The organism is Roseofilum capinflatum BLCC-M114 (genome assembly GCF_030068505.1).
Taxonomy (GTDB): domain Bacteria; phylum Cyanobacteriota; class Cyanobacteriia; order Cyanobacteriales; family Desertifilaceae; genus Roseofilum; species Roseofilum capinflatum.
In genome coordinates this window covers 6,467-50,178 of the sequence record NZ_JAQOSO010000023.1, presented here as the reverse complement: position 1 = coordinate 50,178, position 43,712 = coordinate 6,467, and the positions used below count along the sequence as shown (strand labels likewise).

At 47.0% G+C, this 43,712-nt stretch carries 49 protein-coding genes; 35 read left to right on the top strand and 14 right to left on the bottom strand.

The window, feature by feature from the left end; translation table 11 throughout:
* From PMG25_RS05600 to PMG25_RS05560, 9 genes are all read left to right on the top strand, one after another.
* On the top strand, positions 1-2,517 hold a 2,517-nt coding region (locus PMG25_RS05600), incomplete at its 5' end, for a CHAT domain-containing protein (protein WP_283765918.1).
* A 20-nt stretch (positions 2,518-2,537) separates the two neighbouring features.
* Positions 2,538-2,906: a hypothetical protein gene (locus tag PMG25_RS05595; protein WP_283765917.1), complete on the top strand. Its 369-nt coding sequence runs from the start codon at positions 2,538-2,540 to the stop codon at positions 2,904-2,906.
* A 103-nt stretch (positions 2,907-3,009) separates the two neighbouring features.
* Positions 3,010-4,497 carry a magnesium transporter CorA family protein gene (locus PMG25_RS05590; protein ID WP_283765916.1) on the top strand — a complete coding sequence of 496 codons (1,488 nt, stop codon included), beginning with the start codon at positions 3,010-3,012 and terminating at the stop codon, positions 4,495-4,497.
* A gap of 21 nt (positions 4,498-4,518) precedes the next feature.
* Entirely contained in the window at positions 4,519-4,758 is a 240-nt protein-coding gene (locus PMG25_RS05585) for a hypothetical protein (protein WP_283755896.1), read from the top strand.
* Positions 4,755-5,168: a type II toxin-antitoxin system tRNA(fMet)-specific endonuclease VapC gene (gene vapC / locus PMG25_RS05580; protein ID WP_283765915.1), complete on the top strand. Its 414-nt coding sequence runs from the start codon at positions 4,755-4,757 to the stop codon at positions 5,166-5,168. Before PMG25_RS05585 ends, vapC begins: the two co-directional genes overlap by 4 nt.
* 111 nt (positions 5,169-5,279) lie before the next feature.
* Complete coding sequence (locus tag PMG25_RS05575) at positions 5,280-5,423, top strand: hypothetical protein (protein ID WP_283765914.1); 144 nt, start codon at positions 5,280-5,282, stop codon at positions 5,421-5,423.
* Between the two features lie 10 nt (positions 5,424-5,433).
* On the top strand, positions 5,434-5,595 hold the full coding sequence (locus PMG25_RS05570; protein ID WP_283762998.1) for a hypothetical protein: 162 nt from the start codon (positions 5,434-5,436) through the stop codon (positions 5,593-5,595).
* Positions 5,579-5,806 (top strand): hypothetical protein, encoded by a 228-nt coding sequence (locus PMG25_RS05565; protein ID WP_283762999.1) that lies wholly within the window; start codon positions 5,579-5,581, stop codon positions 5,804-5,806. Before PMG25_RS05570 ends, PMG25_RS05565 begins: the two co-directional genes overlap by 17 nt.
* On the top strand, positions 5,803-6,066 hold the full coding sequence (locus PMG25_RS05560; protein ID WP_283765913.1) for a type II toxin-antitoxin system RelE family toxin: 264 nt from the start codon (positions 5,803-5,805) through the stop codon (positions 6,064-6,066). The genes PMG25_RS05565 and PMG25_RS05560 overlap by 4 nt, the downstream gene beginning before the upstream one ends.
* A gap of 95 nt (positions 6,067-6,161) precedes the next feature.
* On the opposite strand, the gene PMG25_RS05555 is transcribed toward PMG25_RS05560, so the two are convergent.
* Positions 6,162-6,851 carry a DUF3318 domain-containing protein gene (locus PMG25_RS05555; RefSeq protein ID WP_283765912.1) on the bottom strand — a complete coding sequence of 230 codons (690 nt, stop codon included), beginning with the start codon at positions 6,849-6,851 and terminating at the stop codon, positions 6,162-6,164.
* Positions 6,852-6,957: 106 nt separating this feature from the next.
* Entirely contained in the window at positions 6,958-9,072 is a 2,115-nt protein-coding gene (locus PMG25_RS05550; protein WP_283765911.1) for a PD-(D/E)XK nuclease family protein, read from the bottom strand.
* A gap of 92 nt (positions 9,073-9,164) precedes the next feature.
* On the opposite strand from PMG25_RS05550, the gene PMG25_RS05545 reads away from it, so the two are divergent.
* Entirely contained in the window at positions 9,165-10,520 is a 1,356-nt protein-coding gene (locus PMG25_RS05545) for a proton extrusion protein PcxA (protein ID WP_283765910.1), read from the top strand.
* Between the two features lie 15 nt (positions 10,521-10,535).
* Here the strand turns inward: PMG25_RS05545 and PMG25_RS05540 are convergent, their stop codons facing one another.
* Entirely contained in the window at positions 10,536-11,099 is a 564-nt protein-coding gene (locus PMG25_RS05540; RefSeq protein WP_283765909.1) for a Crp/Fnr family transcriptional regulator, read from the bottom strand.
* A 67-nt stretch (positions 11,100-11,166) separates the two neighbouring features.
* Here PMG25_RS05540 and PMG25_RS05535 point away from each other — a divergent pair, with 67 nt between their 5' ends.
* The 11 genes from PMG25_RS05535 to PMG25_RS05485 all read left to right on the top strand — a co-directional run bounded on the left by PMG25_RS05535 (position 11,167) and on the right by PMG25_RS05485 (position 21,618).
* On the top strand, positions 11,167-11,760 hold the full coding sequence (locus PMG25_RS05535) for a chromophore lyase CpcT/CpeT (RefSeq protein WP_283765908.1): 594 nt from the start codon (positions 11,167-11,169) through the stop codon (positions 11,758-11,760).
* A gap of 9 nt (positions 11,761-11,769) precedes the next feature.
* Complete coding sequence (locus PMG25_RS05530) at positions 11,770-12,306, top strand: pyroglutamyl-peptidase I family protein (protein WP_283765907.1); 537 nt, start codon at positions 11,770-11,772, stop codon at positions 12,304-12,306.
* Between the two features lie 39 nt (positions 12,307-12,345).
* Positions 12,346-13,491 (top strand): glycosyltransferase, encoded by a 1,146-nt coding sequence (locus tag PMG25_RS05525; protein WP_283765906.1) that lies wholly within the window; start codon positions 12,346-12,348, stop codon positions 13,489-13,491.
* Between the two features lie 131 nt (positions 13,492-13,622).
* Positions 13,623-14,351 (top strand): undecaprenyl-phosphate galactose phosphotransferase family protein, encoded by a 729-nt coding sequence (locus PMG25_RS05520; RefSeq protein WP_283765905.1) that lies wholly within the window; start codon positions 13,623-13,625, stop codon positions 14,349-14,351.
* A 257-nt stretch (positions 14,352-14,608) separates the two neighbouring features.
* On the top strand, positions 14,609-15,637 hold the full coding sequence (gene gmd, locus PMG25_RS05515) for a GDP-mannose 4,6-dehydratase (RefSeq protein WP_283765904.1): 1,029 nt from the start codon (positions 14,609-14,611) through the stop codon (positions 15,635-15,637).
* A 19-nt stretch (positions 15,638-15,656) separates the two neighbouring features.
* Positions 15,657-16,607: a GDP-L-fucose synthase family protein gene (locus PMG25_RS05510; RefSeq protein ID WP_283765903.1), complete on the top strand. Its 951-nt coding sequence runs from the start codon at positions 15,657-15,659 to the stop codon at positions 16,605-16,607.
* A 100-nt stretch (positions 16,608-16,707) separates the two neighbouring features.
* Positions 16,708-17,073 carry a hypothetical protein gene (locus PMG25_RS05505; protein ID WP_283765902.1) on the top strand — a complete coding sequence of 122 codons (366 nt, stop codon included), beginning with the start codon at positions 16,708-16,710 and terminating at the stop codon, positions 17,071-17,073.
* A gap of 121 nt (positions 17,074-17,194) precedes the next feature.
* A complete protein-coding gene (locus PMG25_RS05500; RefSeq protein ID WP_283765901.1) occupies positions 17,195-19,171 on the top strand; it encodes an AMP-dependent synthetase/ligase in 1,977 nt (658 codons plus the stop codon).
* A gap of 73 nt (positions 19,172-19,244) precedes the next feature.
* On the top strand, positions 19,245-19,664 hold the full coding sequence (locus tag PMG25_RS05495; RefSeq protein ID WP_283765900.1) for a YlqD family protein: 420 nt from the start codon (positions 19,245-19,247) through the stop codon (positions 19,662-19,664).
* Positions 19,665-19,776: 112 nt separating this feature from the next.
* Positions 19,777-21,054: a dihydrolipoamide acetyltransferase family protein gene (locus tag PMG25_RS05490; RefSeq protein WP_283765899.1), complete on the top strand. Its 1,278-nt coding sequence runs from the start codon at positions 19,777-19,779 to the stop codon at positions 21,052-21,054.
* Between the two features lie 291 nt (positions 21,055-21,345).
* Entirely contained in the window at positions 21,346-21,618 is a 273-nt protein-coding gene (locus tag PMG25_RS05485) for a hypothetical protein (RefSeq protein WP_283765898.1), read from the top strand.
* 137 nt (positions 21,619-21,755) lie between these two features.
* Here PMG25_RS05485 and PMG25_RS05480 read toward each other — a convergent pair whose 3' ends face one another.
* Positions 21,756-22,022 (bottom strand): type II toxin-antitoxin system VapC family toxin, encoded by a 267-nt coding sequence (locus tag PMG25_RS05480; RefSeq protein WP_283765897.1) that lies wholly within the window; start codon positions 22,020-22,022, stop codon positions 21,756-21,758.
* Complete coding sequence (locus tag PMG25_RS05475) at positions 22,019-22,294, bottom strand: AbrB/MazE/SpoVT family DNA-binding domain-containing protein (protein ID WP_283765896.1); 276 nt, start codon at positions 22,292-22,294, stop codon at positions 22,019-22,021. The genes PMG25_RS05480 and PMG25_RS05475 overlap by 4 nt, the downstream gene beginning before the upstream one ends.
* Positions 22,295-22,608: 314 nt before the next feature.
* On the opposite strand from PMG25_RS05475, the gene PMG25_RS05470 reads away from it, so the two are divergent.
* Both PMG25_RS05470 and PMG25_RS05465 read left to right on the top strand, forming a co-directional pair.
* On the top strand, positions 22,609-22,857 hold the full coding sequence (locus PMG25_RS05470; RefSeq protein ID WP_283765895.1) for a hypothetical protein: 249 nt from the start codon (positions 22,609-22,611) through the stop codon (positions 22,855-22,857).
* The gene (locus tag PMG25_RS05465) at positions 22,854-23,306 is read left to right on the top strand and encodes a type II toxin-antitoxin system VapC family toxin (protein WP_283765894.1); all 453 of its coding nucleotides are present in this window, start codon (positions 22,854-22,856) and stop codon (positions 23,304-23,306) included. Before PMG25_RS05470 ends, PMG25_RS05465 begins: the two co-directional genes overlap by 4 nt.
* Positions 23,307-23,448: 142 nt before the next feature.
* Here the strand turns inward: PMG25_RS05465 and PMG25_RS05460 are convergent, their stop codons facing one another.
* Positions 23,449-24,381, bottom strand: coding sequence for a DUF1822 family protein (locus PMG25_RS05460; RefSeq protein WP_283765893.1), 933 nt, complete (start codon positions 24,379-24,381; stop codon positions 23,449-23,451).
* A 61-nt stretch (positions 24,382-24,442) separates the two neighbouring features.
* Positions 24,443-25,108, bottom strand: a complete 666-nt coding sequence (locus PMG25_RS05455; RefSeq protein ID WP_283765892.1) for a hypothetical protein — start codon at positions 25,106-25,108, stop codon at positions 24,443-24,445.
* A gap of 227 nt (positions 25,109-25,335) precedes the next feature.
* On the opposite strand from PMG25_RS05455, the gene PMG25_RS05450 reads away from it, so the two are divergent.
* The 6 genes from PMG25_RS05450 (at position 25,336) to PMG25_RS05420 (ending at position 30,708) form a co-directional block, all read left to right on the top strand.
* Entirely contained in the window at positions 25,336-25,914 is a 579-nt protein-coding gene (locus PMG25_RS05450; protein WP_283765891.1) for a TerD family protein, read from the top strand.
* Positions 25,915-25,930: 16 nt separating this feature from the next.
* Entirely contained in the window at positions 25,931-26,527 is a 597-nt protein-coding gene (locus PMG25_RS05445; RefSeq protein WP_283765890.1) for a TerD family protein, read from the top strand.
* Positions 26,528-26,770: 243 nt separating this feature from the next.
* Positions 26,771-27,691, top strand: a complete 921-nt coding sequence (locus PMG25_RS05440) for a DUF5050 domain-containing protein (protein WP_283765889.1) — start codon at positions 26,771-26,773, stop codon at positions 27,689-27,691.
* On the top strand, positions 27,691-28,284 hold the full coding sequence (locus PMG25_RS05435; RefSeq protein WP_283765888.1) for a pseudouridine synthase: 594 nt from the start codon (positions 27,691-27,693) through the stop codon (positions 28,282-28,284). Before PMG25_RS05440 ends, PMG25_RS05435 begins: the two co-directional genes overlap by 1 nt.
* A gap of 107 nt (positions 28,285-28,391) precedes the next feature.
* A complete protein-coding gene (locus tag PMG25_RS24395) occupies positions 28,392-29,105 on the top strand; it encodes a rubrerythrin family protein (protein ID WP_347178748.1) in 714 nt (237 codons plus the stop codon).
* 193 nt (positions 29,106-29,298) lie between these two features.
* Positions 29,299-30,708 (top strand): NAD-dependent malic enzyme, encoded by a 1,410-nt coding sequence (locus PMG25_RS05420; protein WP_283765887.1) that lies wholly within the window; start codon positions 29,299-29,301, stop codon positions 30,706-30,708.
* A 57-nt stretch (positions 30,709-30,765) separates the two neighbouring features.
* On the opposite strand, the gene PMG25_RS05415 is transcribed toward PMG25_RS05420, so the two are convergent.
* Positions 30,766-31,344, bottom strand: a complete 579-nt coding sequence (locus PMG25_RS05415; RefSeq protein WP_283765886.1) for a Uma2 family endonuclease — start codon at positions 31,342-31,344, stop codon at positions 30,766-30,768.
* 95 nt (positions 31,345-31,439) lie between these two features.
* On the opposite strand from PMG25_RS05415, the gene PMG25_RS05410 reads away from it, so the two are divergent.
* Both PMG25_RS05410 and moaA read left to right on the top strand, forming a co-directional pair.
* Positions 31,440-31,787, top strand: a complete 348-nt coding sequence (locus PMG25_RS05410) for a hypothetical protein (RefSeq protein ID WP_283765885.1) — start codon at positions 31,440-31,442, stop codon at positions 31,785-31,787.
* Between the two features lie 43 nt (positions 31,788-31,830).
* Positions 31,831-32,817, top strand: a complete 987-nt coding sequence (gene moaA, locus PMG25_RS05405) for a GTP 3',8-cyclase MoaA (protein WP_283765884.1) — start codon at positions 31,831-31,833, stop codon at positions 32,815-32,817.
* A 432-nt stretch (positions 32,818-33,249) separates the two neighbouring features.
* Here moaA and PMG25_RS05400 read toward each other — a convergent pair whose 3' ends face one another.
* From PMG25_RS05400 to PMG25_RS05390, 3 genes are all read right to left on the bottom strand, one after another.
* The gene (locus tag PMG25_RS05400) at positions 33,250-33,501 is read right to left on the bottom strand and encodes a hypothetical protein (protein WP_283765883.1); all 252 of its coding nucleotides are present in this window, start codon (positions 33,499-33,501) and stop codon (positions 33,250-33,252) included.
* A 149-nt stretch (positions 33,502-33,650) separates the two neighbouring features.
* Positions 33,651-34,637: an arsenosugar biosynthesis radical SAM (seleno)protein ArsS gene (gene arsS, locus PMG25_RS05395; protein WP_283765882.1), complete on the bottom strand. Its 987-nt coding sequence runs from the start codon at positions 34,635-34,637 to the stop codon at positions 33,651-33,653.
* 82 nt (positions 34,638-34,719) lie between these two features.
* Positions 34,720-35,382 carry a YHS domain-containing (seleno)protein gene (locus PMG25_RS05390; RefSeq protein WP_283765881.1) on the bottom strand — a complete coding sequence of 221 codons (663 nt, stop codon included), beginning with the start codon at positions 35,380-35,382 and terminating at the stop codon, positions 34,720-34,722.
* 170 nt (positions 35,383-35,552) lie between these two features.
* Here PMG25_RS05390 and PMG25_RS05385 point away from each other — a divergent pair, with 170 nt between their 5' ends.
* A complete protein-coding gene (locus tag PMG25_RS05385; protein ID WP_283765880.1) occupies positions 35,553-36,164 on the top strand; it encodes a cysteine dioxygenase family protein in 612 nt (203 codons plus the stop codon).
* Here the strand turns inward: PMG25_RS05385 and PMG25_RS05380 are convergent.
* Entirely contained in the window at positions 36,161-36,913 is a 753-nt protein-coding gene (locus PMG25_RS05380) for an amino acid ABC transporter ATP-binding protein (protein ID WP_283765879.1), read from the bottom strand. The genes PMG25_RS05385 and PMG25_RS05380 overlap by 4 nt on opposite strands.
* A 153-nt stretch (positions 36,914-37,066) precedes the next feature.
* Between PMG25_RS05380 and PMG25_RS05375 the strand changes: the two genes are divergently transcribed.
* Positions 37,067-38,569 (top strand): ABC transporter permease subunit, encoded by a 1,503-nt coding sequence (locus PMG25_RS05375; protein ID WP_283765878.1) that lies wholly within the window; start codon positions 37,067-37,069, stop codon positions 38,567-38,569.
* A gap of 71 nt (positions 38,570-38,640) precedes the next feature.
* On the opposite strand, the gene PMG25_RS05370 is transcribed toward PMG25_RS05375, so the two are convergent.
* The gene (locus PMG25_RS05370) at positions 38,641-39,447 is read right to left on the bottom strand and encodes an SH3 domain-containing protein (RefSeq protein ID WP_283765877.1); all 807 of its coding nucleotides are present in this window, start codon (positions 39,445-39,447) and stop codon (positions 38,641-38,643) included.
* 229 nt (positions 39,448-39,676) lie between these two features.
* On the opposite strand from PMG25_RS05370, the gene PMG25_RS05365 reads away from it, so the two are divergent.
* Both PMG25_RS05365 and PMG25_RS05360 read left to right on the top strand, forming a co-directional pair.
* The gene (locus PMG25_RS05365) at positions 39,677-40,201 is read left to right on the top strand and encodes a COP23 domain-containing protein (RefSeq protein WP_283765876.1); all 525 of its coding nucleotides are present in this window, start codon (positions 39,677-39,679) and stop codon (positions 40,199-40,201) included.
* Positions 40,202-40,956: 755 nt separating this feature from the next.
* Complete coding sequence (locus PMG25_RS05360; RefSeq protein WP_283765875.1) at positions 40,957-43,398, top strand: tetratricopeptide repeat-containing S1 family peptidase; 2,442 nt, start codon at positions 40,957-40,959, stop codon at positions 43,396-43,398.
* A gap of 143 nt (positions 43,399-43,541) precedes the next feature.
* On the opposite strand, the gene PMG25_RS05355 is transcribed toward PMG25_RS05360, so the two are convergent.
* Positions 43,542-43,679, bottom strand: coding sequence for a hypothetical protein (locus PMG25_RS05355; RefSeq protein ID WP_283765874.1), 138 nt, complete (start codon positions 43,677-43,679; stop codon positions 43,542-43,544).
* Positions 43,680-43,712: the final 33 nt, after the last annotated feature.

Genomic DNA, 43,712 nt, shown 5'->3' with positions numbered 1-43,712 from the left:
GAGAACCTGGAGCGGGCGATCGCCTGTTATGAAGCGGCTTTAGAAGTGTATACCCCCAGCGCCTATGCTGAAAAATGGGCACTGACCCAAAATAACTTGGGAAATGCTTACAGAAATCGCCTGCGGGGAGAGCGAGCGGAGAACCTGGAGCGGGCGATCGCCTGTTATGAAGCGGCTTTAGAAGTGTATACCCCCAGCGCCTATGCTGAAAAATGGGCACTGACCCAAAATAACTTGGGAAATGCTTACAGAAATCGCCTGCGGGGAGAGCGAGCGGAGAACCTGGAGCGGGCGATCGCCTGTTATGAAGCGGCTTTAGAAGTGTATACCCCCAGCGCCTATGCTGAAAAATGGGCACTGACCCAAAATAACTTGGGAAATGCTTACAGAAATCGCCTGCGGGGAGAGCGAGCGGAGAACCTGGAGCGGGCGATCGCCTGTTATGAAGCGGCTTTAGAAGTGTATACCCCCAGCGCCTATGCTGAAAAATGGGCACTGACCCAAAATAACTTGGGAAATGCTTACAGAAATCGCCTGCGGGGAGAGCGAGCGGAGAACCTGGAGCGGGCGATCGCCTGTTATCAAGCCGCTTTAGAAGTGTATACCCGCAGCGCCTATGCCCAAGATTGGGCCATGACCCAAAATAACTTGGGAAATGCTTACAACTATCGCCTGCGGGGAGAGCGTGTGGAGAACATCGAGCGGGCGATTCGCTGCTATCGAGACAGTTTGCAGGTTCGCACCCCAGATGCCTTGCCTCTCGACTGTCTGCAAACCGGACGCAATCTTGGTAACTTTGCCTTCAACCGCCAAGACTGGGAAAACGCCATCTACGGCTACGACCATGCCATCCGCGCCATTGAACAAAGCCGCTACTGGGCAACCTCGGAAAAAACCAAACGAGAACTAATTGCCGACTCCCTCGACATCTACGAAAACATGGTGCAAGCCTGCATTCACCAGCAAGACTACGCCCAAGCCCTGCTCACCGTCGAACGCAGCAAATCTCGCACCCTCACCGAACTCCTCGACAGCGCCAACCTCTACCCCAAAAACGCCACCGACCGCCAAAAACAACAGATCAGCGACCTCCGCAGTCGCCTCGCCATCTACCAACAACAACTCGCCTTCACCACCAGCGACAACAGCACCAACCCCCTCTCCCCCGCCACCATCCGCCAACAAATTGCAGCCGCCAACCAGGAATTCCAAAACCTCCTCGAAGAAATTGGCGACCTCACGTTCAACCTCACCCGAAAACCCCCCACCCAACTGCCCAACTTCTCCCAACTCCTGGACAGCCAAACCGCCCTCATCGAGTGGTATCTCCCCAACAACCCCGACCTCGGCTTCTACGCCTTCCTCATCATTCCCACAGAAGAGGACACCTTCCAAATCATCCCCCACCACTTCACCAACCGCCAACAACTCGACCGAGCCATCAGCGACTACCGCAGCGACTACGATGACCACAAAACCTGGCTCAATAAACTCGATGAACGGCTGCAAACCCTCAGCCCCGCCTTAAATCTCCCCGATTTACTCACCCCCCTCCAACACTACCAACGGCTGATTCTCGTTCCCCATCGCGAACTGCACCTCATCCCCCTCCACGCCTTACCCGTCTTTCTCCCCTCTCCCGGTGGGAGAGGGGCTGGGGGAGAGGGCAACCCCTTTCTCCCCTCTCCCGGTGAGAGAGGAACTGGGGGAGAGGGCAACCCCCTGCAAGACCAGTTCCCCATCCAATACGCTCCCAGTTGCCAATTCCTCGACATCCTCCATCAACGTCCCCCCCTAGAAGAACCTTCCTCTTCCTTCTTTGCCCTGCAAAACCCCACCGAAGACCTCGCCTTTGCCGAATTCGAGGTAGAAGTCTTGCGCTCCCTCTTCAACCCCGAAAAAGTTCTCAGCCGCCACCAAGCCACCAAAGCCAACCTGGAAAAACCAGAAAACCAAGCCTTCTTGCGGCAAAGCCGCTATATTCACCTCTCCTGTCACGGCCAATTTAACGAAGCTGACCCCCTCAACTCCTATCTGCGCCTCGCCAACCAGGAAAAACTCACGTTTCAAGACATTTTCGCCCGTCTCAATATCCCCAACTGTCGCCTACTCATCCTCTCTGCCTGCAAAACTGCCCTCGTCGAAACCTCTTCAACCGATGACTATGTGGGGTTAGCCAGTGCCTTTTTCTATGCCGGAACCCGCACAGTCGTCGCCAGTCTCTGGGAAGCCGATGACTTTTTCTCCGCCCTGCTAATGATTCGCCTCTATCAAGAACTGCCCCACTACACTTCAGTAGTGCTGGCCTTGCAAGCGGCTCAAGACTGGCTCCGCACCATTTCCCGCGATGATGTTTTAACCTGGTTAAAGAATGACCTAAAATTAGAGGATAAAACGCTAAAACGATGTCGGAAAGAGCTGAAACTATTCGATAAAGAGCGTCCTTTTGCCCCTGCCCGCTATTGGGCCGCTTTCACCGCCAGTGGAAAATACGCACAGCCGGGAAATCCCGCCTGAAAATAATCCAGAGGAATATCATGGCTTTCACCAATCCGAGTCAAATCAGTAAAGAACGAGTTGCTAAATTCCAGTACCTTTTGCAGCAACAACCCTCCATGTTTACCAATTGCAACCAGGAAACTTGGGCAGAACTGGATGAAAAACTAGATCCCCTTGCCGATGAGGATTATGAAGACATTGAGGAGGTGATTATAGATTGGCTGGATGACCATGATTATGAATCCGTCAAGACTGCTCTACAGAACGTGAGATGTGACCCTCTCAAACCTAATGAGACCCCACCTCGGCGCTCAGAGCCAGACCAACCGATTACGAATGACAGTTTGCGTTCTGCAATCAAAGATAGGCAAAATCGAGATAACCCACCCTCTCAATCATCAAACTAAACTCTAATATATAGCAAACCTAAATGAGTTATGTAATGGCTGCCCCTCATCCCCCTACCCCCTTCTCCCGCAGGAGAAGGGGAAAAGCAACCAAATGGGAAATATGAATACAGAAATAAACTCAATTTGTGCCCTAAATATCCGCTTGTTCAGTTATCACTTAAAACCTCTCCATTTCACAAATTTTACCGAACAAAATATTCATATTGCTTCGGTTACTTCTTACTATCAAGGTCTATTAAACTCTTATCATATCCTCACTCCAAATAGCCAGCCAGTTATCCTCAATTTCCGTGGCGATTTCCAGGATCTTATCGATTCTAAATTAGCCAATTTTGATTTAATCCCAGATTCCGAAGGAAGAGGAATTGTCTGGATTAGCTTACCGCCAAAATATCAGGGATTTCTTTATCCTCAGTTTCTCAATGATACCTATGGTTTTGCTCTCACCTTATTTTGTCCGCAAGAATCAGACGATAACGAGATTTCTTTCTCTGATTTATCCCAAGTCAAACCCCCAAAGGAATTTTTCTCTGGCACGTATTCAGGTGAACCGAATAAAACCGGAGAAATTCTGAGCCAAGCGTTTTGGGGCACTACCCTTTTTTTGAGTGGTTTTATTGCCCAAGACCGTCCAGAAAAAGCCGAGAGCTTAAAATCTGTTGCTAATGAAGTATTAAAGCAATTTCTGCAACTCGACTCCCTAGAGCAAGCCCCACCATTTTACCACTGTGGGGAATTCTTAGGGGGCTATATTTACGAGTATAAAACTATTTTTCGGCTCCATCCCTATGGAAAGATTCTGATTTTATTGATTTTTGAGGAAGACACGACCAAGAAGCTCAAGCAAATTCAGTGGGATTTACCGGAACTGTTTTTGTACGATCATAAAAATCAACAGAATTTTCTCGATAGCCGCAAAGAATATAAAAAAGCCCAGAAGGATATTAAAAAAATTGAAAAGGCGATAAAAAAGTTTCCTAAAAATATTCCGACCAGTATTCCTCCAGATTTATCAGACGAAGATTTAAAGAAACTGAAACAGCAAATCAAAAATCTGTTAGACTTGTCTTTGCGCTATTCCCAGCGAATTCGCAGTCTGGAAACGTTTCAGAATACGATCGCCATTAATCAAGAGAATTATCTCGATACCCTGAGCCGCATGGAAACTAATTGTGACAGTAATTTAAGTGTTTGGCGCGATAAAACCGATCGCACGTTTCAACGGTTTCAGCGACAAATTGCGGCTGATTTGGTCTATCTCCAGCAAGGGGAACGACTGTTAGACACGGCAATTAATACCATTCGTGGTTTAGTGGAAATTGACCAAGCAGAAAGCGATCGCCACCTAGAGCATCAAATCCAAACCTTCGGGAGTGCGATCGCCGTCGGTGCGATCGTTGCCTCCACCTCCACGCTCATCTTCCAGGAACCCTTGACATTTCCCTGGCAAGAGCATCATGGCGATCAGCTCCATCCCTTTAGCATCGCCGTTCTCGTCAGCTTTGCCTTCGCTGTTGTCGCCTGGGGTGGCGTAAAACTGTTCATCTGGTGCAGTGCTAGGGGGCGATCAGGTCGCAAAAACCGTTAATATCCCAGAGGTAAACCAAAGATGACCGCTAGAGAAAGACTCATTCAAGCCATTCAAACCCTACCCGAATCACAGATCGATCGGGTTTTAGCCTATATCAATCAGGTCACAGCAGACGACAGCGAAACCCAACAGCAACTGTCTGAGCCTGGGGAATATTTTGACGATCGATGGTGGAATAACTTATACCAGTTTACCCCTGACTTTTTAGAGGTTCGAGAACAACCTGAACTCCCAGAACGAGAGGATATCTTTTCATGAGGTTCTTACTCGATACCAATATTTGTATTTATGCGATCAAGCAGAAACCTCTCATTGTAAAGGAGCGATTGCAGAAGGTTAATACTGGAGATGTTGGAATTTCCATCATCACCTTAGCAGAACTGGAGTATGGAGCAGCAAAAAGCCAAAATCCCCAGCGCAACCGAGAGACCTTAACTCGCTTTTGTTCACCGTTTCAGATCGTCGATTTCTGCCCAGAAGATGCACAAAAATTTGGTCAAATTCGAGCCACTTTAGAGCAACAGGGGGAACCCATTGGCAGTTATGATTTACTGATTGCAGCCCAAGCGGTGAATCGAGGAGTGACATTAGTTACTAATAATATTAGAGAATTTAGCTGGGTTGAAGGGTTGAGTCTAGAAAATTGGGTTGAGGAGAGTTTGAGCTAAAGCGATCGCAACCTAGAGCATCAGATCCAAACCTTTGGGAGCGCGATCGCCGTGGGTGCGATCGTTGCATCCACCTCAGCACTTATCTTTGACTACCCCTGGACTTCGCCATTGCAACAAAATCATGGCGATCGCCTCCATCCCTTTATCATCGCCGTTCTGGTGAGCTTTGCCTTCGCTGTTGTCGCCTGGGGTGGCGTAAAACTGTTAATCTGGTGCAGTGCTAGGGGGCGATCGGGTCGCAAAAACCCTTAACAAGTGTTCTGTGAAAAGCGTCGTCAAGTTTATGAGCGATCGCATCATCGTCATGAATCGCGGTAAAGTAGAAGGAATCGAGAGAAATGGCGATCGCCAAAATCCAGACAAGCAGCTCTCTAAATCATCAAACGAAATCCTAATAGGAGCAGATCATGTCATTAGCCATTAAAGATTTGGTAGAGATGGTAGAGCCTTTACCCGATGAAATTCAACAGCAAATCGTCGCTCATGTGCGCGAGTATATTGCCGATTTACAGGATGAAAAACAGTGGGATGAGTCCTTTCGTCGCACCCAATCCGCCTTAGTTGCAGCCGCACGACAAGCGAAACAAGAACGCGCTGCGGGAAAAGCGACAAAAATGGATTATGAGCAGTTATGAAATCTGAGGTTCTGCCTTCATTTTGGCAGCAGTATCGTCAGCTTAATCAGGAGGTTCGAGAACGCACCCGCAAGGCCTATCGGCTATGGGCGGACAATCCCTTTCATCCCTCTCTCCATTTTAAGTGTATTAACTCAGAGGAGGAGATTTGGTCAGTACGAGTGACGCGCAATTATCGAGTTTTGGGATTCAAGGAAAACGATACAGTAACCTGGTTTTGGATTGGCAATCATGATGATTATGAACGCTTCTTTGGCTAACCTAGTTATCTGATATAAAGAGCGATCGCAACCGAAAAACAGAAATAAGGAATAGGGAGACCCAAAAATTCCTCCTTACTCCTCACTCCTGAGACTCAACCAAAGATATTTTCCGAACGATAATCCGGTTCGGGTTCAGCCGCAAAGGGAGCATCCGTTTTACCCTTCGCTCTAGCTTTCGCCTTGGATGCACTGCGCTTGAGAGCTTGCAAGCGGGCTTCATAGCGGCTGCGTTGGCGTTTTTTCGGGTTTTGTTCGATTAAGATTTTTAAGGCACTGCCCAGACTCTTGTAGGCATTGGGCAGGGTATAGCCAAAACGGGTGGCTAAGGCGATCGCCTTTTCATCCGCTTGAATGGCTTCCTGTAAAGTCTTTTCGGGGTTATTTTTCTGATAGAGGCGATAACCGGAAACGCCACATAACGCCAGGGCGAGCAGAAGCAACAAGCCATCTTGTACCCACAGCTCTCCCACTGCGCCCCCTAAACCAATGGCTAGGGCTGCCATTTCCCAGCCATCTTTGGGAATCGTATCATTCTGAATCCGCCCCACTTCATGCCAAAAGAGGAGATTGCGTTGGTCGATCGCCAGTTGATCCCATTTGGCCAAATCAATCTGAATTTCCACTTCATCATTGCCAATTTCTTCGGATCGCACCAAGGGAGGGTTCATTTCTGTTGCCACCTCTACGATCACCCAACTTTGCAGTTCTGGCGGCAATAGGCCTTTTAAGCGGCGCAGTTCGTTCATTTCTGCTCTTGCAGAGGAGGTTGCATAGGATTTCATATCGCTTGCCCTAGAATCTGACAAAACAAGTAGGTCGTCTTATGTCGAGTATATCTTGGACGCTGGCTGAATGGGTTTTTATTTATCATACTTTCAGCGATCGCCATCAATCGTTAGAACCGATCAACTCCTCCTGATTCCTCAACTCAAGACTCGCGCTCACCAACGCAAATAAAGGCCCGGTTTGTTCTGTACCATTGACGGCTAAATCGCTATGACACAGATACAGTCGCTCCTCTACGCGACTGAGTAAATCGAGCAAAATGCGCCGGAGTCGTTCTTCATCAGCTTCTTGGGTGTGTTCCACTGTCCAGGGTTTGCCTAAACGGTGTTGTAAAAACAGGGGCGCAGCCCAGAGGTTCGCTGCTCCCCCTTTGAGCCATAGGGGAGAACTGGCATCGAGCCAAAAGTGGTATCGGTGGGACAGACGACTGGAACGGTATTGGAAAATGGTGGCTAGGGTGACGGCGTTGGCTTTGGGGCCAGTGGGTCGGACGGGGTAAGGGTTGGCGCTAATTGTGCCCTGGCGCAGCAGTTGGATAAATTGCTTTAGAGGGGAGCGCTCAGGATGCAAGCGCTGATGAATTTGCCAGTAGTGATGGGCAGTTTCCATCAGTTCCCGGATGGCGGCTAGTTGGTCGTAGGGCAGGGTATGGGTGAGGAGAAAGCGGGTAATGGCGCGATCGAGGAAGATGAGGGGAGTTGTCAAGAGACGTTCGGAGTATTCTTGTTTTTGGTTCTCAATCCAGGTTCGGATTTGGTTGTAGGCGTTGCTAGGAAGATGGCCTAACCGATCCCATCGCTCAAAGACTTCCATGGGGAGTAGGTGGGGATGGTCGGGGTCGGGAACGTAGCAGTGATCGGCGATCAGACCGGCTCGCACGGGGTCGATCCAGTAGGGAGGGGGTTGGTTGGGTTGGGGAGTTCCCAGGAGGGGATGGCTGAGGACGATCAGCATTTCGGCGATCGCCTCTCGGTTCACCAGTCGCCCTAAACCCGGATACACCAACGTCAGCAGGGTGAGCAGAGCGCGAATCAAGGGAGAGGCGATCAGGGGCCGCTGTTCGTTCAGGGGACGTAGGGGAATATCGGCTCGATCGAGGAGATGGAGCAGGGTATAGCGGGCGATGTCGTCTAAACCGGGGGCGATGATGGCGATGTCTTGGGGGGGGATGTGCTGGTTTTTAATCACATCGATCAGGGTTTCGGCAGTTTCCCGCAACAGTTGCGATCGCGAGACGGTTTGCACCGATTGGATCGATTCGGGAGGCAGTCGCACGGGTTGGGCGAAGAGGGGGTTGATGACTTGTTCGATTTCTTCGAGGTTGAGGATTCCCGCTAGTCCTGGGTTGGGTTGCTCTCGCAGGTCTTCAATGTGGCAACGACGAGCAATTTGGGCGATGTACTGGGGATCGGCATTTAAGCCGACGCGAATGCCGCCATCGGGGTTGTAGGTGAATAGACAGGGGCGCTCCTGTTCTAGAAATAGCTCGAATAGATACCGCATGATGGCGGGATATTCGTCTACATCATCGGCGCAGAGGCTTTGGTAGCGGTCTAGGAGATAGGTTTGGTAGTGGCGATCGCCGATCAGGTGCTGTCCATAGAGGTCTAGGGCGAGTCCATAGGTGAGGAAGCCATGGGTTAAGCACCAACTGCGCCACTGTTGGAGGGCAACGCCGATGTTTTCCCAGATGTCTGGGTTTTTCCCTAGATTGCCCAGTTGCCCTTCTTCCAGGATGGTGGGGATATCGGCGATCGCTACCCCACTAGCTGCTGCTAGGGCCCAAGTATCCAACAGTTGCCGCACCAAGCGCACGGGGGAAACCCCGTCTAAACTGAGGGCTTCCCGGTCTAACTCTTCTTGCCATAGGGCTTGGGCTAATTCTTGCTCAGTTTCTGGCCGCAGACGCACCGGAAACTGGGATTCGATCGCCAGTTGTTGCATTAATTGGGGCCAAAACAGACTGACTTGATTGAGACAAAACCCTAGGGGGGTGGTGGTTTGGCTCAACAGTCCCCCGCGAGGGGGGTCTAAACGGGTGAGGCGATCGTCCAAATCTAAACGATTATCCCCCGTTGCCGCCAACACTAGAATCATCGGGTTGGCCGTGGAGCCACTCTCCATGTCTGGCCCGACCTGCTCGCCGATGTACTCCACCAGGCGACGGGTTTTCCCCCTGCGGGAGGGGCCCACGATCCAAAGGGAATTGAAAGACACGCTACACGAGTTAAAAGACATTTGATAAGATACGATCCATAGCGCCAGGCGCTGGTAATTCTGTCCATTTGCTCTGAATTTTCTGCAATAACATGGCTAAAGGCTCTCCCTGGCAAAAGCTTCAATCTTCCTTTCGCGTTCTCAATCGCTGGTTTTGGCAAACCCCCGATCGCGCCTTAGATGATGCCTACGAAGCTGTGCTGAAAATTCAGGCGATCGAAGATGAATACTTTGGTGGACAGAAGATTGTTCCTAATTCTCCCCAATATAATAGCACAGTTCAAGCTTATTTTAAGCAAGAATTGACCAACAACTTAAACGCCGCTCGCATCCGATTATCCGAATTCAATACCAGCCGTTTTTTCGTCAACTCTTCATCGCGAAAATTAGCCAATAGCCTTTGGCAATCCAGCAGCATCAATCTGGACAAAAATCCTATTGAAGACTCCCAACTTACCCTAGAAAAACTCACGACCATCGATCGAGTTTTAAGTCGATATGGCTCCCAGACCTCATCCAATTCTAAAGCCGTCATTCCCGTCGATCCATCTCAATCCCTCACTGTACCCCAATCCAAATCTTCTCAATCCAATCGCTCCCAATCCCTACCGCCACCAACGGTCGAAGAAATTACTAATGCTGAAACCATTTCCGATCAATCTAGCTTTCTGCCTCGTACCATTTTAGGAACGTTCAAACGAGTCCAAAAAGAACTCGACCCCAAAACCGAAGAAGAATTAATGAATCGGTTTCGGATCTCCAAATTTAAAACCATTATTTCCCTCAGATTTATCTTGCTGGCGTTCCTAATTCCCCTTTTAACTCAACAAATTGCCAGTAATTTTATTGTCGGCCCCATTGTCGATAAATTTAAAGAACGAGAGCAAATTTCCATCTTCCTGAATGAAGACATGGAAGCAGAAGCATTCATGGAATTGGAAAAATTTGAAAGCCAACTCAAGTTTGAAATGCTGATTGGCGAATTGCCGGAAATGAGTCCAGAAGAAGTACAAAAAGAACTACATCACAAAGCAGAGGAAATCAAAGAAGAGTTTAAAACTCACAGCTCCGATGCAGTAAAAAACATCTTCTCGGACTTTTTTGCCTTTGTCGCCTTTGGCTGGGTTGTTTATACCAGTAAGCGAGAAATTACTGTCCTTAAATCATTCATGGATGACTTGGTTTACGGGTTAAGTGATAGTGCCAAAGCCTTCATTATTATCCTTTTTACCGATATGTTCGTTGGGTTCCACTCTCCCCACGGTTGGGAAGTGATTCTCGAAGGCTTATCTCGGCATTTTGGACTCCCCGAAAGTCGAGAATTTATTTTCCTTTTTATTGCGACCTTTCCGGTTATTCTAGATACCGTCTTTAAGTATTGGATTTTCCGCTACCTAAACCGTATTTCTCCCTCCTCTGTTGCCACCTATAAAGAAATGAATGATTGAATAAAGCGCACCGCATTAGATAAAGCTCCATTCTCCAAAAATGGCCGTACTTGCGTGTTGTACCTCTGAGACCTGGGTTTCCATTTCCTGTTGTTTAACATAGAATTCCGAAAGCTGACGAGTCATGGTTGAGGCCCGTTTAGCCAAGGCTTGGGACATATTCAACAGGATCAAAGCTGTGACGCGATCGCCTTCGATCAGTCGTTGACGCAGAACATCAAAGTCAATCACCAGAACCTTAATCTGGGTCAGGGTCGTAACCGTTGCAGAACTGGGTTCACCGCTAAAAAAACTGATTTCTCCCAGTACAGTAGGAGCGCTGATCGTTGATAGGGTGTGTTCCCCTTTGGAGGTCTCCAGGGAAACCTGAACCTCTCCTTCTAGAAGGAAAATAATTTGCCGACAGAGAACATTTTGTTTTAGAATGCGCTTGCTTGCTGCGATCGTTCCCTGTTTGCCTACTTTCAGGAAGTCTTGGATTTGTTCAGGCTTCAGGTGATTAAAGGCTTCAAACTGTTGATAGTTCATAGCATCCGGCTCTAGGTCTATCCTAACTCTGGTTTTATTATGCACCGTCATCGAGTTTCTTTACTCAGAGAAATTGCAGATATAGAAGATAACTTTGAATTTTGAAGTTTTAATAGTTATGACCCATTCTACAGATATTGTTACCTTAGCCCGTTGGATGGCTGCTGACTTTAGTAATCAAGAGCAAGCGTTTGAAAATCCGCCCTTTTTTGCCCATATTCGCGTTTGTATGCGTCCTCTACCCTTCGATCTGATGGGCAATATTAGTTTATATCTAGAGCAAGCCTACGATCTAGATGTCACTCAACCCTATCGTACTCGTGTTCTCAACTTTGTCCTCAAGGAGAATCAAATTGAGGTGGAAAATCATAAAGTTCTCGGTGAACAAGAGTTCTATGGTGCATCTCGACAACCTGAGCGCCTCCAGAAATTGACCGCAGACCGGATTGAAAAACTGCCCGGATGTACCTTCCAAGTGCAATGGACAGGACATAGTTTCAAAGCCACAGTCGAACCTGGAAAAGGTTGCGTAGTCGTTCGTAACGATAAAACAACTTATCTTGATAGTGAATTTGAAGTCAGTCCACAAGGACTGATTAGCTTAGATCGCGGACGTGACTTAGAAACGGATGAAAGGGTTTGGGGTTCCATTGCTGGCCCCTTTGAGTTTGTGCGCTGGGAAAACTTTGCCGATGAAGTACAAAGTCAATAGTCAGAGGAAATGACCCGATCCTTTCTGTTAACCTCCTTTACGACCTGGAAACCGCACCAGAAGAGTAACTCCTCTGATGATCTCCTGGAGCGCATTGGTGAATGTTATCCGCATCCAGAGCGGTTATTGTTACTGAGAAAACTACCGGTGCATTCCCCACAGGCGATCGCGCAAACCCTGGTGTCTTTGCACTCCTATCAACCGCGTTGGGTGTTGTGTTGCGGCATGGCAGAACAACGCGATCGCCTCAGTATTGAGTCGAATGCGACGCAAGGGGATAAAATTTTAAGACCGGCGATCGACCTAGAACAGCTCATTAAGGGACTCGATCGGGTTTATATTAGCGATTATGCCGGTCGATTTGTCTGTGAAGATCTCTATTATGGGGTCTTAAATGAGATTAAAAGCCTCAATCTCCCCACTCGCGCTCTATTTATCCATGTCCCGATCCTCTGTCCAGACAATGAAGAAGCGGCGATCGACACCTTTTTAGCAATTCTTCATCGTTTGGACAATCAATTGGACAATCAATTGGACAATCAATGAACCCTGCAATAACTTTTCCTCATTCCCTATTCTCTCAACATGCCCGAACTCAAATATGCCCTTGTCCATGAATGGTTAACCCCCTTAGCCACGGGGGGATCGGAACTGGTGGTTAAAGCAATTCTCAAACAGATTGACGCAGATCTGTATGCTCTGATTGACTTTGAATCCACCAACCCCGATAGTTACCTCTATCAGCGCCAGATTGGAACCACGTTTTTACAGCACTTTCCCTTTGCTCGTCGAGGAGTACAAAATTATTTGCCTCTGCTTCCCTTGGCGATCGAGCAACTGGATTTAGGCGACTATGATATTATTCTCTCCTCCTCCCATGCCGTCGCCAAAGGAGTCCTCACCCGTCCGGGACAACTGCATCTGTGTTATTGCCATACCCCCATGCGCTATGCCTGGGATTTAACCTTCGAGTATCTGAAGGAGAGTAAATTGGGGCGAGGTATACCCGGTTGGGTGAGTCGGTATATCCTCCACAAAATGAGGCTGTGGGACGTGATATCCGCCAATCGGGTAGATCAGTTCATTGCCAACTCCAAGCACACTGCAAGGCGAATTTGGCGGTGCTATCGCCGCCAAGCGGAAGTGATTTACCCTCCTATCGATATCGATCGCTTTCCCTTCCAAGCCAAAAAACAGGATTTTTATGTCACCGTCTGCCGTTTGGTCAGCTACAAGCAAGTACGGCTCATGGTGGAAGCATTTAACCAGTTAGGTCGGCATCTGGTGGTCATTGGTACCGGGCCTCAACGGGAAGAACTTGAAGCGATCGCCAAATCCAATATTGAGTTTCTGGGTTTTCAGTCCAATGAGGTCGTCAATCAATACATGAGCGAAGCTAAAGCCTTTGTATATGCTGCTTGTGAAGATTTTGGCATGGCCGTTGTGGAAGCCCAAGCCTGTGGCACTCCCGTCATTGCCTATGGCAAGGGAGGCGCTTTAGAAACGGTTCGCGATTTTCGGGTTCACCCAGAGGGCGCAACCGGGTTATTATTTCCACAGCAAACCCCAGAATCGTTGATAGAAGCGGTGGAGCAGTTTGAGGCATTGGGGCGATCGCCCTTTAACCCCGAACAAATTCATACCCATTCGACCCAGTTTCACCCGAAAGTGTTTGAAGAGCGTTATAGTGATCTACTCAAACGCGCTTATCAAGACTTACAACAGTTCTGATGGGCAAGTTCTTATGGGTATAACTTTCCCGGCCCCGATCCCTAACTTCAGAATAATTGGAATCAAATTCTTCTGATTCGGGGTCAGTGGCTTTATGATTAGGTGTGTGTGGTGTGAAATAGAGGAGTACGATGACTGCTGAGAGTCAATTTATCTCTGGCAAGACTGCTCGGATCTATGTCAAGCGCGGGTTTCGTCCTCAACGATTCAGAGCGAGACATCAGGGTCTATCCATCAGTCTCAACGGAGAGTTTTTTAAACGGGCCTTCGATATTTTCTTCTCGCTGGCTGTTCTCGTCTTGTTTTCCCCGGTTTATTTGGTTCTAACCCTGTTGATTATACTCAATTCTCAGGGATCTGTATTTTACATACAAGAACGAGTGGGAAAAGACTATAGATTGTTTAAATGTATCAAATTCAGAACCATGATTCCCAATGCGGATCGAGTTCTCTCCGAGATGATGGCGGCTTCTCCCCAGATGCGTGAAGAGTTTGAGAATAACTTTAAGCTAAAGCACGATCCGCGTATAACCTGGATTGGTAAGTTTCTCAGAGTCACCAGCTTAGATGAGTTTCCCCAATTCTGGAATGTCCTCAAGGGAGATATGAGTGTCGTCGGCCCCCGTCCCCTGGTTCCGGAAGAACTGCACAAATATGGTAAACATATTGACAAGGTTTTAACCATAAAGCCGGGAATCACGGGGCTGTGGCAGGTATCAGGACGTAATGATATTCCCTACCCTCGGAGAATTCAAATTGACCTGTACTATGTGAATTTCAAGAATTTTTGGATGGATCTCTGGATTGTGATCAAAACCATTGGGGTGGTTATTTTCCCCAAAGGAAATGGAGCTTACTAACCGAGCTTAGATCCAGAAGAGATGCATCAACATAGGGGAGTTCAGGAAAACCTGGACTCCCCTATCTGTATGGGAGTTAGGAACGGATCGATCCGGTTATAGAATTAGAAAATAGTAAAGAAGGAGAACTGAGATCACCTTAAGACCGAAGGGCCAGGTGTTAAGCTAAGTTGGGCATTCTCTGAATGCTCATAGGTTTTAGGGTCGGCATCAGGTACGATTAAACTCTAATTTATACGACGCAAGGAAGATTACCGATGACACAACGTAAGCGATCGCTGATTACTGGAATTACCGGTCAAGATGGTTCCTATCTGAGTGAATTCTTACTCGAAAAGGGGTACGAAGTCCATGGAATCATTCGCCGCAGTTCCTCCTTCAACACCGATCGCATCGATCACATTTACATCGATCCCCATGAAGACGAAGCTCGATTTTTCCTCCACTACGGCGATCTCACCGATGGCACCACCCTCCGCCGGATCTTAGAAGAAATTGAACCCCAGGAAGTCTACAATTTGGGCGCTCAATCCCACGTGCGAGTCAGTTTTGACTCCCCCGAATATACCGTCGATACTGTCGCCATGGGAACCCTGCGGCTCCTAGAAGCCATTCGCGATTACCAACATCGTACTGGCAATCAGGTCAGATTCTACCAAGCTGGCTCATCCGAGATGTTTGGAAAAGTCCAGGAAGTCCCCCAAAAAGAAACCACCCCCTTCTATCCCCGGAGTCCCTACTCCTGCGCTAAAGTCTATGCCCATTGGCAAACCATTAACTACCGGGAATCCTACGATCTCTTTGCCTGTAACGGTATCCTGTTTAACCATGAATCCCCCCGTCGCGGTGAAACCTTTGTGACTCGTAAAATCACCCGTGCGGTCGCTCGGATTACCGCCGGACTGCAAAAGAAACTCTATCTGGGGAATTTAGACGCAAAACGGGACTGGGGCTATGCCAAAGACTATGTACGCGCCATGTGGCTGATGCTTCAGCAAGACCAACCGGATGATTATGTCGTCGCCACCAATGAAACCCACTCCATTCGCGAGTTTCTGGAGATTGCCTTTACCCATGTCGGCTTAACCTGGCAAGATTATGTGGAGTTTGATGAGCGCTATTTACGTCCAGCAGAAGTCGATTTACTCATTGGTGACCCCAGCAAAGCTAAAGAAAAGCTCGGTTGGGAACCCTCTGTTACCTTTGAGGAGCTAGTACAATTAATGGTCGATTCCGATCGAGAAGCGCTGAAAAAAACCAAACAGTTGGGCAACGGATTTGACTAAGGCAAATTGAGGAAAAACGATGACCACCATAGAATTGCAAGATAAACGGATTTTGGTCACGGGGGGCGCGGGGTTTCTCGGTCGTCAGGTGATTGAGCAACTTCAGGCAGCAGGGGCGAATCCTGAACAGATTACCATTGCGCGATCGCGCCAACACGATCTTCGCCAAATGTCCGCCTGCGAAAAAGTTGTCAAAAATCAAGACATCATCATCCACCTGGCAGCCCATGTGGGCGGAATCGGTCTCAACCGAGAAAAACCCGCAGAGCTTTACTACGATAACTTGATGATGGGAACCCAGCTCATCCATTGTGCTTATCAAGCCGGTATCCAAAAGTTTGTCTGTGTAGGAACCATCTGCGCCTATCCTAAATTTACCCCCGTTCCCTTCAAAGAAGAAGACCTCTGGAACGGCTATCCCGAAGAAACCAATGCTCCCTATGGTATTGCCAAAAAAGCCCTCCTAGTGCAGCTTCAATCCTATCGGCAACAATATGGATTTAATGGTATTTTCCTCTTGCCGGTAAACTTGTACGGGCCAGAAGATAACTTCGACCCCAGCAGTTCCCATGTGATTCCCGCCCTCATTCGCAAAGTCTATGAAGCTCAACAACGGGGAGATACGACTCTTCCCGCTTGGGGAGATGGTTCGCCAAGTCGCGAGTTTCTCTATTCCACGGATGCTGCACGGGGAATTGTGATGGCGACTCAGAAGTACAATGACTCTGAGCCAGTCAATTTAGGAACGGGTTACGAAATCACCATCCGCGATCTCGTCGAACTCATTTGTGAGTTAATGGAATTTAAGGGCGAAATTGTTTGGCAAACGGATCAGCCCAATGGTCAACCTCGCCGATGCTTAGATACCCAGCGAGCAAAGGATTGGTTTGGGTTTACGGCAAATATGGAGTTTCGCGAAGGGCTGAAACGAACCATTGACTGGTATCGTACCCATGCAGAGGCCCTCTAGGGTTTCTCGATCCCCCCAACCCTCCAGGGTATGGGGGATTACCTGATTACCTATTACGAGCCTAAAACGCTATATCGTTTTGATTCAAGGAATAATACTTATGAATCCTTTTTTAAAAAATGTAGTAACTTTGACTGCTCTGGCTGCTGTGGTAGATGGTTCTGCTGATGATGAGGAAAAGCAATTGATTGTCGATCGCCTGGCGAATAAACTGGAAGTAGCTCCAGATTTGGTTCATGAAGAACTCGATCTGGCGATCGTCAATGTACAAGATGCAGCCCATGACCCTACCCTGGCGCTCCAGTTAGCCTACAAAGCCTTACGCACCCTCCCCTTCCATCAACAAACCTTCGCTTTTGATGTGGCCAAAGAGGTGATTGATGTTAATGGTGTAGAACCTAATGAAAGTAAGTTTATTTGGGCCTTGTTTCGGTTAGTCTTCCCAGAATCATCAGGAGCAGTGTAGATCGCCAAGAATATCAGCCATCAGACCATCGGCCATGATTGAAATCGTCACAACTAGAGATCGGCAGACCTTCTAGGGTCTTATAAACTGGAGAAAGTTTGAGAATGAGAGACCAACCAACATGAGTAATGGGTTTGTGGCATCTGATTATCCGAATCTGTCGGCGCTAGAAAAGGCGAATTTAAGTCATGCAGTTAATTATAGTCACCTGGGGTCGATCGCCGAAATCTGGCCGATCGCCGCTCAGAAGTTTGGCGATATTGTGGCGCTTGAGGATATTCACAGTAAACAGAAAGTGAGTCTCACCTATCGCCAGATGTGCGAGCAGATGCAACAGGTGGCGATCGCCCTGCAACAGCTTGGCGTGAATCCGGGCGATCGCATTGCTCTATTTGCCGACAATAGCCCCCGATGGTTTGTGGTCGATCAAGGGATTATGATGACCGGAGCAGCCAATGCGGTTCGCTCTTCCCAGGCCGATATTGAGGAACTGCTCTATATTCTCCAAGATAGCGGCAGTAGTTTTCTCATCGTCGAAAATCTCAAAACCCTAGATAAACTTGCTCCTCGCTTAGACTCGATTACCCTACAAGCGATTATCCTGCTCAGTGATGAAGAGCTACCCCACTCTTCTGCTGATGCGCCCTTATATCTCAATTTTGGGCAATTGTGTAATCGCGCCCAAGGGCAATCCTATCAACCTGTAGACCATAATCCCAAGCAATTAGCCACCCTCATTTATACCTCTGGAACTACCGGTAAACCCAAGGGGGCGATGCTCTCCCATGGGAATTTGCTCTATCAAATCAATACTTTGGCGGTGGTGGTGGCTCCCGATCCGGGCGATCGCATCTTGAGCATTCTTCCCTCTTGGCATGTGTACGAGCGCACCATTGAATATTATTTGCTCTCCCAAGGATGTTCCCAAAGGTACACCAGTATCCGTCACTTCAAACAAGACCTCAAGAACTATAAACCCCATTACATGGTGGGTGTGCCTCGGTTGTGGGAATCGATCTATGAAGGCATTCAGAAAGAATTTCGCGAACAGCCCCAGAGTCGGCAAAAATTAATTCAAACCTTTCTCAGCATTTCTGATCAGTATGTGAGTGCCAAACGGATTCAGGAACAACTCGAACTAGAGAACCTCAGCCCCTCTGCGAGTGACCGGCTCTCTGCTACAGTGAAGGCAGCATTACTGGCTCCCTTGCATTATTTAGGCGATCGCCTAATCTATCAAAAAGTGCGACAAGCCACGGGCGGACAGATGAAACAGGTGATTAGTGGAGGCGGTTCCCTGGCCAAACATATCGATAAGTTCTTTGAGATGATTAACTTTGAGATTTTAGTCGGCTATGGTTTAACAGAAACGGCTCCCGTATTGACGGCTCGCAGGTGCGATCGCAATTTACGCGGATCGTCTGGTTTACCCTTACCCGGAACCGAAGTGCGAATCCTCGATCTAGAAACTCGCCAACCCCTTCCTCAAGGAGAAACCGGCGTGATTGTAGCTAGAGGCCCCCAAATTATGCAAGGCTATTATGGCAATATCCAAGCCACCGCCAAAGCCATTGATTCCGATGGCTGGTTTGATACCGGAGACTTAGGCCTCCTGACTCCAGAGGGACAATTGGTGATTACCGGACGGGCAAAAGATACCATTGTCTTGACCAATGGGGAAAATATCGAACCCCAACCCATTGAAGATGCTTGTATCCGCAGTGTGTATATCGATCAAATGATGCTCGTCGGACAAGATCAGCGATCGCTCGGAGCCTTAATTGTCCCCAACCTAGAGAGCCTAGAGAACTGGGTTAAACAACATCATGCCAATGCTGCGGGAATTGCCGAAACCCTCGACGATGGCAGCTTCAAGCTCAACCTTGAGCATCCAGCCATTCAAGACCTATTCCGAGGTGAACTCAACCGAGAAGTCAAAAATCGCCCCGGTTATCGCGCCGATGACCGCATTGGGCCGTTTCGTTTGATTACCGAACCCTTCTCCATCGACAATGGCATGATGACCCAAACCTTGAAAATTAAACGTCCCATTGTGAAAGAACAGTATCGCGATATGATTAACGGGATGTTCACTTAATCATCTTAGAAACAGGATCGCCTGTTTTTGACCCTCAATTGCACTGGACTTACACAAAGTGAATTTGCTAAACATGGATACCCAAAACCTGCTGCTCAAACGACCCGTTCGGATTAAAGTGATTGTGACTCCTCGATGGAAGGAAGAAGTCCAAGAACAACTCCAAAACCAACTCAACCAGATGGATGGACAAATCCAACAGGTAGAGGTGCAGGGCCAGAGCATGATTACGAACATGCAAAATCAAAATCCCCAACAGGTTTCCCAGATTCAAGGCCAGTTGAATCAGAAAAAAAATGAGTTACTGCAACAGAAAAATCAACTTCTAAACCAACTGAATCAGGTACAAACCCTAGAGTTAGACCGGGAAGTTGATCAAGGTCAAATGGATAGTTTCTTTACCATTACCCCAGGAGAAAACCTGATCCAGAAAATGCAGGTGGAAATCGTTCTCCGAGATGGGGTAGTCGAGGAAATCCGAGGGCAGATTTAGCCTAAAACAAGCCAAAAGGTAAGAGGCAATAGGGAAAAACGGTTTTTTCCGATTACCTATTACCGATTACCCATTCCCCATTACCACATTAATTTTTAAGGATAACAGCGCCATGATTCATGAAGTTTTCATGCCTGCCCTCAGTTCCACCATGACTGAAGGGAAAATTGTCTCTTGGGAAAAATCCCCAGGAGACAAAATCGAAAAAGGAGAAACTGTCGTTATTGTCGAGTCAGATAAGGCAGATATGGATGTGGAAGCCTTCTATGAAGGCTATCTCGCCACCATTATTGTAGACGCAGGTGGGGTTGCACCAGTTGGAGATGCGATCGCCCTAATTGCTGAAACCGAAGCCGAAATTGAAACCGCCAAACAACAGGCCAGCAGTTCCACCTCCTCCAGTCCAGCTCCCAGCCCAGCCCCATCTCCAGCCCCAGCTCCCGCGCCAACGGCTGCCGCTCCCACCCCTAGCCCCGCTCCCGCAGCCCAGCCTGCCCGTCGTAATGGCCGTACCATCGCTTCCCCCCGTGCGCGGAAACTGGCCAAAGAATTCAAAGTGGATTTAGCGACCTTAGTGGGTAGTGGCCCCCATGGACGCATTGTGGCCCAAGATGTGGAAGCAGCAGCCGGAACTCCCAGCTCTGCTCTTTCTGCACCCGCTCCTGCTCCGAAGCCCGTCTCTGCACCCTCCCCCACTCCCAAACCGACCGTTACTCCGGGTCAGGTCGTCGGTTTAAATACCTTACAACAGGCAGTCGTCCGTAACATGGTCGCCAGCCTAAGTGTGCCCACATTCCATGTGGCCTACACCATCACCACCGATCAACTCGATGCCCTCTATAAACAGATTAAGTCTAAGGGAGTCACCATGACTGCTCTGCTCGCTAAAGCAGTAGCAGTGGTTCTGGCCAAACATCCCCTCGTTAATGCTGCTTATACCGAGCAAGGGATTCAATATCCATCGAGTATTAATGTTTCCGTAGCCGTAGCCATGGATGACGGTGGGTTAATTACTCCCGTGCTGCAAAATGCCGATCAAATGGATATTTATTCCCTCTCCCGCACCTGGAAGGATCTGGTCGCTCGCTCTCGCACCAAACAATTACAACCGGCAGAATACAATAGCGGAACCTTCACCCTCTCCAATTTGGGAATGTTTGGTGTAGACCAATTTGACGCGATTTTACCCCCCGGTCAAGGGTCAATTCTGGCCATTGGTGCATCGAAACCCCAAGTTGTTGCCATGGACAATGGTTTAATGGGTGTCCGCCGACAAATGAACGTTAATATTACCTGCGATCATCGCATTATTTATGGGGCTGATGCGGCTGCGTTCCTCAAAGATTTGGCGGATTTAATTGAAAATAATCCTGAATCCTTAACGCTTTAGAACTACGTTTACCGCACTGTCCCCTATGAGTGAGGGACATCCCGATCCCCACAACCCCCTGCTTCTAAAGGGGGTTGTAGTCTTGTATAGTTTTGTGCAATTTTACCCCCCATTATCCCACATTTTCCCCTATTTTGCTACAGAATCTCACATTTTCCCACTTTTTCGCTTTTAATACTCTCAAAAATCCCCCCCTAAATCCAACTTTTATAAGGTTGGCAAAGGGAAAATAAGTTGACAAACTTAAGATACTTAGTTTGATAGTTGTACTTTAAATCCAGGAAAATTAACATGGCTTATGTTTCTTTTACGAGGCGAATACGTTTTAAAAATGTTCACGATTGTGGTGACGGAAGTTTCTATGCTACTGTTACGGGAGAAGTAGAGGGCGTTCTTCAAGATCACGGAAGGGCGGGTAGGTACAGCCTCTGTAATGAAGTTTCTGCTACTGCTCAAGGCGGATCTCCAGATATGGCTATGCAGCAAGCAATGAATGACTTGCAATTTAAAGCTCAAGAAGCCCAGAATAATATACAGCAACGTCTAATGGCTAATCTTCGCTAATTTAGTTAGTTAGGTTGGGTGGAGGCAACGAAACCCAACCCCACCATTACAAAACTAAAAATTAAGTTTCCTCGTTCCCAGGTTGTACCGGTTGCACCTGGGAACGCTGATTTAGAGGCGCTGACTCGTTGGCTTTTCTAGGGATACTGCCTCCTGAGTCGTCCGTAACAAACTCCTGCTGCTTCATCAAAGGGGATAATTTCCAGAGGCAGTAGAAAACGTTCCAATCGGTCAATATTTTCTTGGGCACGCGCACTATTTTCAACCCCAAAGCGCAACTCAGCATAAGTAATGGCTGATATGCCCACATCTCCAATAGAATAGGCTCGTAACCGTTCCAAGAGTTTTGGGTCTCTACGGTTAATGGTATAAATACAAATATCTGTATCGAGCAAAATTTTCATCCGATTGGCTCTCGTTCTATCGGCAACGAGCGATCGCGCTCAATCTGAAGATCCTCCGGGAACTCCTGAAGAGCATCAAACATCACTTGCCAAGGACTACTCTCAATAGCCCCAATTAAATCATCTATTTTGTCCGATAAAGGGTGGTCATCCGCCTGGGATTTAGGAAGTTGAGCCATTATCCAAGCTTCAGGAGTCAAACCTTGTTTTTCGACAACTTCTAGCAGGGCGTGGTAAGTTTCCTCAGATAAAGTAATCGTATAGTTTGACATAATTGTACTCAATTCACTCGATCCTATCTTAACCCCTAGCTCCTGATTCGTCATACGGTCAAGAAACCCGGTTTGTTTGCGGGCGATCGCAGCCCAACGACTAGAAATTTTATATCAAATCCTTAAATGGTTGCTACTTTCTGTGTACTGTAGAGACCTGGTGGGTTCGTGCGGGTTTCCGCAAGCGGACATGAATACAAAAATAGTTTTCAGTCTACAAGATTTGGGTAAAACCCGCCCCTACGGTTTTTGGGGGATAGGATTAGGGATGTGTGATAAAATCGAATCTATTTAGCTAGTTTAATAGTTTAACTATGTTGCTTCAGCAAATCAAGGAAAAGCTAGACCAATTCAATGATGAACAGTTAAACCAAGTTGCTGATTTCATTGATTCAATTGAAGCTCAAGAGCGTTATCCGACTGGACAAAATAGGAAGTTGTGGCAAAATACAACGCCAACAGAACGAGCGGAAGAGTTTCGTGATTGGGTTTCTGGACTGGCAAGAACGAATATTAGTTTACCAGATGAAGCGTTTAACCGCGATTCTCTGTACGAAGAATGACAGACTATCTTTTAGATACCAATGTCGTTTTACGCTTGAGTAACCCTGATGATAGACGGCATCATGTAGCCAGAGAAGCGGTGAGGTTACTGCTCAACCAAGGAGATGAATGTTTTTTGACTGCCCAGGTTCTCATTGAGCTTTGGGTAGTGGCAACACGCCCTGTAACAGTTAATGGTTTAGGGTGGACTCCTGAAACAACACACCACATTATTGATGAATTACTCGATCGCTTCCCTTTACTGGAAGAGTCCCCAGAAATATTTTACCATTGGTTAGATCTCGTGACTGGCGATCGCATCCTGGGCAAACGGACGCATGATGCTCGTTTAGTTGCGGTCATGATTTCTCATCATATCACCCATATTCTCACTTTTAATCCTAGGGATTTTATGATTCAATCTACTCTTGTGATAGTAGATCCCCAGGATCTAGTCGTTGGAGAGTAAATGAGTGAAGGTTTACTCTCGTGGGAACCAGAAACCCGGTTTCTAGACAGGGTTGGGGGCGGGTTTTGGGAGTTGATGGGTGGGTGTTTTAGATTTGGGTATAACTTTCTCCAGAATACTGAAGTCAAAAGTATAAAAGAGATTAAATCTGAAAGGTTTGTTTCCAGGTTTGGTGATTGTAATTGAGTTGAATATCAAAGATTTCTTGGGGTTCGGCATTAAATTGGAGTTGTAATCCTCGATCTTGAGAACGGGATAAGGTAGTTAAGAGAGGATTTTGGCGATCGCCGAGTAAAATCAGTTCTAATCCTGGTGGTAAAGTGGGTTGAGCTGCACTCGGATACAGTTGCAGGCGAATATCTATGGATTCATCAACAGCAGCTTGCACTTCTACGACTAAGATCAGATTCAGATCCGCCACACTAATGGGTTGTCCTCGGCGAATGCTTAAGGGAGATGGCACCGATCTAAAGTTATATCCTAGGACTAAATCGGGACTTAAGAGTTCTTCTACTGCTTGCCATCCGGGGGTGATGACTCCCGTTAACCACTCTCCTAATTGAACCATGGGCGCTAAGGGATGAGCTGGTGCTGAAGCGGAGCGCAGATGAAATAAATGCTCCAGTAAGGCTTCTAAGGGTTGTAATTGGTCTAAATTCAGAGTTTCATCGGTAACTTGGGGGACAAAACCGAGGATTTTGGCTTGGCGATCGCCCTCTGCCAGTTCTACAATTACATAACCGATGCGATCGCACCAAACTTCTAAAGGAATGGGGCACACTGTATCTTGTTCGCGCACCGCTCGACATTCTAATTTTCCCAGATTCACCACTTCTAAATCCGCTAAATCCCCGCATAGTCGCATCACCGGATTCCAGCTATCACTGGCTTCTCGGTTGGTTTCTATACCCAGAATTTGTAGAGCATCATCAACCCCTAAAACGGCTAAAGTATTGAGATAAACTTGAGTTGCTTTTTCCGATGTTGGTTGTTCCTGAGCAAACTGATTTGCCCATTGGCGATAGCGCTCCGGAATCGGAAGAATCAGCAGATATTCATCAATCATAGCAGTCATAATCAGTCACCTAATTTGAATTATGTTCTTACCTCTTACCTTTTGCCTTTTGCCTCTTGCCTTATAAATACCCTTCAGATTGTGCAAATTCTCGCAAGCGGGGCAAACATTGACGGGAATAAAAACGACTGAGAGTGTTTTTATCAATGTTGAATTCTTGGGCTAAGTCTTTCCAAGGTGTTTCTGGGGGTAAACGACGCAAAATCAACACTTGGCAGTTGACATCGGGGCGATCGCGCATATAAATTCGTTTTAACTTGCCTCCTGGATCGGTTTGCACCCATTGATGTATTTCTTCCAACACCGGAGGAACTGGAGCAGGAGCAGGTAAGCGATCGATCGGATCGTAGACTTCTCCCTCAGAAGTGCGATAGGCTTGTACTCTGGTTGTTTGTTGCCGAAATCTTTCAATCTGGTTATCCTGTAAGCGACGCTTCAAATAGGCATTAATCCAAGTCATTACCGTCCCTTTTTCGGGATCGTAGACACTACCCGTTGTCGCTTCACAGAGGTTACGACAGACATAAAACCAGGTTTGCTGCAAAGCATCCTCATAGTGAGGAACCTCTTCTTTCCAGAGTTTGCCGGAATGTTGAATCAACTTCACCAATTTGGCTAATCCTTTTTGCCGTTCTAAACTTAGGGGAGGATGGGCACAGGTTTCCTGGATTAACTGTTGCAGCTTCGGGAACAAGGACGCATTCACCCCTGGCTGGTTTTGATCCATCACACACCCTCAACGGTTGATACAGTTACACAAAGTTACACAAATGTTCCTAGTGTGCCACGAAACCTTCTGTTTATCTGTCATCTGTGTAAGCGGATTCACGGCATTTTGTTACAAATCTTCATATTAAATTGGCGTTTACCCTGGTCAGGTCGTTCAACCACTCGATACACTAGGATAGAATTAAAATGATTGACTGCACACCTTAACGTTTAATTTAGACAGTAATGAGTAGCATTAGCCTGCAAAAAGGACAACGCATTTCTTTAGATAAAGTCGCTCCCAACTTGCAAGCCGTGTTTGTGGGTTTGGGATGGGACGTGAAAGCCACGGATACTGGTTATGATTTTGACTTAGATGCCTCTGCATTTCTGTTGGGAGAAAATGAAAAACTGATTTCTGATAAGCACTTTATTTTCTATAACAATAAGGTCAGTCCCGATACTAATAAGTCCATTGAGCATATGGGCGACAATTTAACGGGAGAAGGGGAAGGCGATGATGAAGTCATTATTGTTAACTTACAAAAAGTTCCCCCAGAGATTCATAAAATTGTGTTTACAGTCACTATTCATGAAGCAGATAAGCGCAAACAAAATTTTGGTCAGGTCGAAAATGCCTTTGTGCGCTTGGTAGATGTGTCCACAAAAAATGAACTACTGCGCTATCCTTTGGCTGAGGAGTATTCTATTGAAACGGCCTTAATTATGGCAGAACTGTATCGCCGTGAGGGACAGTGGCGCATGAATGCCGTCGGTTCTGGGTATGAAGGAGGTTTGCAAGCCCTGTTGGATCGGTATCTGTAACTTAAGGATCAAAATCATGGGAATTAACCTAGAAAAAGGACAGCGCATTTCTCTGGAAAAAGCCGCTCCGGGTTTGAAAAATTTGCTCTGTGGATTGGGCTGGGATGTAGCCGAATCTAAGGGGTTATTGGGCTTTTTGAAAATGGGGCCAAATCTGGATTTGGATGCGTCGGTGATCTGTTTAGATGGCCAGGATAAACTTAAAGGAATTACGGATTTGGTTTATTTTGGAAATTTGCGTCATTCTTCCGGAGCAGTTACCCATTTAGGCGATAATTTGACGGGAGCTGGAGATGGGGATGATGAACAGGTTTTAGTGGCTTTAGATCAACTCCCTCCAGCGATTCAAAAATTAGTGTTTGTGGTCAATATTTATGAGTGTTTAGCTCGAAAGCAGGATTTTTCGCAAGTCAAAAATGCGTTTGTACGCTTGGTTGACCGGGCGAATAATCAAGAGATTGCTCGTTATAATCTTTCTGGCTCGAATTATGCGGGAATGACGGGAATGATTATGGCGGAAGTCTATTTGCAAGATGGACAATGGCAAATGACAGCTAAGGGGGAAGGATTTAAGGCGAAAAATTTACAGGAAATTACCGAACGTTATCGGTAGTTTCTGGTAATTTTTGGTGGGTGAGTAAGGGAGGTTAGGGGCGATCGCCAGACAAGCCCCTTTCCTAAAAAGCCATAACCTAAACGCTATAACATAGGGTGCAACGGTTCAGAATCACTTCGGCTTCAGGAGGGTTTTCAGTTGCATGATCAGTATCTTATTCTCGGTCACGTTAGGCTTAGTGTTGATTGGAATTATTGTTTACGCCCTGATCGCGGAAGAGTCAAAAGGGGGTGAGTAGCAGTGAAAATAAGAGTCAAATTAAGAGCGATCGCCATTCGCTTAGGTTTATTTGCCTGTTTATTGGTGATTCTGTGCCAAACCACAACCCATGGCTTCGTCCCCGATAGACCGAAAATTGTTTTTCAATCCTTGCGGGAAAACAATATGTCCATTTATACCATGAATGACGATGGTTCCTATCCTCAGCGTCTCACCCATATTTTGCGCGATGATGGCTTACCCGCTTGGTCACCCGATCGCCGTAAAATTGCCTTTGTCTCCAATCGAGATCTAAATCGGGAAATCTATGTGATGAATGCCGATGGGGGAGATCAACGGCGCTTAACCGTAAATCCCGCTTGGGAATTTTACCCCACTTGGTCGCCCGATGGAGAGCAGATCGCCTTTAGTTCCGATCGCAACGGAAATCAGGATATTTTTATTATGAATGCCGATGGAACCGGGCAAACCAATATTACCCATCATCCAGCCGTGGAGCGATCGCCAGATTGGTCTCCCGATGGCGAGCAAATTCTGTTTACCTCTAACCGCGCTGATGGCAAAAGTTTCCAGATCTATATGATGAATGCCGATGGCTCCAATGTGATTCAATTGAGCGATCGCGAAGGCATTCATCATACCCCCGTTTGGTCTCCCGATGGTCGGTACATTGCCTTTAGTTTTGAATCCTTTGAACTCAAACCCGGTTACTTTACCCGCGATGCCGATATTTATCTCATGAATGCAGACGGAACCAATATTGTAAACTTAACCCGACACCCCGGACGAGACCTAGAACCCACCTGGTCACCCGATGGCTTCAAACTCGCTTTTCGCTCCACTCGCAATGGTTCCGATCTCATTTTTAGTATGAATAGAGATGGATCAAGCGTACAAACCATCACCCAATTCCCCCAAACCGGTGCAGCACCAGATTGGTAATGACCCTCATTCTCTTTTACAAACCCTACAACGTTCTGTGTCAATTCACTGATGAGAATCCTCATACCCAAGGAAAATCAGCCAGAGAAACCTTGAAAGACTATATCCCAGTTCCTGGAGTTTATCCCGTTGGTCGGTTAGACCGGGATAGTGAAGGATTGCTGTTATTAACCAATGATGGCAGATTACAACATCTCCTCTCCCATCCTCGCTATGGTCATCAACGTACCTACTGGGTACAGGTTGAACGAATTCCAGAGGAGGAGGATTTAACTCCCCTACGACAAGGCATGATGCTTAAAGATGGTAAAACTCGACCGGCTCAGGTGCAAATCATCCCACCCCCCGATCTCCCAGAGCGTAACCCCCCCATTCGCAGCCGCAAAACGGTTCCAACAGCTTGGTTGGAAATGACACTCACCGAAGGGCGTAACCGTCAGGTACGGCGGATGACAGCAGCGATCGGATATCCGACATTAAGGTTAGTGCGGGTCTCTTTAGCCGGGTTGAAATTGGAGGGATTAAATCCTGGCCAATGGAGGGAGTTAACGCCGGAAGAAGTCAAGGAAATTAGCCGTAGTGCTGGGCCCTAGGCAATAGGAGGATTCCCTGCCGATCGCTCACATTCTCACATTGTAGCTGGCATAGAATCATGGTATTGTTGATACAATTTTTGCCTGAATACCAACCCCATTAAACTATGGACTTATCCAATAATAATACCGCGAAAAACCTCGAAGCTGCCTTTGGTGGCGAATCAATGGCCAACCGTAAATATTTATTTTTTGCCGAAGTCACCAAAAAGTTAGGCATGACAGAACTGGCTAAACTGTTTAGAGAAACGGCAAATCAGGAAACTGAACATGCTTTTGCCCATTTCCGCTTAATCCATCCCGAACTGGTGGTTGACGATCCCGCATCGTTGACAGAAGAACAAAAAAAGGCGATCGCCTCCCGGTGCTTAGACTTAGCCATTGAAGGGGAAACCTACGAATACACCACCATGTATCCCGAATTTGCTGAAGCAGCAAGAAGCGATCGCGACAGTGACGCAGTAGCTGAATTTGAAGCTCAAACCCAAGAATCCCAAGAACACGCCCAAATCTTCCGTAAAGCAGCCCACAATTTTGGCTTACTCACCAGCATTGAACAGCATCATGCCCGACAATATACGGATGCTCTAAGTGTTTTAGAGGGAGAAACCGTTACCAAAAAAGCCCCCAGCGATCAAGAAGCAACCCAAAAATGGATTTGTCGCCAATGTTCCATGATCTACGATCCCGTCAAAGGCGATCCCGATTCTGGAATTGCTCCAGGAACTCCCTTTGCTGCCATTCCCGATGATTGGACTTGCCCCATCTGTGGAGCGCAGAAAAAGCTATTTGTTCCCTATGAAGAACCTGCCGCAGCTTAGATAGTCTGTAGTGACGTAACCCGATCTGGGGTAGCAGCAGGAGGAGTGCTGACCCCTCAAATCCCAAATGCTACCCTCTGTTTCTGTTTTTGCCGATCGCACTCCTGATAATGGGGTATTCTAAGTGACGATCGCCATAACCGATCTCGACCATACTAATCACGGCAGTGATCTTTTAAGTTAGAGGAAATCCATGACTGAGCCATCTCACGCTACTAAACTTAATCCTAGCTCTAGTTTTAGCGTCAAAATGCGGGTTAAACTCCAAAATCGTACCGGCGCTCTAGCTAGAGTGACTGGGGCAATCGCCTCCGTTGGCGGGAGTTTAGGGGAAATTAATCTTGTAGAACGCACCCTCGATTTTACGCTGCGGGAAATTACGGTTGATGCTGGGTCAACCGAACAAGCGGAGGAAATTGTCCAAGGGATAAAAGTCCTGCCCAATATTGAAGTGCTGGAAGTCTCCGATCAAACGTTCGATCTGCATAAGGGTGGGAAGATTACCATTAATAGCAAAATAGCTATTAAAGGCCAATCTGACTTGGCCATGGCCTACACCCCTGGGGTGGGTCGCATCTGTAAGGCGATCGCCGAAAATCCAGAAAAAGCCTTTGATTTAACCATTAAAAGCAACACCATTGCCATTGTTACCGACGGTAGCGCAGTCTTAGGATTGGGGAATTTGGGCCCCTTGGGCGCTTTGCCAGTGATGGAAGGGAAAGCCATGCTATTTAAGGATTTTGGCGGTCTCGATGCTTTTCCAGTTTGTCTGGATACCCAAGATACAGAAGAAATTATCGCCACGGTTAAACGCATGGCTCCCGTGTTTGGTGGGGTGAACCTGGAAGATATTAGCGCTCCCCGATGCTTTGAAATTGAGCGCCGTTTGAAGAAAGAGTTGGATATTCCCATTTTCCATGATGACCAACATGGAACGGCGATCGTCACTCAAGCCGCCCTCTATAATGCCCTGAAATGGGTGAAAAAGAGCCTAGAAGAGGTACGAATTGTGATTAATGGGGCCGGGGCCGCTGGGGTGGCGATCGCCCATCTGTTACAAGAAGCCGGAGCCAAGAATATTATCCTTTGTGACTCGAAGGGCATTGTCTCTAAGCAACGGTCTGACCTGAATGCAGCCAAACAGGAGTTTGCGGTAGATGAATCGGGATCTTTAGGAGATGCGATGAAAAACACTGATGTGTTTATTGGGGTGAGCGTGCCAGGGGTGCTGACTCCGGGAATGGTGAGTACCATGGCCAAAGATGCGATCGTGTTTGCCATGGCTAACCCCATTCCGGAAATTCAACCGGAATTGGTGACTGATGATGTCGCAGTCATGGCCACTGGACGCAGCGACTATCCCAATCAAATCAATAATGTCTTAGCCTTCCCTGGGGTATTCCGGGGTGCTTTAGATTGCCGCGCTCGCAGCATTACCCGCAAAATGTGCATTGAAGCAGCAGGGGCGATCGCCTCTTTAGTCAGTCCCACCGATCTCAATCCCCATAATATTATTCCTTCTGTATTCGATTCTCGCGTAGCTCCTGCCGTATCTGCGGCAGTTCAACAAGCTGCCCGGGCCGAAGGGGTTGCTAACGGTTAAAAGAGTAGGGAATGGGGATGGGGGAGGATAACCTCTTGCCTATTACCCATTACCCTATTACCCATTATCAAACAGATCCAGATTCAAACTCAATCCGGGTAATATTGACTCGCCAGATAACTCTGTAGGCAAATTTCGCACTTCGACTTCCTTTTGTGGCCGATAAATTTCGACTTGTTGCTGTTGGGGATTAATCAACCATGCCAATTTTACCCCCGCATCCATATATTCCCTCATTTTGGCACGCAACGGTTCCAAACTATCCGTGGCTGACCTTAATTCGATCGCAAAATCCGGCGCAATTGGCGGAAATTTCCGTCGTTGTTCGGCAGTTAAAGCTAAATAGCGTTCCCGGCGAATCCAAGCCACATCTGGGGAACGATCTGCACCATTGGGAAGCTTAAATACAGTCGAGGAACTGAAGGTATAACCCAGGTTAGTATGTCGATTCCAAAGTCCCAAATCAGTGATTAAATCGGCTTCTCGCTTTCCGCTCTCACCTCCTACGGGAGACATAATAATCAGTTCTCCTCTAGTATTTCGTTCAAAGTTCAACTCGCGGTTATTTTGGCACAAGTCATAGAATTGCTCGTCACTGAGGTTAACGGCATCTAAATTTAATGTCAAAGGACTCATAAGCGTATCCTTAACCGGTGGATCAATCACTCAAACGAATACTATTATACCGCTATCGACCTCCCTATTCCTAGCACTGTAACGCCCAGATAACCATGAAAACTCTTTCCCATTGGATCGGTACTACCCTTAGCACACTTATTCTGAGCTATCCCTTTGTTGCTTGGGCAGGGCCAACGCTATACTACGAAAAATTATGGTTGGATCTGTCGGTTGCGGCTTGTTTGCAGAAAGCAGAACAGGCGATCGCCTCTACGGAGGTTCCCGTCTTAAATGTGAATGCCAGCCGAGTGTTAGCTGTCAGTCCTACCGTCTCCGTGGCGATCGACTGTGAGGCGATCGACAACCGAACCCGTAGTGTCATTATGGTCAGCAGTGACGGCGATCGCCCCATGAGGGCCATAAACTTAACTCAAACCCTAAAAGAAGTTATGAGCCATTAAAAATGGGTAATGGGTAAATTGTTAATTGTTAATTGTTAATTGCATGAATACAGTAGATTACCTTCGCATTAGCCTGATTGACCGATGTAATTTTCGGTGTCAATATTGTATGCCTGCGGGGGAAGAACTCGACTATATCTTAAGTCAAAATCTCCTCACCTCTGAAGAAATTCTTACCCTCTTGAATGAGGTGTTTATTCCCCTGGGTTTTACCCGCTTTCGCTTAACCGGAGGTGAACCCTTACTGCGTCCGGGTGTAGTGGATTTAGTCCGGGAAATTGCCCAACTTCCCCAAACCCAAGATTTAGCCATGACCACGAATGGCTTTTTACTCGATCGCCTGGCGCAAGATCTCTATGATGCGGGTTTACGGCGGATTAATATTAGCCTGGATTCCCTGGAACCAGAGACTTTTGACAAAATTATCGGCAACGGGGGTAAAAGTCGCTGGGAGCGCACCTGGGCAGGGATTCAGAAGGCGTATGAGGTGGGGTTCAACCCCTTAAAATTGAATGTGGTAGTGATTCCTGGGGTGAATGACCATGAGGTGTTAAATTTGGCGGCATTGACCCTAGAGCGGCAATGGCATGTGAGATTTATCGAGTTTATGCCCATTGGCAATGGTCATTTATTTACCGAGCGAGCCTGGATACCTTCGGAGGAATTGCGCCAGAGGATTCGGGAGCGTTGGGGACTGACGGAGGGAGAAGTGCGCGGGAACGGGCCGGCTGATGTGTTCCAAATTCCTGGCGCTCAGGGTACATTGGGGTTTATTAGTCAGATGTCCGAATGTTTCTGCGATCGCTGTAATCGAATGCGATTATCGGCTGATGGTTGGCTGCGTCCCTGTCTGCTGAATGAAACCGGACAGATCGATCTTAAAACCAAGTTGCGATCGCAGACTCCTTTAAGCAAATTACGCCAACAAGTAGCCAATCTCCTACAGATTAAACCAGAGATCAACTTCAAACAACGGGAATCAGGTACAGAAGGGACGTACACCCGCACCATGTCCCAAATCGGAGGGTAAGATTAACGTACCCTACTGCCGTGACACAGCTAAAATAGTGCATTAGCGTAGGGTGGGTTAGGCGGCTAAAACCTAGACTCTGACAGCAATCTATCAATCCGCCGTAACCCACCATTTTAGGGTTGTCACGGCACTACAATGACACCTAACATGAGGTCACGCTAGGAGTGCGAGCATCTTGCTCGCTGGCTTCTCTAGCCAGTGTCTTATCTCAAGTCCGGGTAATCCATCAAAGTATCGGGCAAGGTGGGCAGGGTTTGTTTATCGAATTTGAATGATTTCGCTCCCTGGCTTCTCTAGCCAGTGTCTTATCTCAAGTCCGGGTAATCCATCAAAGTACCGGGCAAGGTGGGCAGGATTTGTTTGTCGAATTTGAATGATTTCGTTTCTTCCTCCCGCCCACCCTACGATGACACCTAACGGGAGCTTGTATTACTCGTCATCATCATCATCGTCATCGTCATCATCGTCGTCGTCGTCATCATCATCGTCATCGTCATCATCGTCGTCATCATCATCATCGTCTCCAGGATCTTCGGCCTGGTAATAAGTATCTGAACTCAAAGTGTCCGACTCTTGAAGATACTCGTGCTGAACAGGGGAAAGGGCTGATCGTGCCATTTCTTCAAGACCAAGTAGGAGAGAAATAATAACGGCGATCGCCAAAAGCCATTGATTGATCATTTGATTTACAACTGTGCTTCATGTATAAGTTAAATATCAGTATCATAAAACACTTTGCCTATCCTGTCAATTCTATAACAATCCCATTCTCTCCTGTAGGAGAATTCCCACTGGCAAGTCTCTAAATCTTGTCTAATGCCCTCCTCATTTTAAGCCAAAGAACCGCCGCAACTTGACCCCGCTCCGGCCGTGCAACCGTAACAATAGGGAGCCGTTCTCACCTCTTCTATTACGTCTAAATTGCCCCACTCTAACAGTGTAGCCACTGTTAGCGCTTCTCCCGTCGCCGTCCGTGCCGGAAGTCCTTCCATTTGATTAAAATCGCAATCATAAATTTGCCCTAAATAATCCACTGATAATTCTTGCTTGCACATTAAGCCGGGCACAGTGTGAAGATTAAAGTTATCTTCTAGAAATTGCAGATATGGCTCGTATAAATTACGCTTTTTCAGATACTCTTTAGTGCGCCCGATGGGTAAATTAGTAATCGTCAGCAGATGATTAAACTCAACGTTGAAATGCTCTTGCAAATACTGTTTATAGGCTTTCTCTAGGTTCTGTTGGTTCGGCGTTAAGGAAAAATGATCTGAGTTGGGCATGGCTGGATTATAGACTAAATCCAGAATGAGATGGGACTCTCGACCGTAACCGAGTTGATTTAACTGTTGCAGAGCGCGAATCGATCCCTGATAGACTCCACTGCCGCGCATTTTATCCACATTGTCTTCGAGATAACAGGGTAAGGAAGCCACGACTCGCACTTGGCGATCGGCAAAATATTGGGGTAAATCTTGATAACCTTCAGCAAAAAAGATGGTTAAATTGGAGCGCACAATAATTTCTTTTTCCGCTTTTCTGGCTGCTTCGACGAGGGGACGAAAGCCATAATTCATTTCTGGCGCTCCTCCCGTGAGATCCACAGTTTTAATCTGGGGAAAGCGTTCAATTAGTTGAATCAGTTGATGGCAGATTTCTGGAGTCAGTTCTTCGGTTCGTTTGGGCCCAGCTTCGACATGACAATGGGTACAGGCAAGATTGCAGCGTTTACCTAGATTAATTTGTAATACTGTGATTTCCTCTTTCTTCAGAGGGGCTTTCAGTTTGCGCTTAAAAGGAGTAATGTTAGTCTTTAGCATGGGCAACAGTAGATCGGCAAGGTGAGGGTTGAGTCAGGGTGGATGGCTCCACCCTAGATACTCTATCGCAATTTAGAATAATTTACCGATTGAGAACGTCTGGCCAATGGCGATCGGCTTTGGCAATATTACCGGGTATATCGCGGCTCCATTGAGCTTGCACGCTTTTACTGTAGTTCAGGTATAATTTCCCTTCGTAGATTGTCCAAGCATCGGGATCGACTGGGGCAAGGTTCCCTTCACTCACGGCTTTGGCGCAATATCCCCCATATTGAGGTGCGTATTGGGTGGGGTTAGCGGCAAATTGGTCTCGGTTTTGGGCACTGGTAAAGTACCAGGTGGCTCCCTTCCACTCGTGTTGATATTCGGCTGTACCCATCATGGCATCTGCGCCGTTGCTTTGACTAAAGTAGGCGACTGGATCGGCTCCTCGGATGGCTACACCTTGGCGTGAGAATACGGGGGAGTTTTTTGTCGCACCGGCACAGGGATTTCCGGCACAGGGATCTCCGGCGCAGGGATTTTTACCGGCACAGGGATTTCCGGCGCAGGGATTTCCAGCACAGGGATTGCCTGCACAGGGATTGCCTGCACAGGGATTGCCTGCACAGGGATTTCCAGCACAGGCTTTGTTAGAAATGGAGGTTTGTCCACCTTTGAATTGCCCTTGGGCATAGGTGTGGGCGGTTATACCAACGGTAAAAATAGAGGCGATCGCCAGGGTGGTAATGTAATGTAGTTTCATCAATGACTCCGATAAGTTTAAGGATAACTGTAAGTGTTCTTCTCTTCTACTAAAGCCTAGGGAGCTGAAGCTGCTCTGAGAGAAATCTGAACCCTTGCTGAGAATTTGCAGCTTGGGGTTTGTTTTAGGTTAGGGTTAATTTCAGAAGTATTTGACTCACAAGTGATGCTATGCAACCTACTGACTGGCTGGTGAATGAACAAGGAGAACGGTTGCCTCTAACGCCTGCAAGTTCTCCAGAAACGGGGGAAAAACCTTATCGGTTATATCGCTTTCTGACGGATTTAGAAACCATTTTGTGGGAGATTCCAGGCGATCGCCAACGGTTACCCAAAATTGCTCACTGTTTGCGAAGACTCTTGGATTATTCGCCTTGGTTACAAACTTATTATTTAGAACCGAGTCCGAATCCTGGATGGTCGATTTTATCGTTGTATGACGAACCAGATTTTAAGCTCACGATGCAAATGGTGGCGTGGTTGCCGGGGAATGTTTCCCCCATTCATAATCATGGGACTTGGGGAGTGGTTGCCTTGTTAAGTGGGCAGGAAAAAAATAGGTTTTGGCGCAGAAGTCCAACCCCAGAATTTAGCGATCGCCTTGAATCAGTAGACTCGTATATTTTAAGTCCTGGAGAAATTATTACTTTTCTGCCTGATGCTATTCATAGCGTGGAACCCCTAGGGGATGAACCGGCTATCACGTTGAATTTATACGGAGAAACGAAGGTGGAAAACCGGTTTGAATTCGATTCGATTAATCACCGAGCCTGGAATTTTTAGCCAATCCGACTGAGAAAGGATTTAAGGCGATCGCTCTTCGGTTGGGTAAATAGCTCTTGCGGATCGCCCGATTCTTCAATAATGCCTTGGTGGAAGAACAGCACCTTATTGGAGACTTCCCGCGCAAACTGCATCTCATGGGTAACCACTACCATCGTCATCCCCTCTTGCGCCAGTTGTTTCATAACGCTTAAAACTTCCCCTACTAACTCCGGATCGAGGGCGCTGGTAGGTTCGTCGAACAGGAGAACACTGGGTTTCATGCATAAGCTGCGGGCGATCGCCACCCGTTGCTTTTGTCCCCCAGAAAGCTGTTCCGGATAAAAATTGGCTTTATCCCCTAACCCGACTTTTTCTAAGTAATGGCTGGCTCGTTCTCGACACTCCGATTCTGAGTCTTTCAACACCTTGATCGGCGCAAGCATCAAGTTTTGTAAAACCGTTAAATGGGGAAACAAATTAAAATGCTGAAACACCATGCCCACCCGACTCCGCAGTTGGCGTAGAGTTTCTTGACTGACTTGGGCATGGGAAATATCAATCCCCATCACTTCCAACCGTCCTTTATTGATCGACTCTAGACGATTTAAGCACCGCAAAAATGTCGTTTTACCACATCCAGAAGGGCCAATCACTGAGACCACATCCCCTTCATGCAATGTCGTCGTCACCCCTTTTAGCACTTCCAGATCCTGAAAGCTTTTGTGTAAGTCTTGACATTCAATGACGGCAGTTGCTGAGTTGACCATAGTTTTGAAACCATCGTTAATGGGGAGTTGAGTTTAAACTATCTGAATCTTCCATCGGTAAAATGTATCGGCGATTACTTTTATTCCGGAATCAACCCTTGATACTAAACAACGGTCTAACGTGGTTTTATCGACAGGAGAGAGTTGAGGATGATGGGGAGTAAGGGATTCACCCGCAAAATACAGGTTTTTCTGGCGATCGCCAGTTGTCTGCTAGTGGTCATCTTCACCAGTGTATCCACGATTGCCCAAGATTCTGCTCCCACCCTCCAAGTCGCCACCGAACCCACCTTTCCTCCCTTTGAAATGCAAGACCAAGCCACAGGAGAACTCAGTGGATTTGATATTGATTTAATGCAAGCCATTGGTGAAGCGGCTGAACTCAACATTGAATTTATCAGTTTACCCTTTGATGGCATTATTCCCGCCCTCCAGTCTCAAACCATAGATGCCGCCATTAGTGGCATGACCATCACCCCAGAGCGAGCGCAAACCGTATCGTTTTCCCGTCCCTATTTTAAGGCCGGTTTAGCCATTGCCGTTCAAGAAAATAATACCGATATTCAAAGTTTTGAAGATCTAGACGGCAAACGAATCGCCGTTCAAATTGGTACAACCGGCGCACAGGAAGCCAACACCATTGAAGGAGCAAGCGTCAGTTCGTTTGATTCCGCCTCTTTGGCCCTACAAGAATTAATTAATGGCAAGGTCGATGCAGTAGTCAATGATGGGCCAGTAACTCTCTACGCCATCAAAGAAGCCGGATTACAAGGCGTAAAAGTGGTCGGGGAATTAGTCACCGAAGAATATTATGGCATTGCCTTGCCGAAAGACTCCCCTTATTTAGATGACATTAACAATGCCCTAGGATTACTGATCCAAAATGGGGGTTATCGCGACGTTTATCAAACGTGGTTTGCCGGTGAACCGCCCGAATTACCCATCGTGCCCCCTTCCTTAGAAACTGCACAAGTGATAAGTTTCGATTGGGGAAAACTGTTTGCCAACTTACTTCAAGGTTCAACCATTACCTTACTGCTCACGGCTCTGGCTTTTACCTTCGGGTTAATCGGGGGCACAGCCGTGGCGATCGCCATGATTTCTCCCTACAAACCCCTGCGCCTTCTTTGCCGCGTGTATGTAGACTTCTTCCGGGGAACCCCCATGCTAGTGCAACTGTTTATGATCTATTTTGGTCTTCCCGGTTTATTCCGAGAATTAGGTCTAGACTTCAGTTTCGATCGCTTCCCCGCAGCCGTCTTAGCCCTAAGCTTAAATAGTGCCGCCTACCTAGCCGAAATCATGCGCGGGGGCATTGAATCCATTGATAAAGGTCAATGGGAAGCCAGTCAATCCCTAGGCATGAGTCCCCTACAAACCATGCAAGATGTAATTTTTCCCCAAGCCTTGCGCCGCATGTTACCGCCTTTGGGCAATGAATTTATTACCTTGGTCAAAGATACCAGTTTAGTTGCCGTAATTGGATTTGAGGAATTATTCCGCCAAGGTCAACTCATGGTAGCCACCACCTATCGATCCTTTGAAATTTATTTAGCTGTGGCTTTAATGTATCTGGTCTTAACCACCTTATCTTCCTTTGGATTTAAGTGGCTAGAAGCCAGAATGAACCCCTTACAGCGTCGCAAAGCTGCTTAACACTCCGAGCGGCAGAAGGGTAATGGGTAATGGGTTGTGTTCCCATCCCCATCCTAAAAAAGACCAAGAGATTATCGGCCACTCCCACAAGGAACTGGTCTTAAATTGCTTTTATTGCCCGGAAATCCATCGGAAACCCAACCGGATACTGGCGAAAGAATGGAAACCCAAGATCGCCCAGTGCTATCGGTTCGAGGAGCCATCGATCGCAGCCGAACCAATGTCCCTGGTACTAGGGTCTCAACTACCCTTGCGGCTTCAGTTGGTGCAGAGCGCACATTGAGACCCGCATCGACTAAAGGGGTGACTCGATGGCACACATTTGGGGTAGGTTGAGGGCGCGTTGTTGAGGGACGACTCGGTACAACCGTTGAGGAAGAGTTATCGCATTCTCTTAAACGGTTGTCTGGAATAAATCCAGGACGGGGTTCAAGTACCGTGCGCCATTCGTCCACCTGTTCTGTGGTTAAAACAACCTGTTCGCCTGCAAGTATACCTCTAACCGGTCGAGAGTCAAGAGAGCGACTTTCATGAATGAATGAATTGACATTAGCGCACAGAGTCACTGTTTCCACGGTGCAGGGTTTGAGATCTTCAGTACGCACAAAACCCACGGTAGGTTCACTAATGGCAATCCACCCGCCTCCTCCGTTGCCAGCGAGGGTAACGCGATCGTTGGCTTGCAGGCCGCGAATTTGACCGGACTCAAAATTACGTTCGTAGTAGACAAACGTCCCTTTACGAGCTGCTCTACATTCTCCAACAATGCTTTGGGCAACGTAGGAGGGGGGAGTAGAGGCGATCGCTGGCAAAGAACGACCGGGAAAATTGACCATCATTAATCCAAACACGACTAATCCACGAATGCCATATTTCATACTGTATCACTCCTGAAGTTATGGGAATCCTGAGCAATCGATGACCCACTACAGTTCGAGTGCGATCGCGCTGCCCTTTAGTCTTTCTAGTTAAGGATATATCATCAAATTAACCTCAATCCGGTTCTTTATTCCGGAGCTAGAAGTGCTAAAGTAGAACCTGAACCATTATGGTAAACTGTTCCTCTTTGTATTCTTTCTGCCTAGCTTCAGTTATCCCAATACTGCTATGAAGCTCAAATCTACAGTTACAGCCTTGATGTTGTCCTTATTGGCGGTTGGGGCAACAGCCCAAATCAAGACAAATAAGGCTCAAACCTTTGCTTGTGGCGCTTCCCGTGATGGGATTCCCACAACCTTAGCTCTCGTTCCGAGAGGGAATATTCCCATTATTCGCTGGGTTTCTGAGTATTTTACCCCCTTTGGCTATGACCCTCAAACCCGGTGCGAGCAAGTTTCTAATCGCCTACAAACTTACCAAGAACAAGGGATTGCTAATTTTATTACCACAGGCATTCAAGATGGTCTAGATGTCATTTGTGTCTCTAGTGTCTTGGGGGGGCCCTGTACAGGACTCCTCTTTACTCTCCAACCTGGAGAGAGTGCCAGCCGAGTCATTCAGGATTTGTTTGATGTGGGACAATATGGTTTAAATCCTCTATTACAAGGCTCCAATACCGATCAAGTCTATATCGATTTAAACCAACTACTCCAGGAATCCCCTACAGATACCGATTCCGTGAAACCCCTTTAGTTTAAGTGAAAAAAACTTCTAAAGAACCAATTTTGGTTCTTTTTTTTTATCTTTTTTTAAACTTTATGCACAGTTATTGCAACTGAGCAACTTGAATTGATCGAATTTTCTCGGTACACTAATTAAATCTACTCAACACGATTTAGCTAGTGTTGACACTGACTGGAGTTCAGTGTTCTCCTGTCCTCGCGACTTCCTGTTCAATGATTGTTGTTCTATGGGTGATTTTTGATGCCAATAAATAAGTTGATTAACGGATATTTATAGAGAATTGATTTAGGGATAGATGCGATCGCCACTCAATGTTCTTGTCTGTATTCCCATAACATATCAGGGATACAATTTTTTTTGGTCTTAATTAAAACTCCAAAAATAGAAATACTGAATCGATCAATTCCTGTTAAGTTTCCAATTCTCCGGATGATTGATTAAATCTCATGAACTATAAAAACAACTCTATTTTTTCTCTATCAATTCCTATCCTTGATTAGTGATTCTTTGTTGCGTACCCATTATTTATCTTTTTGCAACCAATCTTTTGGGCGAATTGGTCAGCATAAATTCAATTTTGACCTCAATCATTGGATGAGGATATTCCCATGGGTTGACATTTGGGGCATCAACTTCCATAAAAGGGGTTACACCCCTATCCCCATAAGCGCTATTATGTGGTATGAGGAGTGCATTTCGGTAAACCCAACCCACTCAAATAGAGGTGGGATAACCGTAATTCATAGATTTGGAGTGGATTGACGATGAAACGCCTCATCCTATTCTTAGTAGCGGGTCTCAGCAGTATATCGGTGGGCCTATCCTTAAGGTTGCTTCACAATCAAGTATCTTATCCCCACTGCCAAATCGCTTCCCGTTCTGTAGATTTATCTTATACCGAGCTAAAAAATATTGCAGAAGCGATTACGGTAAAAGTGAAAACAGGAACCACGGGCGGATCGGGAACCTTAATTCACCGAGAAGGCAAAACTTATACCGTCTTAACAACAGCCCATGTCATTGCTACAGGAGAGTCTTATCAGATAGAAACGCCAGATGGCAAAGTGTATAGGGCCACTCGAATTCAGGATTTAGCGATTGACGACCGAGATATACAACTGTTGCAATTTCAATCCGATCAAAAGTATCAAATTGCTCAATTAGGATCGTCCCATGTTTTAACGGTAAAAGAAAAAGTAGTGGCAGCCGGATTTGCTGATGATATTCCGGGCTTAAATTTAACCAAAGGAGAAATAAAGCTAATTCCAAATCAATGGTTACAACAGGGGTATCAAATCGGATATAGCAATGATATTTACAAAGGAATGAGCGGGGGGCCAATCCTGAATTTGCAGGGAGAAGTGATTAGTATTAATGGGATGATGGCTTACCCTCTGTGGGGTAATCCCTATGTATTTGAAGATGGATCGCGACCGGATAGTGGCTTACAAAATCGAATGCGAGAAGTCGCCTGGGGGATTCCCATACACCGTATTGCAGAAGCGGTTCCCCAATGGGTGAATCTGAATTTAGTCGATCAGGTGGATGCGATCGCCCAACAAACCACAGTCTTAATTGCCAACTCTAACAGTACCGGTTCTGGGGTGATTGTAGCTCAGAATGACTCGACCTATTATGTGTTAACCGCCGAGCATGTGATTCGTCATCCCAGCAACTACAAGATTGTCACGCCAGATGGTCACTGTCATCCCATAGACTTAGAAAACGTACAACCCCTGCCAGGAGTCGATTTAGCCATTGTGGAATTTGAAAGCCATACCCCCTATCAAGTGGCCACTTTAGCCGATTATGATTGGCGTAGCTTGGAAGTCTTAAATTATGTTTTTGTTTCCGGTTGGCCGGTTTCTACTCCTCACCGCTCTTCTCATCCTCCCACCCGTTTATTAACCACTGGACGCTTGCTCAGTCAGGACTCACAGATTCAAAGCGTTCTAGAGGTGACCCAAAGACAACAGGGAATTGACTCCTTATCTCTTACCTATGGCTATGAGATGCTTTATTCTAATCTCACGGCTCCGGGAATGAGTGGGGGATTAATCTTAGACACTCAAGGTCATGTGATTGGCATTCATGGTCGCGGTTCAGGGGAAATTAAACAAGATGACCAAGGAGATATTCGCCCCCTGAAACTCGGTTATGGGTTAGGAATTCCCATAAAAACTTTTTTACACTTAGTGTCTTCCGTGGGGATCGATCGCGCCTGGCTGGATGTTGATTCTATGCCTCCACCCCAGTTACACGGTACTGAACTCAAGCAAATTCAAGTTTCTCTGTTACGAAATTTGGACACACCAGAGAGTAGTACGGATGAGATCGCCTGGTTTAATTATGGCATTAGCCTTTGGCAATTAGAACAGTATGAAGAAGCCATGCTGGCCTTTAATTGGGCAATTCAACAAGATCAATCCTTCTATCAAGCCTGGTATGGTTTGGGAATGATGTTGCGGTTTCAGAAGCGTTATAACGAAGCCTTAGCTGCGTTTGAAGAGGCGATCGCCGAAAGTGAAGGAACTTTTGCTCCGGCTTGGCGGGCCCGGGCCGAAGAATTAGTCTGGTTAAATCGCTATGATGAAGCTCTGCAATCCGTTGAGCGGGCCATTACTTTAGTGCCTAATGATATCCATCTACAAGAACTCCAGGGTCATTTGTTACAACGGCTTCAGCGCTATTCGGAAGCTATTCGGGTATATCAAGAGGCTCTGAAGTTATGGAAACAAGATCGAGGCGTTTTCCTGTCCTTTCAGATAACCGATCACGAAGGTGTAGAGCGACAGCTTCTTTGGGATCGGGGTTCTGCCTTAAACTTACCGGAAAATATGGCTATTGTGTATGAAAACCGGGGAGATGCTAGAGGCACAGTCACTGCTAAATTAGGGGTGATCTCCCATGGAGATTCCCAGAACTCAGCGTTAACGTTAAATTTAGCTTTGGCTTATCTCAATCGAGGCAATCACTCTGCTGGAGAAGGACACTGGCAAAAGGCGATCGCCGATTATAGTCGAGCGCTGGAACTCGAACCGGAAAATGCATTTACCTACGGGAACCGAGGGTTAGCCCGGTCTCGCATTGGAGATCAAGAAGGGGCGATCGCCGATTTGCAACAAGCGGCTGAACTGTTTAATACGCAAGCAGATGTTACCAATTTTCAACGCGCCCTGGAAGCTTTGAAGCAGTTGGGGAGTTAATACAACGCTTTGCGCTGTTAAGTAATGAGTAATGAATAATGAGCAAGAAAGTCCCTCTGAGTGTTGTGTAAAGGCAGATTAAGGGCGATTCAAATGTACCCCATAGTAGCGAAAACTGCTGTATCAAGTCCGGTTAAGATGAATCATTCCCCATTTCCCATCCATAACCTCTGTGAACCTGCCCCCACCCCACCGATAAACCCACCGGAAATGATGATATCGACATCGGGTTGGGCGGGTTCACCGTAGGGGCGGGTTAACCCCAAATCTAGGATGCCCACAAATCAATGTCGTAAACCCGCCCCCACCCCACC

Coding starts and splice junctions, on each gene's coding strand:
- PMG25_RS05595 (WP_283765917.1), top strand. CDS start 2,538: ATGGCTTTCACCAATCCGAGTCAAATCAGTAAAGAACGAGTTGCTAAA.
- PMG25_RS05590 (WP_283765916.1), top strand. CDS start 3,010: ATGAATACAGAAATAAACTCAATTTGTGCCCTAAATATCCGCTTGTTC.
- PMG25_RS05585 (WP_283755896.1), top strand. CDS start 4,519: ATGACCGCTAGAGAAAGACTCATTCAAGCCATTCAAACCCTACCCGAA.
- vapC (WP_283765915.1), top strand. CDS start 4,755: ATGAGGTTCTTACTCGATACCAATATTTGTATTTATGCGATCAAGCAG.
- PMG25_RS05565 (WP_283762999.1), top strand. CDS start 5,579: ATGTCATTAGCCATTAAAGATTTGGTAGAGATGGTAGAGCCTTTACCC.
- PMG25_RS05560 (WP_283765913.1), top strand. CDS start 5,803: ATGAAATCTGAGGTTCTGCCTTCATTTTGGCAGCAGTATCGTCAGCTT.
- PMG25_RS05555 (WP_283765912.1), bottom strand. CDS start 6,851: ATGAAATCCTATGCAACCTCCTCTGCAAGAGCAGAAATGAACGAACTG.
- PMG25_RS05545 (WP_283765910.1), top strand. CDS start 9,165: ATGGCTAAAGGCTCTCCCTGGCAAAAGCTTCAATCTTCCTTTCGCGTT.
- PMG25_RS05540 (WP_283765909.1), bottom strand. CDS start 11,099: ATGACGGTGCATAATAAAACCAGAGTTAGGATAGACCTAGAGCCGGAT.
- PMG25_RS05535 (WP_283765908.1), top strand. CDS start 11,167: ATGACCCATTCTACAGATATTGTTACCTTAGCCCGTTGGATGGCTGCT.
- PMG25_RS05530 (WP_283765907.1), top strand. CDS start 11,770: ATGACCCGATCCTTTCTGTTAACCTCCTTTACGACCTGGAAACCGCAC.
- PMG25_RS05525 (WP_283765906.1), top strand. CDS start 12,346: ATGCCCGAACTCAAATATGCCCTTGTCCATGAATGGTTAACCCCCTTA.
- PMG25_RS05520 (WP_283765905.1), top strand. CDS start 13,623: ATGACTGCTGAGAGTCAATTTATCTCTGGCAAGACTGCTCGGATCTAT.
- gmd (WP_283765904.1), top strand. CDS start 14,609: ATGACACAACGTAAGCGATCGCTGATTACTGGAATTACCGGTCAAGAT.
- PMG25_RS05510 (WP_283765903.1), top strand. CDS start 15,657: ATGACCACCATAGAATTGCAAGATAAACGGATTTTGGTCACGGGGGGC.
- PMG25_RS05505 (WP_283765902.1), top strand. CDS start 16,708: ATGAATCCTTTTTTAAAAAATGTAGTAACTTTGACTGCTCTGGCTGCT.
- PMG25_RS05500 (WP_283765901.1), top strand. CDS start 17,195: ATGAGTAATGGGTTTGTGGCATCTGATTATCCGAATCTGTCGGCGCTA.
- PMG25_RS05495 (WP_283765900.1), top strand. CDS start 19,245: ATGGATACCCAAAACCTGCTGCTCAAACGACCCGTTCGGATTAAAGTG.
- PMG25_RS05490 (WP_283765899.1), top strand. CDS start 19,777: ATGATTCATGAAGTTTTCATGCCTGCCCTCAGTTCCACCATGACTGAA.
- PMG25_RS05485 (WP_283765898.1), top strand. CDS start 21,346: ATGGCTTATGTTTCTTTTACGAGGCGAATACGTTTTAAAAATGTTCAC.
- PMG25_RS05480 (WP_283765897.1), bottom strand. CDS start 22,022: ATGAAAATTTTGCTCGATACAGATATTTGTATTTATACCATTAACCGT.
- PMG25_RS05475 (WP_283765896.1), bottom strand. CDS start 22,294: ATGTCAAACTATACGATTACTTTATCTGAGGAAACTTACCACGCCCTG.
- PMG25_RS05470 (WP_283765895.1), top strand. CDS start 22,609: ATGTTGCTTCAGCAAATCAAGGAAAAGCTAGACCAATTCAATGATGAA.
- PMG25_RS05465 (WP_283765894.1), top strand. CDS start 22,854: ATGACAGACTATCTTTTAGATACCAATGTCGTTTTACGCTTGAGTAAC.
- PMG25_RS05460 (WP_283765893.1), bottom strand. CDS start 24,381: ATGACTGCTATGATTGATGAATATCTGCTGATTCTTCCGATTCCGGAG.
- PMG25_RS05455 (WP_283765892.1), bottom strand. CDS start 25,108: ATGGATCAAAACCAGCCAGGGGTGAATGCGTCCTTGTTCCCGAAGCTG.
- PMG25_RS05450 (WP_283765891.1), top strand. CDS start 25,336: ATGAGTAGCATTAGCCTGCAAAAAGGACAACGCATTTCTTTAGATAAA.
- PMG25_RS05445 (WP_283765890.1), top strand. CDS start 25,931: ATGGGAATTAACCTAGAAAAAGGACAGCGCATTTCTCTGGAAAAAGCC.
- PMG25_RS05435 (WP_283765888.1), top strand. CDS start 27,691: ATGACCCTCATTCTCTTTTACAAACCCTACAACGTTCTGTGTCAATTC.
- PMG25_RS24395 (WP_347178748.1), top strand. CDS start 28,392: ATGGACTTATCCAATAATAATACCGCGAAAAACCTCGAAGCTGCCTTT.
- PMG25_RS05420 (WP_283765887.1), top strand. CDS start 29,299: ATGACTGAGCCATCTCACGCTACTAAACTTAATCCTAGCTCTAGTTTT.
- PMG25_RS05415 (WP_283765886.1), bottom strand. CDS start 31,344: ATGAGTCCTTTGACATTAAATTTAGATGCCGTTAACCTCAGTGACGAG.
- PMG25_RS05410 (WP_283765885.1), top strand. CDS start 31,440: ATGAAAACTCTTTCCCATTGGATCGGTACTACCCTTAGCACACTTATT.
- moaA (WP_283765884.1), top strand. CDS start 31,831: ATGAATACAGTAGATTACCTTCGCATTAGCCTGATTGACCGATGTAAT.
- PMG25_RS05400 (WP_283765883.1), bottom strand. CDS start 33,501: ATGATCAATCAATGGCTTTTGGCGATCGCCGTTATTATTTCTCTCCTA.
- arsS (WP_283765882.1), bottom strand. CDS start 34,637: ATGCTAAAGACTAACATTACTCCTTTTAAGCGCAAACTGAAAGCCCCT.
- PMG25_RS05390 (WP_283765881.1), bottom strand. CDS start 35,382: ATGAAACTACATTACATTACCACCCTGGCGATCGCCTCTATTTTTACC.
- PMG25_RS05385 (WP_283765880.1), top strand. CDS start 35,553: ATGCAACCTACTGACTGGCTGGTGAATGAACAAGGAGAACGGTTGCCT.
- PMG25_RS05380 (WP_283765879.1), bottom strand. CDS start 36,913: ATGGTCAACTCAGCAACTGCCGTCATTGAATGTCAAGACTTACACAAA.
- PMG25_RS05375 (WP_283765878.1), top strand. CDS start 37,067: ATGGGGAGTAAGGGATTCACCCGCAAAATACAGGTTTTTCTGGCGATC.
- PMG25_RS05370 (WP_283765877.1), bottom strand. CDS start 39,447: ATGAAATATGGCATTCGTGGATTAGTCGTGTTTGGATTAATGATGGTC.
- PMG25_RS05365 (WP_283765876.1), top strand. CDS start 39,677: ATGAAGCTCAAATCTACAGTTACAGCCTTGATGTTGTCCTTATTGGCG.
- PMG25_RS05360 (WP_283765875.1), top strand. CDS start 40,957: ATGAAACGCCTCATCCTATTCTTAGTAGCGGGTCTCAGCAGTATATCG.